The organism is Robertmurraya dakarensis (assembly GCF_900156875.1).
Taxonomy (GTDB): Bacteria; Bacillota; Bacilli; order Bacillales; family Cytobacillaceae; genus Robertmurraya; species Robertmurraya dakarensis.
On record NZ_LT707409.1, the window covers coordinates 1,208,961 to 1,266,631 of the forward strand.

60 protein-coding genes and 1 riboswitch (1 of these 61 only partly in view) are annotated in these 57,671 nt (G+C 38.5%); of the genes, 16 read left to right on the top strand and 44 right to left on the bottom strand.

Features of this window, described 5'->3' with window-relative positions; all coding sequences use genetic code 11:
* The coding region (locus CZ487_RS26730) for a hypothetical protein (protein WP_237562892.1) at positions 1-190 on the top strand (190 nt) is incomplete at its 5' end.
* A gap of 328 nt (positions 191-518) precedes the next feature.
* Here the strand turns inward: CZ487_RS26730 and CZ487_RS14765 are convergent.
* The 7 genes from CZ487_RS14765 to CZ487_RS14790 all read right to left on the bottom strand — a co-directional run bounded on the left by CZ487_RS14765 (position 519) and on the right by CZ487_RS14790 (position 6,145).
* The gene (locus CZ487_RS14765; protein WP_077213060.1) at positions 519-737 is read right to left on the bottom strand and encodes a helix-turn-helix domain-containing protein; all 219 of its coding nucleotides are present in this window, start codon (positions 735-737) and stop codon (positions 519-521) included.
* A 135-nt stretch (positions 738-872) separates the two neighbouring features.
* On the bottom strand, positions 873-1,769 hold the full coding sequence (gene cyoE, locus CZ487_RS14770) for a heme o synthase (protein ID WP_237562964.1): 897 nt from the start codon (positions 1,767-1,769) through the stop codon (positions 873-875).
* Between the two features lie 209 nt (positions 1,770-1,978).
* Positions 1,979-3,409 (bottom strand): aldehyde dehydrogenase family protein, encoded by a 1,431-nt coding sequence (locus CZ487_RS14775; RefSeq protein ID WP_077213061.1) that lies wholly within the window; start codon positions 3,407-3,409, stop codon positions 1,979-1,981.
* 177 nt (positions 3,410-3,586) lie between these two features.
* Entirely contained in the window at positions 3,587-4,639 is a 1,053-nt protein-coding gene (locus CZ487_RS14780; protein ID WP_077213062.1) for a zinc-dependent alcohol dehydrogenase family protein, read from the bottom strand.
* Between the two features lie 344 nt (positions 4,640-4,983).
* Positions 4,984-5,628, bottom strand: coding sequence for a YczE/YyaS/YitT family protein (locus CZ487_RS14785; protein ID WP_077213063.1), 645 nt, complete (start codon positions 5,626-5,628; stop codon positions 4,984-4,986).
* 151 nt (positions 5,629-5,779) lie between these two features.
* Positions 5,780-5,926, bottom strand: a complete 147-nt coding sequence (locus CZ487_RS26735; protein ID WP_154676044.1) for a hypothetical protein — start codon at positions 5,924-5,926, stop codon at positions 5,780-5,782.
* Positions 5,927-5,962: 36 nt separating this feature from the next.
* Positions 5,963-6,145, bottom strand: coding sequence for a hypothetical protein (locus CZ487_RS14790; protein WP_077213064.1), 183 nt, complete (start codon positions 6,143-6,145; stop codon positions 5,963-5,965).
* 453 nt (positions 6,146-6,598) lie between these two features.
* Between CZ487_RS14790 and CZ487_RS27545 the strand changes: the two genes are divergently transcribed.
* Positions 6,599-6,880, top strand: a complete 282-nt coding sequence (locus tag CZ487_RS27545) for a CBS domain-containing protein (RefSeq protein WP_237562893.1) — start codon at positions 6,599-6,601, stop codon at positions 6,878-6,880.
* Positions 6,881-6,915: 35 nt separating this feature from the next.
* A complete protein-coding gene (locus CZ487_RS27550; protein WP_337189741.1) occupies positions 6,916-7,419 on the top strand; it encodes a GGDEF domain-containing protein in 504 nt (167 codons plus the stop codon).
* A gap of 45 nt (positions 7,420-7,464) precedes the next feature.
* On the opposite strand, the gene CZ487_RS14800 is transcribed toward CZ487_RS27550, so the two are convergent.
* Positions 7,465-8,334, bottom strand: coding sequence for an EAL domain-containing protein (locus CZ487_RS14800; protein ID WP_077213065.1), 870 nt, complete (start codon positions 8,332-8,334; stop codon positions 7,465-7,467).
* A gap of 245 nt (positions 8,335-8,579) precedes the next feature.
* Here CZ487_RS14800 and CZ487_RS14805 point away from each other — a divergent pair, with 245 nt between their 5' ends.
* Positions 8,580-9,806 carry a sensor histidine kinase gene (locus CZ487_RS14805; RefSeq protein WP_077213066.1) on the top strand — a complete coding sequence of 409 codons (1,227 nt, stop codon included), beginning with the start codon at positions 8,580-8,582 and terminating at the stop codon, positions 9,804-9,806.
* Positions 9,807-9,857: 51 nt separating this feature from the next.
* Here CZ487_RS14805 and CZ487_RS14810 read toward each other — a convergent pair whose 3' ends face one another.
* Positions 9,858-11,708, bottom strand: a complete 1,851-nt coding sequence (locus CZ487_RS14810) for a UGSC family (seleno)protein (protein ID WP_273701408.1) — start codon at positions 11,706-11,708, stop codon at positions 9,858-9,860.
* A 209-nt stretch (positions 11,709-11,917) separates the two neighbouring features.
* On the opposite strand from CZ487_RS14810, the gene CZ487_RS14820 reads away from it, so the two are divergent.
* Positions 11,918-13,177 carry an erythromycin esterase family protein gene (locus tag CZ487_RS14820; protein ID WP_077213069.1) on the top strand — a complete coding sequence of 420 codons (1,260 nt, stop codon included), beginning with the start codon at positions 11,918-11,920 and terminating at the stop codon, positions 13,175-13,177.
* Between the two features lie 66 nt (positions 13,178-13,243).
* Here the strand turns inward: CZ487_RS14820 and CZ487_RS14825 are convergent, their stop codons facing one another.
* Entirely contained in the window at positions 13,244-13,666 is a 423-nt protein-coding gene (locus CZ487_RS14825) for a CHRD domain-containing protein (protein WP_077213070.1), read from the bottom strand.
* A gap of 187 nt (positions 13,667-13,853) precedes the next feature.
* Positions 13,854-13,994 (bottom strand): hypothetical protein, encoded by a 141-nt coding sequence (locus CZ487_RS27200; protein ID WP_202617839.1) that lies wholly within the window; start codon positions 13,992-13,994, stop codon positions 13,854-13,856.
* 135 nt (positions 13,995-14,129) lie between these two features.
* Between CZ487_RS27200 and CZ487_RS14830 the strand changes: the two genes are divergently transcribed.
* From CZ487_RS14830 to CZ487_RS14840, 3 genes are all read left to right on the top strand, one after another.
* Positions 14,130-14,555: a DUF2383 domain-containing protein gene (locus CZ487_RS14830; protein WP_077213071.1), complete on the top strand. Its 426-nt coding sequence runs from the start codon at positions 14,130-14,132 to the stop codon at positions 14,553-14,555.
* A gap of 163 nt (positions 14,556-14,718) precedes the next feature.
* The gene (locus CZ487_RS26960; RefSeq protein WP_161949649.1) at positions 14,719-14,886 is read left to right on the top strand and encodes an FbpB family small basic protein; all 168 of its coding nucleotides are present in this window, start codon (positions 14,719-14,721) and stop codon (positions 14,884-14,886) included.
* Positions 14,887-15,150: 264 nt separating this feature from the next.
* Positions 15,151-16,440, top strand: coding sequence for an MFS transporter (locus CZ487_RS14840; RefSeq protein WP_077213073.1), 1,290 nt, complete (start codon positions 15,151-15,153; stop codon positions 16,438-16,440).
* Between the two features lie 69 nt (positions 16,441-16,509).
* Here CZ487_RS14840 and CZ487_RS14845 read toward each other — a convergent pair whose 3' ends face one another.
* From CZ487_RS14845 to CZ487_RS14875, 8 genes are all read right to left on the bottom strand, one after another.
* A complete protein-coding gene (locus CZ487_RS14845; RefSeq protein WP_077213074.1) occupies positions 16,510-16,920 on the bottom strand; it encodes a hypothetical protein in 411 nt (136 codons plus the stop codon).
* Between the two features lie 31 nt (positions 16,921-16,951).
* Positions 16,952-17,737 carry a hypothetical protein gene (locus tag CZ487_RS14850; protein WP_084783284.1) on the bottom strand — a complete coding sequence of 262 codons (786 nt, stop codon included), beginning with the start codon at positions 17,735-17,737 and terminating at the stop codon, positions 16,952-16,954.
* 263 nt (positions 17,738-18,000) lie between these two features.
* Positions 18,001-18,150 carry a hypothetical protein gene (locus CZ487_RS27205; RefSeq protein ID WP_202617840.1) on the bottom strand — a complete coding sequence of 50 codons (150 nt, stop codon included), beginning with the start codon at positions 18,148-18,150 and terminating at the stop codon, positions 18,001-18,003.
* 78 nt (positions 18,151-18,228) lie between these two features.
* The gene (locus CZ487_RS14855) at positions 18,229-20,385 is read right to left on the bottom strand and encodes an acetate--CoA ligase family protein (RefSeq protein ID WP_077213075.1); all 2,157 of its coding nucleotides are present in this window, start codon (positions 20,383-20,385) and stop codon (positions 18,229-18,231) included.
* 130 nt (positions 20,386-20,515) lie between these two features.
* Complete coding sequence (locus tag CZ487_RS14860; protein ID WP_077213076.1) at positions 20,516-22,462, bottom strand: NADH:flavin oxidoreductase; 1,947 nt, start codon at positions 22,460-22,462, stop codon at positions 20,516-20,518.
* Positions 22,463-22,584: 122 nt separating this feature from the next.
* Positions 22,585-22,797 (bottom strand): acetyl-CoA carboxylase biotin carboxyl carrier protein subunit, encoded by a 213-nt coding sequence (locus CZ487_RS14865; RefSeq protein WP_077213077.1) that lies wholly within the window; start codon positions 22,795-22,797, stop codon positions 22,585-22,587.
* A 30-nt stretch (positions 22,798-22,827) separates the two neighbouring features.
* Positions 22,828-23,727, bottom strand: coding sequence for an NAD(P)H-dependent flavin oxidoreductase (locus CZ487_RS14870; RefSeq protein ID WP_077213078.1), 900 nt, complete (start codon positions 23,725-23,727; stop codon positions 22,828-22,830).
* Between the two features lie 438 nt (positions 23,728-24,165).
* Positions 24,166-26,559, bottom strand: a complete 2,394-nt coding sequence (locus CZ487_RS14875; RefSeq protein WP_077213079.1) for a PAS domain S-box protein — start codon at positions 26,557-26,559, stop codon at positions 24,166-24,168.
* Positions 26,560-26,785: 226 nt separating this feature from the next.
* Here CZ487_RS14875 and CZ487_RS14880 point away from each other — a divergent pair, with 226 nt between their 5' ends.
* Complete coding sequence (locus CZ487_RS14880) at positions 26,786-27,583, top strand: Cof-type HAD-IIB family hydrolase (RefSeq protein ID WP_077213080.1); 798 nt, start codon at positions 26,786-26,788, stop codon at positions 27,581-27,583.
* Positions 27,584-27,694: 111 nt separating this feature from the next.
* Here the strand turns inward: CZ487_RS14880 and CZ487_RS14885 are convergent, their stop codons facing one another.
* The 15 genes from CZ487_RS14885 to CZ487_RS14955 all read right to left on the bottom strand — a co-directional run bounded on the left by CZ487_RS14885 (position 27,695) and on the right by CZ487_RS14955 (position 39,986).
* Entirely contained in the window at positions 27,695-28,723 is a 1,029-nt protein-coding gene (locus CZ487_RS14885) for an ion channel (protein ID WP_077213081.1), read from the bottom strand.
* Positions 28,724-29,965, bottom strand: coding sequence for a glutathionylspermidine synthase family protein (locus CZ487_RS14890; RefSeq protein ID WP_077213082.1), 1,242 nt, complete (start codon positions 29,963-29,965; stop codon positions 28,724-28,726).
* Positions 29,966-29,973: 8 nt separating this feature from the next.
* Entirely contained in the window at positions 29,974-30,432 is a 459-nt protein-coding gene (locus CZ487_RS14895) for an RNA helicase (protein ID WP_237562895.1), read from the bottom strand.
* A gap of 12 nt (positions 30,433-30,444) precedes the next feature.
* Positions 30,445-30,843 carry a DUF350 domain-containing protein gene (locus CZ487_RS14900; RefSeq protein ID WP_077213084.1) on the bottom strand — a complete coding sequence of 133 codons (399 nt, stop codon included), beginning with the start codon at positions 30,841-30,843 and terminating at the stop codon, positions 30,445-30,447.
* 30 nt (positions 30,844-30,873) lie between these two features.
* Complete coding sequence (locus tag CZ487_RS14905; RefSeq protein ID WP_237562896.1) at positions 30,874-31,242, bottom strand: aminotransferase yhxA; 369 nt, start codon at positions 31,240-31,242, stop codon at positions 30,874-30,876.
* A 245-nt stretch (positions 31,243-31,487) separates the two neighbouring features.
* Positions 31,488-32,264 (bottom strand): sulfite exporter TauE/SafE family protein, encoded by a 777-nt coding sequence (locus CZ487_RS14910; protein WP_077213086.1) that lies wholly within the window; start codon positions 32,262-32,264, stop codon positions 31,488-31,490.
* Between the two features lie 95 nt (positions 32,265-32,359).
* On the bottom strand, positions 32,360-32,587 hold the full coding sequence (locus CZ487_RS14915; protein ID WP_077213087.1) for a sulfurtransferase TusA family protein: 228 nt from the start codon (positions 32,585-32,587) through the stop codon (positions 32,360-32,362).
* A gap of 39 nt (positions 32,588-32,626) precedes the next feature.
* Positions 32,627-33,754, bottom strand: a complete 1,128-nt coding sequence (locus CZ487_RS14920) for an MBL fold metallo-hydrolase (protein WP_077213088.1) — start codon at positions 33,752-33,754, stop codon at positions 32,627-32,629.
* Positions 33,755-33,793: 39 nt separating this feature from the next.
* A complete protein-coding gene (locus CZ487_RS14925; protein WP_077213089.1) occupies positions 33,794-34,189 on the bottom strand; it encodes a DsrE/DsrF/DrsH-like family protein in 396 nt (131 codons plus the stop codon).
* Between the two features lie 28 nt (positions 34,190-34,217).
* Positions 34,218-34,796, bottom strand: coding sequence for a sulfurtransferase TusA family protein (locus tag CZ487_RS14930; protein WP_077213090.1), 579 nt, complete (start codon positions 34,794-34,796; stop codon positions 34,218-34,220).
* Positions 34,797-35,050: 254 nt separating this feature from the next.
* A complete protein-coding gene (locus tag CZ487_RS14935; RefSeq protein WP_077213091.1) occupies positions 35,051-36,187 on the bottom strand; it encodes an MBL fold metallo-hydrolase in 1,137 nt (378 codons plus the stop codon).
* Between the two features lie 34 nt (positions 36,188-36,221).
* A complete protein-coding gene (locus CZ487_RS14940) occupies positions 36,222-36,611 on the bottom strand; it encodes a DsrE/DsrF/DrsH-like family protein (protein ID WP_077213092.1) in 390 nt (129 codons plus the stop codon).
* Positions 36,612-36,629: 18 nt separating this feature from the next.
* Positions 36,630-37,202, bottom strand: coding sequence for a sulfurtransferase TusA family protein (locus CZ487_RS14945; protein WP_077213093.1), 573 nt, complete (start codon positions 37,200-37,202; stop codon positions 36,630-36,632).
* Positions 37,203-37,679: 477 nt separating this feature from the next.
* On the bottom strand, positions 37,680-38,777 hold the full coding sequence (gene dctP, locus CZ487_RS14950) for a TRAP transporter substrate-binding protein DctP (protein WP_077213094.1): 1,098 nt from the start codon (positions 38,775-38,777) through the stop codon (positions 37,680-37,682).
* A gap of 126 nt (positions 38,778-38,903) precedes the next feature.
* Positions 38,904-39,986 carry a TRAP transporter substrate-binding protein gene (locus CZ487_RS14955; RefSeq protein WP_077213095.1) on the bottom strand — a complete coding sequence of 361 codons (1,083 nt, stop codon included), beginning with the start codon at positions 39,984-39,986 and terminating at the stop codon, positions 38,904-38,906.
* A gap of 164 nt (positions 39,987-40,150) precedes the next feature.
* Between CZ487_RS14955 and CZ487_RS14960 the strand changes: the two genes are divergently transcribed.
* Complete coding sequence (locus CZ487_RS14960) at positions 40,151-41,590, top strand: DDE-type integrase/transposase/recombinase (RefSeq protein WP_077211710.1); 1,440 nt, start codon at positions 40,151-40,153, stop codon at positions 41,588-41,590.
* A 406-nt stretch (positions 41,591-41,996) separates the two neighbouring features.
* Positions 41,997-43,436, top strand: coding sequence for a DDE-type integrase/transposase/recombinase (locus CZ487_RS14965; protein ID WP_077211710.1), 1,440 nt, complete (start codon positions 41,997-41,999; stop codon positions 43,434-43,436).
* An 828-nt stretch (positions 43,437-44,264) separates the two neighbouring features.
* On the opposite strand, the gene CZ487_RS14970 is transcribed toward CZ487_RS14965, so the two are convergent.
* Positions 44,265-44,885 (bottom strand): DUF3298 and DUF4163 domain-containing protein, encoded by a 621-nt coding sequence (locus CZ487_RS14970; RefSeq protein ID WP_084783287.1) that lies wholly within the window; start codon positions 44,883-44,885, stop codon positions 44,265-44,267.
* 212 nt (positions 44,886-45,097) lie between these two features.
* Between CZ487_RS14970 and CZ487_RS14975 the strand changes: the two genes are divergently transcribed.
* A complete protein-coding gene (locus CZ487_RS14975) occupies positions 45,098-45,280 on the top strand; it encodes a DUF3896 family protein (protein ID WP_077213096.1) in 183 nt (60 codons plus the stop codon).
* Between the two features lie 141 nt (positions 45,281-45,421).
* A complete protein-coding gene (locus CZ487_RS14980; protein WP_419865721.1) occupies positions 45,422-45,751 on the top strand; it encodes a DUF3892 domain-containing protein in 330 nt (109 codons plus the stop codon).
* A gap of 43 nt (positions 45,752-45,794) precedes the next feature.
* Here the strand turns inward: CZ487_RS14980 and CZ487_RS14985 are convergent, their stop codons facing one another.
* The gene (locus CZ487_RS14985) at positions 45,795-46,265 is read right to left on the bottom strand and encodes a DinB family protein (RefSeq protein WP_077213098.1); all 471 of its coding nucleotides are present in this window, start codon (positions 46,263-46,265) and stop codon (positions 45,795-45,797) included.
* Positions 46,266-46,546: 281 nt separating this feature from the next.
* On the opposite strand from CZ487_RS14985, the gene CZ487_RS14990 reads away from it, so the two are divergent.
* On the top strand, positions 46,547-46,741 hold the full coding sequence (locus CZ487_RS14990) for a YwbE family protein (RefSeq protein ID WP_077213099.1): 195 nt from the start codon (positions 46,547-46,549) through the stop codon (positions 46,739-46,741).
* Positions 46,742-46,794: 53 nt separating this feature from the next.
* On the opposite strand, the gene CZ487_RS14995 is transcribed toward CZ487_RS14990, so the two are convergent.
* The gene (locus CZ487_RS14995) at positions 46,795-46,935 is read right to left on the bottom strand and encodes a DUF3934 family protein (RefSeq protein WP_077213100.1); all 141 of its coding nucleotides are present in this window, start codon (positions 46,933-46,935) and stop codon (positions 46,795-46,797) included.
* A gap of 215 nt (positions 46,936-47,150) precedes the next feature.
* Here CZ487_RS14995 and CZ487_RS15000 point away from each other — a divergent pair, with 215 nt between their 5' ends.
* On the top strand, positions 47,151-47,804 hold the full coding sequence (locus tag CZ487_RS15000; RefSeq protein WP_337189776.1) for a DsbA family oxidoreductase: 654 nt from the start codon (positions 47,151-47,153) through the stop codon (positions 47,802-47,804).
* Positions 47,805-48,370: 566 nt separating this feature from the next.
* Here the strand turns inward: CZ487_RS15000 and CZ487_RS15005 are convergent.
* The 3 genes from CZ487_RS15005 to CZ487_RS15015 form a co-directional block, all read right to left on the bottom strand.
* Positions 48,371-49,828, bottom strand: coding sequence for a DUF4153 domain-containing protein (locus CZ487_RS15005; RefSeq protein ID WP_077213101.1), 1,458 nt, complete (start codon positions 49,826-49,828; stop codon positions 48,371-48,373).
* Between the two features lie 64 nt (positions 49,829-49,892).
* Entirely contained in the window at positions 49,893-50,531 is a 639-nt protein-coding gene (locus CZ487_RS15010; protein ID WP_077213102.1) for an HAAS signaling domain-containing protein, read from the bottom strand.
* Positions 50,512-50,859 (bottom strand): PadR family transcriptional regulator, encoded by a 348-nt coding sequence (locus CZ487_RS15015; RefSeq protein ID WP_077213103.1) that lies wholly within the window; start codon positions 50,857-50,859, stop codon positions 50,512-50,514. Before CZ487_RS15015 ends, CZ487_RS15010 begins: the two co-directional genes overlap by 20 nt.
* 180 nt (positions 50,860-51,039) lie before the next feature.
* Between CZ487_RS15015 and CZ487_RS15020 the strand changes: the two genes are divergently transcribed.
* Positions 51,040-52,254, top strand: coding sequence for a PLL family lectin (locus tag CZ487_RS15020; protein ID WP_237562897.1), 1,215 nt, complete (start codon positions 51,040-51,042; stop codon positions 52,252-52,254).
* 29 nt (positions 52,255-52,283) lie between these two features.
* Here CZ487_RS15020 and CZ487_RS15025 read toward each other — a convergent pair whose 3' ends face one another.
* The 4 genes from CZ487_RS15025 to CZ487_RS15040 form a co-directional block, all read right to left on the bottom strand.
* Positions 52,284-53,756 (bottom strand): alanine/glycine:cation symporter family protein, encoded by a 1,473-nt coding sequence (locus CZ487_RS15025; RefSeq protein ID WP_077213104.1) that lies wholly within the window; start codon positions 53,754-53,756, stop codon positions 52,284-52,286.
* 37 nt (positions 53,757-53,793) lie between these two features.
* Positions 53,794-55,395, bottom strand: coding sequence for an amidohydrolase (locus CZ487_RS15030; protein WP_202617884.1), 1,602 nt, complete (start codon positions 55,393-55,395; stop codon positions 53,794-53,796).
* A gap of 180 nt (positions 55,396-55,575) precedes the next feature.
* Positions 55,576-55,756: riboswitch (Lysine riboswitch) on the bottom strand.
* Between the two features lie 82 nt (positions 55,757-55,838).
* Positions 55,839-57,197, bottom strand: coding sequence for a hypothetical protein (locus CZ487_RS15035; protein ID WP_077213106.1), 1,359 nt, complete (start codon positions 57,195-57,197; stop codon positions 55,839-55,841).
* Between the two features lie 2 nt (positions 57,198-57,199).
* Positions 57,200-57,671 carry the 3' portion of a DUF58 domain-containing protein gene (locus CZ487_RS15040; protein WP_077213107.1) on the bottom strand. The gene runs 806 nt beyond the window's last position, so 472 of the gene's 1,278 nt are visible here — the last part of the coding sequence; the start codon falls outside the window, past its right edge; the stop codon is at positions 57,200-57,202.

The following is a 57,671-nucleotide window of genomic DNA, read 5'->3' on the forward strand; positions in this document are numbered from 1 at the left end:
GGAACAAGGAGAAACGGTCTTCATGACGGCGATGAAAGCCATTTTTTCTTCTGGAACAAGGAGAAACGGTCTTCATGACGGCGTTGAAAACCATTTTCTCTCCCTAAAAAAGAAAAACGGTCTTCATGACACCAATGAAAACCATTTTCTCTTCCGTAACAAGGAAAAACGGTCTTCACGCCGGGGATGAAAACCATTTTCTCTTCCGGAACAAGGAGAAACGGTCTTCATGACAGCAATGAAAACCATCTTCTCTTTCGGAACAAGGAGAAACGGTCTTCATGACGGCGATGAAAACCATCTTCTCTTCCGGAACAAGGAGAAACGGTCTTCATGACGGCGATGAAAACCATTTTCTCTCCCTAAAAAGAGAAAAACGGTCTTCATGACAGCAATGAAAGCCATTTTCTCTTCCGTAACAAGGAAAAACGGTCTTCATGGTGTAATGAAAGCAATCTGGATAGATATACCTCCGCATGTCCGAAAGCATTCCCAATCAAACAAAAAAGGAAGGGCGTTTACCCTTCCTTCACATCCCAAACATATAGGTCTTCGATTTTACAATCTAATTCTTTTGAAATCGTCATGGCGTTATTTAAGGTCATGACCTTCTTGCTTAAATACTCATTCAATTTGGATTCAGGGATCCCAGTGCTAGCTGCTAACACATCAAGCTTAGTGTTATTTTTTGATAATAGGGTTTTTAAATTACTTCTTTTCGCTTTATAATTAGCCAAAGTGACACCTCGCTTTTAACCTACCTTAACATAGTTACCATTAAAAAGAAAGGATTCGGCCAGTTTGCCCCTATTTCTAAATGATTATTTTCAATATTGTAACCATAAAAACCATACATTTTTCCTAACTAACATCTACAAATCAAAAATAATCCCCATTAGCGAATAAATAATCACAGTTGAGAATAACACGGTCATATGGAGCAGCGAAAAAATAAACAACGACTTTGCCCATTTCTCAGAGTCCATATTTTTATAGCCGTAAATCGATAGTACAAGCCAAGCGATACTTAAGATTAAAGCCACTAGCATCAATCCTACACTTAACGTTCCGAAAAGAAAACTGATCGCTATTAAGATGATTAAATAAACATTCGTTTGTATGTATGTTCGCTTGATACCTTTTACCACCGGAAGCATTGGTACTCCCGCTGCTTCGTATTCCTTATGCTTACGAATGGCGATGGCATAAAAGTGTGGCATTTGCCAAATGACGGACACGACAAAAAGTCCGATAATGGCGGGATGCGTGATATCGGGATACATGGCAGCCCAGCCAATCAGAGGCGGCATGGCTCCAGAAATACTGCCGATTTCGGTATTGTAGATCGTTTTTCTTTTACTCCACATCGTATAGGGAACTACATAAAAAAACAAACCTAAAAATCCTAATATTGCTGCAAGTGTCGTGGTCATTGCAAGTGCGCCAATACCAATAATCGTCATGAAAATCGCAATCCATAAGACCGTTTGCGGTTTGATTTCCCCTGTTACTGTCGGTCTAGTTTTTGTTCTCTCCATAATCGAGTCAATGTCTCGGTCATACAAATTATTGAAAGCACCGGCTGCCCCAATCACTAGGATAGTACCAATCAAAGCAAGAAAAATTTCTGGAATCTTATCAAGTATATCAAGCTGATAGGTGTAAAGTGAAAGTGTTAATCCAGCAAACATGGTAATTAAGTTAGATTTAATGATTCCCGTCTTAATGGTGGCGGCTAAAATCTTTGGAAATGACTGTTTTGGTGCCATTATGGAAATTTCTTTGGAGCTGCTATCATGTCTCATACGTTCAAATGTTCCTTTTCCCATTTTTAGTCTCATTGTACCATTAGTAGAGAAAGATTTCCTTAAACAAGAAACTGTGTCAATTTTCTGACACAATTACTGGAGACAAAGCAGCTCCCGACTAAAAATAATGAGCATGAAATCAACAGATTTCATGCTCTTATCATCAATCACTATTTCTTTTTCACCATAATGGTTTTTGTATTCGTGTATTCGGCAACCCCTTCAAGTGAGTTCTCTACACCGATACCTGATTGCTTGTGTCCGCCAAATGGCAGATTTGGTGCAAGTACTTGGAATTCGTTAATCCAAACAGTTCCTGTTTCTAACTGCTCTGCAATCGATTGGGCAAGATTCAAGTCTTTCCCCCAAACAGATCCGGCTAAACCGTATTCCGTGTTGTTTGCGCGTTGTATTACGTCATTATAATCACTGTATTTGATTACTGGCAGGACAGGACCGAAGGCTTCTTCCTTTACCACTCTTGAATCCTCCGGCGGATTATCGATGATGGTAATCGGAATGAAATAACCTGGCTTATCTTCGACATTTCCTCCACATGCAATCTTAACACCTGACTTTTTCGCATCCTCAATTAATTCCTTGACTCTTTCATACTGCATTTTATTTTGAACTGGCCCAATTAAAGTTGCTTTATCCATCCCATCGCCAACAGGAATATTTTTCGCATATTGGACAAGAGCTTCTAAAAATTGGTCATAGATTTTCTCATGCACATACAAACGTTTTGTAGCTATACATACCTGCGCCGTATTTGAAAAACAAGACCAGAATAATGGTTCAACAACTTCTTGTGGATTCGCATCCTCCAATACAATCGCAGCATCATTTCCACCTAATTCTAGCGTCACCCGCTTTAAATTAGCTGCAGCACTTTGCATCACTTTTTTACCAGTTGCAGTTGAGCCTGTGAAGCTGATTTTGTTGATTTCAGGGTGGGCAGTAATCCATGGACCCAGCTCATCTTCACCGGTTAAGACATTAAATACTCCCGGCGGGAAGATATCGCGGGCGATTTCACCCATGATTAACGTAGTTAAAGGTGTATAGGGAGAAGGTTTTACGATAATCGTATTCCCTGTTAATAAAGCAGGAGCAATTTTCCAAATGGCTAACAAAGCAGGGAAATTCCAGGGAACGATTAACCCAGCTACGCCGACTGGTGTACGATATTTGACAATTTTGTGAGCATCCGTATCCTCTAGCACTTCAGGCGCCAGACGAAATTTAGCCATTTCTTTACACCAGTTAGCGGCTGCATCAATTTCAGTGTAAGACCCAAAAGGCGCACTAATTGGTCTTCCCATTTCCAAGGTGAATAGCTTCGCTAATTCCTCTCTTCTGCTGGCAATTCCATCAGCAAACGCCTCAATTTTTGCAGCTCTTTCTTCAACTGAAAGCTTTGACCAGCTTTTAAAAGCTGATTTTGCAGCTGCCACCGCTTCATTTAAATGTTCTTGCGTGGCCACGGGAACTCTTGCAACCTCTGTTTCATTTGCGGGATTGAGAACGGACAGTAACTTATCCGTTTTAATGGCTTGACCATTAATGGTCATCGAGAATTCTCTTGTAATAGTTTGCATGTGTTCCTCCTAATATTTTACTAGAAAAAATCCAATCGGGTTAATGCAAGGGCAGGTTGTACATTCGACAATTGCAAGGGAGGTGTAATATGAAAGTTAGATGTATCAGTAACCCGATTGATTAAAAGTGAAGGTAATGTAAGTAAGTATTTTAAATACTATAACTGCGGAGTATGTTTATTTAAATTTTGTGATGATATTGAATCCGTTTGTTCTAAAATTAGACATGTCATTATAGACATCCGTAACTTGTTCTAAAGAGATTTCTCTCTCTACAAGTGATTTTGGATTTAATCTTCCTTGTCCAATTAATGTTAAAAGTCCATCGTATTCTGTAACAGGATTTCCTAGGCTTCCGACAATTTCCAATTCCATTACCGTAACCATATCAATTGGAATGTCAACCACACCTGCTTCAGCTGCAGATGTCAAACCAATTTGAACGTGGCGGCCGCCTTTTCTTAAGGATGTGATAGAGTTTAAAATTGTTTCTTTAATCCCTAGTGCATCAATGGAAGCATGTGCTCCACCTCTTGTAATTTCTTTAACCGCTTCTCCAACATTTTCATTACGTGCGTTAACAGTTGCTACAGCTCCTTCTCTACGAGCCATTTCCAATTTTGTATCATCAACGTCAACAGCAATAACTTGTGCACCTACAGCAGCTCCAACTTGAACAGCTGATAGACCAACACCGCCTGTACCGTTAACTACTAGCCAATTACCAGCCTTCAGGTTAGCACGAGCAACTCCGTGGAATCCAGTCATATAGCGGCATCCGATTGCTGCAGCTGTAACAAAATCTACTTCTTCTGGAAGGCGAACTAGGTTAAAATCACCATTTGGCACTTTCATATATTCAGCATATGCACCATCTTTTACGACTCCAAATGTCTGTGAATGATCACAACGGTTTGATTGACCACTTAAGCAGTATGAACAATGTGAACAAGACTCATGGAAAGGTGTCGTTACACGATCACCACGTTTGAAGTTTTTAACGGCCGAACCTACTTCCTCGACGACTCCACCCATCTCATGACCAGGAATTAACGGCAGTTGAGGTGTTAACCCTAACCACGCAAGATCTCCCTGCCACACATGCCAGTCACTACGGCATACTCCACTTGCTTCAACCTTTACAATAACATCATGTGGTCCCGGTGTTGGATCTGGTACATTTCCTACTCTTAAAGGCTTTTTAATTTCAATTACTTGAGCTGCTCTCATTTTACAATTCCCCCTAATAATAGATTTGTCTGTCTATTCTAGATGTGCCTCCTAAACCATATACATCTTTACTCTAAACTAGAACTCTTATTTTACGAGAACTACTAGAAATGTCCTCTAAACAACCGCTAGAGGGCATCACCTCCTTCAAAAAGAAAACCACCGAAGTAAGCGGTTTCAAACAATGCATGGAAATAATATACAACTATTATATTTCGTTCCCAATGGGCTTGTCAATTAAATTCACTTAATTTTCTAATAAATCAGAATAGAGTGTAAATATAACAAAAAGGACATCAGTACGATGTCCTTTCGAAGATTACTATTTATTATCATTATATACTTTAGCTGTTTTTACGAAGAGATTCTTCTACTGATATGTAAGTTGTTGATTGATGGTTAAGGATGCTTCTTATTTTTCCATTAGTAAATTGGACAATTTTCCCTAAAAATAACGCAACCATCATAGTTCCAAGTCCAACCGGTCCACCGAGTAGAAACCCCAATAAGGCCGCAGTGAATTCAATTAGCAGTCGAGATCCCCCTAACGTCCAGCCGAAACGATGATGCAAGGCTACCATCAATCCATCGATAGGAGTTTTCGGGAATTTTGCTTCCAAATAGAGACCGATCCCAGTCCCAATTAACAATATCCCAAGCATAAAACTACTCCATTGTGTCAACATGGAATAGGTTAAGTCGATATGTCGAATAACAAGGTAGATCCACGCATCTAGGAAAAAGCTTCGTATAATGATCGCGATTACTGCTCCATATTGGAGTCTTTCTTTCTCAATCAAGGCAATCAACAAAACGACCAGTCCCTGCGAAATGATAGACCACATTCCAATCGTTAGTCCGAGCTGCTTATGTAAGCCGGCTGCAACCGCGTCCCAAGGTCCCGCTCCGACTGAAGAAAACACGACCAACGCGATTCCTAAGGAGGTTACAGACATGCCAATTAAGTAGATTGCTATTCGTTTTGCCATCTGTACACCCGCTTCATCTGTTCTTAATAAGTATAATTTAGTTTATCAGATGCTTCCGTTTCTGAGAAGAAAATCCTTTCGTTTCCTATCCAAACAAAAAAGCCCTAGTACCATTTGATTCAATGAACTAGGACTCTACCGCTATAAAATCTCATTTCTTCTTACCCCTTCTCATCCTTTTGTCGTTGACGTAATCGCTGCCTTTAAGATTACTAGAAGAGAATAGATAAGCTAGATAAGAACTTAATTTAAATGAATGATCATCAGCAAATTGCGCAAACAGAATCTTAGTTTCCATTGTCTTCTCTCTCCTTTTTTTGTTTATGATAAAGTTTTACATATGACCATTTATTCTAACATCTTCATTTCTTCGAGAAACGGGATAATATTTACGTTTTGTCGAGTTTTCATGCTGTCCTGATTTTTTCAACCATAATGTAGTGAACAGCACAGAAGCTGCACTTAGGCCATAGATACTCATTCTTTTCATTTTCTTTGTTTTGCCTCTCCTTGACATTTTCATCATCTCCTCTTTGTATCCTTATTTTACAAGTATACGAAAATACTGACCTCTTACCTGTAAGATTTTATAACAATGTTTTTCAACATCTATAATGCTCCCAGTAATCCTTTCCCTATTTAAAGAATACCGGAAATTTTATAATAAAACGTTAGATTTACATAAATTTTACCAATAGTTAATATTATTGCGGTAAATTAATATCGATAGGATATTTCTACTAAGTTATGCAGTAATTCTTTATTCCTAGAAAAAATGTTCCGAAAGTGGTTTTGATTTAAACTGTAGAATCCGGGGTGACTGTTATGCATTTAGTGATAGGAGATATTGCAGAAAGAGGGATTACGGTAACTCCTTCCGTCAAATGTGAGGAGGTTTATTCCATTTTTATCAATGATTCATCTTTGGAAGGAATAGTTGTCCTTCAAAGAACAACCTTTGGGGCTAGTGATGAGAACGCTTTTTTTTCAAAAACTGTCCACTAAGTATGGCTTCGACCTTTTTATGAAAAGGACCATCGATCTTGTCATGGACCAGGAGTTCTTAGTAGTTGATTACCATATACCTCTTACCGACGTAAGCAGTCTTGCCATGAATCGAAAACAAGGAAATCTTTATGACTTAGTACTTGTTACTAAGTACGGTCAATTCTACGGAATCGTTAGTATTCGTGAATTGATTATCAAGCTATCAGAAATACAAATTAGCATTGCTCGATATGCCAATCCTTGAGCGGTCTGCCCGGCAACTTTCTTATCGAAAAAACATTGATGAAGATACTATCTTCTAAGAAGTATACCATTCTGTATTTAGATTTGGATTCCTTCAAGTCATTTAACGATACCTATGGATTTAGAGAGGGTGATGCGTTAATTAAAGAAACGGCGCAAATTATTAGTGATGTGATCATGACGAACGATAATGATCCATCCTTTGTAGGGCATATTGGCGGTGATGATTTTATCGCCGTTCTCCCGCATCATCGTTATGAAGAACTATGCAATTCAATCATTAACCGCTTTGAACAGGCGAAGCTGCGATTCTATTCAGAAGTTGACCTACAAAATGGATATGTAAAAAGTACTAATAGAGTTGGAGTGTTAGAAAACGTTCCTTTGGTTTCAATTTCCATTGCTGTCATCACAAATAAACGATTTTCTTACGAAACGGTAGAGGAGTTAAGCAAAGCTGCTGCTATGGTAAAGCAGAAATGCAAAGCTATCACGAAAAGTGTTTGCATCTGCATTGAGGACCCATCTGAAATAAGATAACAAAAAATGAGCTGGAAAAGTTTCCAAGCTCATTTTTACTGCATTTTATGCAAGCACATTAGATAATTGGTGATTTACCATGGGCACTTGCCCGTTGCATAACTCTTCCTTTGGTTTTCCTAGTGCATAACCCTGACCTAAATGTACGCCTAAAGTTCTTAAAAAGTTTAACTCCGAAGTCGTTTCAATTCCTTCCGCGATCACCTTTGTTTCTGACTGTGAGGCAAATCCCAAAAGAAGTTCAACTAGGTACTGTTTTTCCGGATGTTCACAAATGTTTCGTATGAGTGATTTATCAATCTTCATAAACTCAGGCTTTAAATATAAAAGAGTCTGCAAACTGTTATAACCCGTACCTGCGTCATCGACCGCAATTCTAAATCCTTGCTGCCGATAATGTTCAATAATTTTTTCAAACTGATGATAGTTCATTACCGCCTCTTTTTCCGTAAGCTCGAGAACAATTTGCTTTGGTGAAAGGTGATGCTTTGCCAGCAATTCTAACGTAATCCCTCGTTGGTAATGAGGGTCTGCGAGTACTTGAGGCTGTATATTTAGGAAGATTAATTGCTCACTTCGTTTTTGTGTATTCTTGATTTGTTTTGCGTATCTTTCCAGCGCTAAGTTGCGGATAAACCTATCCACCATAAAGACTTCATTGCTTCTCCCTACATACTCATAAAATTTATCGGTCGTAGGAAAAAGAAGTGTTTTTACCGGACGATTTAATATTTCGAAACCAAAGGTCTTCCCTTCTTCAAGTGACACAATTGGCTGAAAGAAAGTATTGATTTTTTCAGAAGCCATCAGCCTCTTTACTTCCTTGCATTTATTGAATTCTTGAAAAAGAGCCTTCCGATGATGATTTAAATATTTTAGAAAATGGATATATTTCATGATTCTGCTGCTTTCCATAAAGCCACCCTTTGTTGTATGTCTATTAGCTTAGTTATATTATAATTTTGAAATACTGTCCCTTTAATAATTCTTCGTAAATTTTATGTAAAGATTACATACTGTGGGAATATAAGGAAAAGATCTGCCTGAATGCAAAAAATCTATCAACGCTCCAACAGAAAAAGCCTATCTCACGCAAGATAAATATAGTACTATGAAGGATGTACTAGAGTAAAAACTGGCTTATGGAAGGAAGTACCAAATTGTTAGAAACACTTCTGTTAAATTTTCTTTTTCTCTTATTGCCAATACTGTTTTTTGTTATATTTGAAAACAGTGTAAAATTTGTAAATAAGCCTCTAATGGCAATCATCTTAGCTCTGTCAATGATATTATGCATGTCCTATCCTATCCATTTGGAAAGTGGATTTATCTTTGATTTACGCTATATCCCTTTTATTTTCGTATCACTTTACGGAGGATACAAATATGGTTTTCTCCTCCTCATTGTTCTCAATATCTATCGGTTTGTGATTGGTGGAGAGGGATTTGTAGAATCATTATTATTTTCCATTTGTATTTGGATTCTTTTATCAATGAGCAAAGTTGAGTTTTTTCAGTCAAAAGCGCGTAATCGAATCGCTTATGCTGTATTTATGGCTTTTATCACAATGCTTCTTTATCTTTCTATCTTAAGCATGATGATCGATATAAATCGTGAGTTTTGGACACTTGCTGTAAATGCCCTTTTGACTCACGTTATCATGACGATGATTATTACATCATTAATAGAAAAAATATATGCCAATACCAAGGCGCGCGAGGCTGTTGTTCAATCGGAGAGATTACAATTAATCAGTGAATTAGCTGCGAGTGTTGCCCATGAGATCAGAAACCCATTAACGGTCACAAACGGCTTTTTACAGTTGTTAAGTCAATCGGATATAGCTCCAACGCAAAAAAGTTACGTCGATTACTCGTTGTTGGAGTTGAATCGAGCAGAAAGTATTATTAATGACTTTCTTGCCTTCTCTAAACCTCAATGTGAACATACAGAGAATACCGATTTAAAAGTTGAAACTGAGTATGCAAAAAATATTCTCCTTCCTTATGCCAATATGCATAAAGTCGATATCAAGCTTAGCTTCCATAATTCATTAAGGAAAGAACTTGATACAAACCAACTGCAGCAATGTTTAATTAATCTTTATAAAAACGGAATTGAAGCAATGAAGGACAATGGCGGAGTATTATCCATTGATGTTTCTAGTCAGAGGAACAGTATTATTCTTAAAATTAAAGATACTGGAACTGGAATGAACCAAGATGAAATGTCCCTTTTAGGTAAACCGTATTATTCTACTAAAAAAGAAGGAACGGGTCTCGGGATGTTAATGGTGTACAGTACCATCAACAAGCTGAATGGAAAAATAGAGGTAGAAAGTAAAAAAGGAATAGGGACCACTTTTACGATCACCATTCCCGTATAAGGGGGCACTTGAGGAAGACCTTATTGCCAACTCAAGGCGCCCTTTTTTTATTCATTGCCTTGGATCATTTAAAGTAACTTTCGTTGACTTCTTTGTTTTCTTTTCAATACCATCTGAAAATACGTTTTCTAGATAATCTTTCGGCATAATACAATCAAGACACGCTTCTGGTGTGAGAACTAATTCCAAGGTCACCTTGTCTTCTTCAGCAGAGGTGACTATAATATCATATCCATCGGTTTGAAACCCTGGCCGGAAGGTTCTTAAAACTTCTTCCGCTGCTTGTTTCAAGTTGAGATGAGTGCTATTCTCAATGGCCCTTGTTGTCACTTTTGACCTGGTGAAAGTCCCCATAACAGCACTATGTTCTCCATAGCCCCCCGCGTGCACTATGACAATATCTTCTGGATTCTTCGCAATATAAACTACCTTTTTCCCATTTTTATCAACGATGCAGTTTGATTTCCATGCTTGAATGGCTTCAATCGTTTTAGCATCAAAGGTGTCAAGATCTACTCTTGCTTTCTTCCATAATACTTCTCTGATCTTTTGTTTGTTGTAGCCTTTTTCACTGAGCATTTTTGCATGTACAGGACTAATGACGATGACTGGCTGCATTTCAAAAATTAAAAAGTTTGAGGCAGTTAACAACAATACATCGGTGAGCTCGTCAAGGTAGATCTCAGCATTGCTACCTAAGTGGATGACGTTGTAAGGTGCAGTGGTCGCAGCAACGGTAACGGTGCTTTGATCTTTAGCAAACCCTCTTTCGACATGAAGTGATTCCCATGGACTTTCTTCCTCGAATTCAGCAATACAAGCAGTGTACTTTGCCGGATTTCCTAGAGTGGACATATCACCTATTCCAGGTCTGGCTCCGCCGATATTAAATAACATTAACCGAACAGCCCGCCCAATTGTTGCATTCGCGTGCCAGCCGGGACCAAACAATCCGATTCCGCTATGAATTCCCAGTTCTTTACGAGCTGGACCATTGACAATGACCATCGGACCTGCAGGGTTAGTAGTCGTCTGAACTCCGTATAGGTTAAAGTCTTTATCAAGCATGGCTTCAACGGTTGTCAGCATCAACTCAAAATAGTCTGGTGAGCAGCCAGCCATAACACAGTTGACTGCGACGTTTTCAACCGTAGTTTCACGCCAGAAAGGCGGCATAAGACCGATCACTTCATTGGGATCTCGCTTCGTTTTCGCTAGCATTCTTTCAACTCGTTCAACAGTTGGAGGAATAACCGGAAGCCCGTCTGTCCAGTCGTTTTCAACAAAATACGAATTAATTTCATCAATGTTATCGCTTTCAAACTCAATGAACTTTCCAATTGAACCTGTCACGTACTCATCCAGTGTGGAAGGTGATAACAACCCATCTACAACCTGTTGGAAAGCTGCCGTTAAATGCTGATGGGCCTGCTCTTTTTTTATCCCTCCCATTGGGAAAGGTACTTCAACCTTGGCAAGACCTTTACATCCCTTTGCTTCAGCTTCAAACTCTGCCAACTTAATAAACACATCGGAAATGATAGTGGCGGTTGGCAGTCCCCTCTTTTCAAGCTCTATGCTATCGTGGACACTCCACGATGTACACGACCCTCAATCACCTAATGACACGACAGCAGCATCATATCGTTCGCTGACAATTTGTTCAATTAACTCCTTGGGAGCGGGAAAGCTTGCATTCTCTTTTTCGAAAAGTATATATTCTTGAATACCATGATTTTCTTTTAAAAGTTCGCCTGCCTTTAAAAGGACTTCTGCTGCATTGGCCTTTTTATTACTAAAAAGAGCGATTCGCTTTCCAGTTAGTTCAGAAAGCTTTGGTGATAATCCTGTGTTCTCTTGATCCTGAACTCCGTTTGCGACAGGTACATATACTTTTATCAATTCTATCACCTCTATTTATTTACTGAATTTTCAGTTAACTAATAAAAGTTTAAACCACTCGGCGTTTTATGTCAACACATACCCCATTGCAGGAACATATTGCGAGTAATATGATTACGAATTCACAGCGGAACTTTGAATAACATAATCCAGCCTAAATATTTTTCATGAAGAAGCTTTTTCCGTCCATACTAGTGATGAGGTGAAAGATGTTGCTGAAGACAGACAGACTAATTGATCAAATTCGTAATCATGCTGTACCTTTTAAAAGTAAGTCCGATCTCGAACCATTAATAAAGAGTGCGGCAAAAGCAAAATACATATTGCTTGGTGAAGCAAGTCATGGCACTAGTCAGTTTTATACCACTCGTGCTGAGATGACAAAAGAATTAATCGAGCAGCACCAATTTTCTTTTATTGCTGTTGAAGGTGATTGGCCATCTTGTTATGAAGTCAACCGCTTCATTAAAGGATTAGCACCTGAGTACAGCAATGCACAAGAAGTGCTGACAAAAGCGTTCAACCGCTGGCCTTCTTGGATGTGGGCAAATAAAGAGATTCTTGAACTAGTTGAATGGTTATATCAATATAATCAAACACATCAAGAGAAAAAGGTTGGTTTTTACGGGCTTGACGTGTATAGTCTTTGGGAATCAATGGACGCGATCATCGAGTACTTAAAACAAATCGATTCCCCTGTTCTTGAAAAAGCGCTTGAGGCGGTTAAATGCTTCGAACCATTTAATCGGAAACCTGAAATGTACGGGGTTTCGGCTGCTTTTTATGGAGAGGATTGCATGGAAGAAATTCTAGAACTTCTATACACAATCCAAAAAAATAAGGAAATACGCCATGATGATCCCGAAACAGCGCTTAATGTAAGAATCAATGCGATTGTGGCTGCTAATGCGGAACATTATTATCATACAATGGTTACAAACGATAATGAATCCTGGAATATTCGGGACCGGCATATGGTCGAAGCACTTGAATATATTTCTGATTATTATAAGTCTGATGCTAAAGGAATTATATGGGAACACAACACCCATATCGGAGATGCTCGTGCAACGGATATGGCTAATGAAGGAATGGTAAATGTCGGTCAATTGATGCGCGAGAAATTTGGGCCTGAAAATGTTTTTAGTATAGGATTAGGTACTTATCAAGGCAGTGTCATTGCTGCGAAAAACTGGGGTGACCCTGTTGAGATCATGACTGTTCCTAAAGGAATTGAGGGCAGCTGGGAGGAAGCTCTTCATCTTGCAAATCCAAGCAACCAGTATTTGATATTCACCGATGAGAACAAAGAGCTCTTTAACTTTGAGATTGGTCATCGTGCGATTGGTGTTGTCTATCAACCAGAATACGAACATTTCGGAAATTATGTACCTTCCCGCCTTTCCGAACGATATGATGCTTTTATTCATATTGATCAAACAAACGCATTGTCACCATTGTCATATTAAAGATTGCCCTTACCCAGAACGAGTGGGAGCCTGATACCCGAATAAAATTGAGCATCAGGCTTTATCTCACTCAGTAATCTTTTTAAACCTCTCAACTTGACCACGGATCTCTCCTTCAGGATTTTGCACTGTGTGAACATTTACATACGCTTTCTCCTCTCTCATCAAATCTACTAAAGTTTCAAACGATTTCCCCTCCAATGGGCCAACAAGATCTTCAGCCGTAATAATTCCATCTACCATACCTCTTGTTACACTAATTCCAGGATGTATGGGACCAAAAAGAAAAGCGACGACTGGTCCATTCTCCCCTCTTTCACCTAAATGGATATGTGCCTCGGTAAAATTGTTGAGTTGATTAAGAACTAGCCGAAAACCCATCCTTTTATCATTGCTGCTAACTTTAAACTTGGCTAACCCAAAAGCATTCGTGGATACTGCCGGAACTTCCTGAGACCCACTTAGTCTTGCGAAAAATAGCTTACTCATATTAGTCCTCCTAAAGAATTCCTATTATAAGCATTCTATTTTTCATCGGGCAAAGTGCTTGTACGAATATCATTAGTTTAGGGAGCATGTACCTTGTAACTGTACCTAATTGTTTCGATGAAGTCTTTGCGAAGGCTATTTATCCAAATTTAAAGACAGGGTGGTTTTCTCCCTGTCTGTTTTTAAATTAAAAAAACGTTTTTATAATTTCTTCTTTGTTATGACAGTCCTTGCAAATATATTCGATGTCTAGTGCCCCCTCTCGAACAATATGTTTGGTTTCTTTATGACAGTTTTCACATAGCCTTTGTTCTGTAATTTCTAACATCGCAATGTCCACCTTCCTTTATATTGGTAGCGTTTGAATCAAAAGAATAGTTTATTCGCACTGTTGATTCATTTCATTTTGAATAATTTTTCACAAACAGCAGAATATATGGTTAAAAATGTAGGAGATACCAATATGAATAAAAAAGTAATTAATGAATTAAATAACTTCCTTGAAGGAAATTTCATGGCGATACATGCCTATGATCAATATATCCATGAAATTGAGGACACTGAAATTAAGCAATTACTGCAAAAAATACAGGATAGTCATAAGCAGCATGCCAACATCATTGCTAGAAGAATTCAAGACCTTGGCGGCGTACCAGCGAATGATGTAGGCTTGAAAGGAAAAATGGTTGAATGGATGAAAAATTTGACAGAATCCACTAAAGGAAATGATGATATTCTGAAGGATGCCCTTGTCGGAGAGAAACGAGGAATTGAAATCTCAAAGGAACTTGTAAAAGGTGATTTAGATCAGGAAAGCTTAGAACTGGTGCAGAAGATACTAAGTCATGATGAGGAACATGTGGAACAGTTAAATAGATTGCTTCATTAGTTCATACAAACGGATATATATTATGCAATATTTTTCTAAATATATTTACAATTCTAAAAATATGTATTATTATTGTATTATAAGAATAATCAAACAAATTAAAGAAATTGCATTTTCTTTTAATAGTATTTTCAAAAAAATTTATAAGAAAAGGGATATGATCATGAGAAAACAACTACTTAACATGAGAGCATTAATCAGCGCAAATAAGAAAGAAATACTAGGAAACAAAAAGGAAATTGCACGGATTGAAAAACAAATCGATGACAAACATGTGCGAAAATTACAAGCCTTAAGGAAAAGAGACAATAATTCTTTAGCCATTGATTAATAGTATTGCTTTTTGATTTTACCGAAATAGAGTATAACATTCCGCAAAAGCCATTATTGAATTATAAATTCAATAATGGCTTTTGCTATGTTTTTTTAAGCTTTTTCCTGTTTTAATATTCTCCAATTACCGTCGAAGCTGGACATACTTTAAAGACATCTTAGAGTTTCCCCAACTTAATTTCACGCATGTATAGCATTACGGGTTATGGTATATTAGAATGTTAATAGGTACATAGAAACCACCTTGAAAGGATAATTTGTAATGTCAGATACTAAAGCATTAGAAAGCCAGCCAGTTTGGCTGCAAACCTATATAGATTCACCTGAAAAGCTGCAACAATTATATAAGCGGACCTTAATTATTGTGGTCATTTCACAAATTTTTGGAGGAGCAGGGCTCGCTGCAGGGATAACGGTCGGTGCATTGCTTGCGCAAGAGATGCTCGGAACGGATAGTTTTGCGGGACTGCCAATAGCGCTATTTACATTAGGCTCAGCCGGTGCTGCATTAATCGTTGGACGCATGTCCCAAAAATTCGGCCGCCGTTTAGGGCTTGCAGGAGGTTTTCTAACAGGGGGTGTTGGAGCCGTTGGAGTTGTCCTCTCAGCGGTATCGAACAATATTTTCTTTCTGTTTGTCTCATTATTAATCTATGGTGCTGGTACAGCTACCAATTTACAAGCACGCTACGCGGGTACAGACCTGGCTAGTTCGAAACAGCGGGCAACGGCTGTCAGCATTGCCATGATATCAACGACCTTTGGTGCGGTTGCAGGACCTAATCTTGTTGAGCCGATGGGACAATTTGCCACTGCAATGGGACTCCCTGCTCTCTCAGGTCCGTTCATTCTAGCTGCTGCCGCATATATTGTCGCTGGGCTGGTACTTCTAGCACTGCTTCGCCCGGATCCGCTCATTGTCGCACAGGCCATGCTGCATGTCAGCCAAAACAACAAGGATAGTTTGGCTGCGGATAATCCTAATTTGCAAGTATCCAATCAACGAGGCATTGTGTTCGGCGCTGCGGTGATGGTGTTAACACAGTTTGTAATGGTTGCAATTATGACCATGACGCCTGTTCATATGGGCCACCATGGACATGGCCTAAAAGAGGTCGGCATGGTCATTGGCTTCCATATCGGTGCGATGTACCTTCCTTCTCTATTAACCGGCATTCTTGTTGATAAAATCGGCCGGAATGCGATGGCAATTGCGGCAAGCGTTACACTGCTTGGTGCTGGAGCATTATCTGCATTTGGTCCCGCTGATTCGATCCCTGTCTTGGTCATCGCACTTTCGCTGCTCGGAATTGGCTGGAATTTCGGCTTAATTAGCGGTACCGCCATTCTTGTTGATGCAACAACCATTAAGGACCGTGCCAAAACGCAGGGCTCTGTCGATGTACTCATCGCTTTGTCCGGAGCAACAGGCGGGGTGCTTTCTGGAGTAATTGCAGCCCAATCGAGCTACGCTGTACTATCGCTGGCAGGCGGGGTACTTTCGCTGATTTTGATCCCAGTACTATTTTGGTCTCGGCGTGAAAGAACTTGATTTGAGTAAAAAATACTAGACGGATATCCGTAAAATTCGGCTGATATCCGTCATTTTTTCCCATCATATCTACTGTGGCATGGAAAAGTAAATATTGTAGTTTTTCATTAAAGGGACTATTTCTCTATATTTATGTGATACTTTCATAAACAAATCTCTGTTTCTTGTATCTAATGCATTATCTACGAGAAAACCTAAATAATATTTTTCTAACTCTAAATCTAGTAATGATTGTAACTGATTTGATTCCATAGCATTTTCCAGATTCTTAATATAAACAAACATTTTTTCTTTGTTATTGATGACAATGAGGATGTACCAGCCGATTCCACAAATGAATTTCCCTTGATTTCTAACCTTCACAATGTCGCCTTTCTTCAATTTCTGTATAGAGCGAATTGCGTTCTCTTTTTTATAACCGTAATGGATACACTCTACCCTTATTCCATCAGAATCTGTCACCATGAAATACGATCCCATACGCTCCTCCTCGAAGGTGTACTTTTTTATATTAATGAAACAAATCCTCATATTTATTAAATTCATTGGCACTCACTTGAATCTCTTGGCATTTATGAACGAAGGGACATCTGCCGCAATCCGTTATAGACTTATCTTTATAATAGTTGTTAGGCTCTTCCAGCAGAATCTTCATATACTTAAGGTACATTATTCCTATCTCTAAATTCTCTGAAGTGGGTGTAATAGCGTGTCTTTTTCCGTCTAAAAGCGAAATGATTTCAATTTTATCAGGAAGCTTTCCAAACGCTTTATCTGAAAAAACAGATATAAGGTGATAATATAGTTGGATTAATTGCTCGTCGGCTTCCATCAGGTATTTTTTTATCGAGAATGACGTTACCGACCATTCCGCTACTTCAAAAGTGACTGAAACTTGTGTTTCTAACTCCGCAATAAAAGTATTCAACTTTTGGTACAAAAATAACGGTGGCATCTGTTTTTTCTTCGACGGTAAAAACTTCAGCAGATGATCGGTCGTCTTGGCTAATATCATATAGTAATTTTCCTTTGATTCGAATAATTGCACATCTACATCTTTCCAATAGTGCTGTATTAATTTCATCAGATTCAAGGGTTTTTGTTCTTTGAGTGGAAGTTGATAAAAATGATGAACGATTCTATTGATAACAGATTGGACAACATTTCTCCAATCGCTGTGGCTGGAATTCAGCATTAATATGTATTCATAGTAAAATGCATGTGGACATCTTATAAATGACTCTAAATGGTAGTCAGTCATGGTTTTTATGGAGACATTCAGGTATTTGTTTGTCATGTTCTACTCTCCTCTTTATACATAATCAACATTTAAAGAACATCCTCCTTGTTCGTTCAAGAGGGTAATGTCTTAATCAAATTTTAAATGATAATGATTTTCAATGTCAATAATATGTGCAAAGGTTTAAAAAAATGAGGAAAAGTTTGATTAAAATAATGGGAAAATATCATTAGCTGTCTTTTTTACAAAACAAAAAGAGTGCCTTAACGTTAGGCACCCCTTTTTGTAAATATTATTATAAATTGTCTCCCACTTAGGGATTATTCATCATCTATTTCGCCATCACCAATTTCATCTTCCTCTTCAATTTCCTCAATTTGTTCTCCTTCCTCTGGCATTTCTTCATCACCGCAGCCTGTTAATGAGAAAAGAAAGAAACTTAGGCACAATAATAAAAAGTACTTTTTCATCTCTTGAAAACCTCCTTTTTATTATTTTTAACCTGCTTGTTGGAAATATGTAGGAAAATATGAAATAGGATTAAATTCTTATTTTTTATTAACAGTGCCTAACTTCGTAACACCCTCTTCTTCGGATAAAGTAATCAACCCATCCAAAGCCATAACACCCTCGCCTTTTGGCAGTACGACCAGTGGATTAATTTCTAATTCTTCCCACGGACCTTCTAAAGACTGTGCGATTTTTGAAATACTGGACAAGGTCTTCGCTAGCTCACTTATATCGAAAATTTGACCATTACGAACACCTGCTAAAAGCGGATAACACTTCAATTCTTGCAGCATCTCTAATGCTTCTTTTTCAGAAATCGGTGCTAATCGCTGGGATACATCCTTCATGATTTCCACATAAATACCCCCTAGCCCGCACAGAATAATCGGGCCAAACACTGGATCTTTCCGGATACTTACAATCATTTCCTGTTTTGGACTTTCAACCATTTCTTCTATAAGAACCCCATCTACTTTATCTGAAACATCATGACTTTCAGCATTGCTCATAATTGTCTTGAAAGCTTCCCTCAAGGCAGCTTCATTTTTTATATTTAAAACCACCCCGCCTATATCACTTTTATGAGTAATCTCTTCCGATACAATCTTTGCTGCAACAGGGAATTTCAAATTCGAGAGGCCCTTGTCAATCTCATCTTCACGTTTTGCTACAAACCCTAAGGGAACTGGTATGTTGTGCTGAGCAAGCAGTTTTTTCACTTGTGGTTCTGTAACAGACTTCGTCCCTTTCAGAAGAGAATGTCTCTCCAAAGAGGAATTAGTATCATTCTCTACAGTTTGCAGTAGTTTTTGATAGCTTCTTTCATAGTCCAATAAGTACTTAGCTGCTTCAGCACCGCTTCTGATCGAACTGTAGGCAGGGATATGGTGTGCTGTTAAAAACTTTCTAACTTCAGCAATACTTCGTTCTGGCCCAGTGGTAATGACAATAATCGGTTTGTCTGTCGTTTTCGAAACATCTACAATCTCTTGGGCGAACGTTAATCCTCCAGCATTTGTCCCAATAGGCAAATGCAGGACTATCATATCGACTTCTTCTGTCTCAACAAGAGTTTCGATGCAATGCTTATAAAGCCGAGGATTATAAAGCAAAGTTTGGCCAATATCTACCGGATTTGCGGCTGAACAGTAAAGTGGCACCTCTTCAAATAGTTTTTCCTGAGTAGCTGAAGATAATGGAATGAGATCAAAATCTAACTCCGCTAACTTATCAGCCAGCATAATGCCCGTTGCCCCTGAGATAACCACCGTTGCGACTCGATTTCCTTTTGGGCGTTTTCTGCCGCGGAAAGCTTTTATCGCATCTACCATTTCCTCAATCTCCTGTACATGAGTCAATCCTAAACTTTTTGCTGCCATACGAAACACTTCATTACTTCCTGTTAATGATGCTGTATGGGATAGAGCGGCCCGCTGGCCCGCTTCAGATCTTCCCGCTTTTAAAATAATAATCGGCTTATGCTTTCGCAATGCCTTTTTTGAAATTTCCTCTAGTACTTTCCCATCTGGAACACCCTCGATATAGGTGGCTATAATATTCGTTTCCTCTTCTTCCACCAAGAAATCAATGAAGTCTAGTGAGGTGAGATCCATTTGGTTCCCGGATGTGAGGCCATAGTTAAATCCAATATTTTCTTCCATCGCTGTCGACAAAAGAGTGATACAAGTAGCACCGCTTTGACAAACAACTCCAACATCACCATCCACAATTTCCATCCTGCCAAGCGGTGTAAAACTTAAGAGAATTCTATTTTTTAAATTATAGGTTCCAATTGTATTGGGTCCCACTGCACGGATACCATTTTCTTGGCAAAGTGCAAGAATTTCATTTTGCTTCTGAAGGCCTTCCGCGCCTTTTTCTGCGAATCCACTAGAAAAAATAACAACATATTTCACTTTTTTCGCAATACAATCATGAATCGCATTTTCGACAAGATGCGAAGCAACAGCAATAATGACGGCATCAACAGAATCAGGGATGTCCGCTAAAGAGGGATAACAGGGGTATCCTTCGACAGATTGATATCTCGGATTCACTCCGTATACCTTCCCTTTAAAACCTCCATCCACAAAATTTTTAATGGCCGTATTACCTATTGACCCTTCCGTTCTTGACACGCCAATGACAGCAACAGAATCAGGATTTAACAGCTGGTACAAATTCGGATTGCTCATGAACAAATGACCTCCTCTATTTTTCCCATTTCACTAGGACAGTTACGACAGATTGGTAGTTTTCTAGCTTAAAGTGTTATCAAGAGAACACCTTCTTCCTTCCCGTTTCCTAATATCTGTTCATTTTTATTTAGCTGTACGTTAACTGCTCAACAACATCGTAGGCTTCACTGAAGCAATCACTAATTTTTCTCGGGCCGGCTCCGCTTCCTATTCTGAATAGATTCCTATTTTTGAAAGGATCGTTTGCATGAAAGCCTCGTGCCTGGATTATGAAATCAATGTTCTCTAACATTCCGGCTTTATTTGTTTGATCCTGTTGATAATGAACATTGTGACCTTCGATAGAGGCAATATCACTATTTGATATGAATTCAATCGTAGTTTCTCGGATTTCCTGCATCATCACTTTTCGATTAATAAAATCGATATTTGCACCAATGTCTTTTTTACCAGAACGACTGAGGACATATACCTTATTATTCTGTTCTGCCAGATAATGCGCAGCCTCTAACCCAGCTCCTCTTGAACCAAGAACTAACACTCTTTTATTCTCAATTAAGGGCTTTTCTCGTAAAAGTTCTACTACATTAAAAACAGGGATATTCCCTTGTTCGTTTACCACATCATCTTTAGGTGTCATGCCTGTTGAAATAATAATCTTTGCATCAGAGTATTTCTTTATTTCTTCCTCATTGATGTGTTGATTTAGAAATACTTTTACTCTTAATGAATCGATTTCATGAAGGAGATACTCTCTTGTGTAAAGCCATCTATGCTTATGGGGGGCTGCACTTGCAACATCGATCAATCCCCCTAATTCGCTGGAAGCTTCATAGATGCTGACCTCATGTCCTTTTTTTGCGGCAAAAACGGCAGCTGCAAGACCGGCAACACCACCGCCGACGATGACAACCTTCTGCTTTTTCTCTATCCCCTTTATAAATGGTCCTAAAATGTTTTCCTTTCCTGCCCTAGGATTGACAGAGCAGCGAACAGGCAGGTGTGTGGACACGCGTTCAACGCAGTAGCAACAAGAGGTACATTGATTAATGGAAGATACTTGATTACTTTCTACTTTTTTAACCCATTCTGGATCAGCCAATAACCCCCGGCCGATTGCAACGAAATCTGCTTTTCCTTCAGATAATGTTTCCTCAGCCATGTTTGGATTCCGTATCGCCCCGACTGCAATCACTGAAATCGAGACATTTTCCTTAATTTTCGCTGCAAGTGGAATTCTCCAACCATCTGGCAGCGGCATTGGTTCGACATTTCTTTCCATGGTTTCAAAAATAGAGGTAGATACATGAATTGCAGCCGCTCCTGCTTTTTCGAAACATTGAGCCAGCTTGATCGACTCATCAATTTGCAAACCGCCCGGCACAAACTCATCGACACTAAATCGGACAATAATAGGAAAGTTCCTGTCAACCTTCTCTCTTATACCCTTGATGATTTCTGTCACGATTCGAGCCCGATTTTCCGTACTCCCTCCGAATTCATCCTGCCTTCTATTCGAATAAGGAGAAAGAAAATTATTAAGAAGGTAACCATGTGCTGCGTGAAGTTCAACCCCATCATATCCCGCCAGCTTGGCACGATGCGCTGCCTTTACGAACTTTTCAATCATTTCATAGACCTCTTCAGTTTCCATTTCCCTCGGCACCGTTTTCATAACCTTACACGGGATACTCGATGCAGACACTGGCGTTGTCCCAATGATGCTTTTTGTTGTTTGTCTTCCCGCATGGTGAAGCTGTAGAAATGCTTTACAGCGGTATTTATGTATAACCTCCACTAACTGATTATGGCCGCTAATAAAACCGTGAGAATCAAGAAGCAATTGAGTTTGTGTACCTTTTCCTGTGTTCGAATCAACTCCCGTAAACTCAACGATGATTGCGCCCGGCCCGCCTTTTGCACGTTCTTCATAATAGCGAAGAAGAGGCTCTGTGACTTCACCGGCAATCGATGGCAAATTGGTTTCCATCGGCGGCATGATGATGCGATTTCTCAATTTCACATTCCCTATATAGCCTTCTGATAATAGGTTAGGAAAAATAATTTCCTCCATGCGATAAACACCTCTTTTTATAAACTTTTATGCACTTCTAATTTTCAGAATATACTGTAAATTTAAAACAAACTTCCCCCTTTAAGAAAAAGGGAGAGAAGTTTTGTTAATTCCATATTGCATTATTCAATCACAAGCAAAACATCGCCTTCGTTAACAAAGTCCCCTTCATTCACTTTGAGTTCCTTCACAGTTCCACTTGCTTCTGCTTCAATCGGAATTTCCATTTTCATTGATTCAAGAATCACTACTTCTTGCCCTTCCTGAACTTGGTCTCCTTCATTAACGACAATCTTCCATACAGTTCCTGCCATACTTGATATCACTTTACTCATATTTCTTCCTCCTCATAGATCTAAATTTTACTAGCTGCCTTTATATTCTTTTTCCAGCTGTTCTACAATTTGTGAAACGGACATAACGTCCTTGACTGCACCTACACCTTGACCCGCTGACCAAATATTCTTCCAGCGCTTTTTCCGATTGACTCCAATATTGAATTCAGAGTGTGCAGGTAAATTGTCAGGATCTAAGCCCGCAGATACAATCGTTGGACGCAGGAAATTTGCAGGGATGCCCGTGATTGCTTTGGTTGTCATAACATCATCTGCGTCAACATCAATCAATGTGTTTTTATATTCTATTTCAGCCATGCTTTCCTCAGAAGCTATGAATCTAGTACCCATATATACGAGATTGGCTCCAAGCACCTCAGCTGCTCGAATACTTGTGCCATCCATTACACTTCCAGCTAAAACAACGATGCCATCATAAAATTCTCTTACTGCGCGGACAAATGCAAAAGGATTAACCCAGCCTGTATTTCCGCCGGCTCCAGCACAAAGAAGAATTAACCCATCTACCCCCAGATCAACTGCTTTTCGAGCATGTTGGAGAGTCGCCACATCCGCTAAAACTAAACCGCCGTATGAATGAACAGCAGGTACAACCGCTTTAGGCGATCCGACACTGGAAATGACAATAGGAACCTGATACCGCTTTACTAATTCAAGTTCCTCTGAAAATCTTTCGCTGCGAATGACCATATTCACCGCATATGGTGCTGCATCTGGTACATCAGCAAGACTGCTGGATATTTGTGATAACCATTGATCCAGTTCGTCTATGGTTCTAGGATTAATAGCCGGAAAAGAGCCAATCACTCCACTGCGGCACGCATTAACCACTAGTTCCGGCCCAGAAACCCGAAACATTGGCGCAACAATCACAGGAACTGAAAGGTTATTGATTGTTTTTATATTCATTTGAAATGAAACCTCCTCTTTAATATCGTTGACAACTTCAGATATGCCGCGGATATTAGCTGTTTTAGGGTAAATATGTATAAATCTGGTAATTTCTAAATTATAAAATTAGGGTATAATTCGAATTAAGGGAATATACGGTAAATATCGTGTTAAAACATAGTTTTATAGACGTGAGTATGGTAGAAACTGTAGATTAATTTTTTAAACACTAGCTGTTCTCACTAAAAGCAGAGGACATTCCTGTTGATCGTATTAACTAAGAATACCTACCAATTGAAGTGTATACGTTACTAAAAAGATTACTTAATATTCACTATATTGTCAATAAACGGAATTATTAACAAGGATTTTATATCATTTTTTTAGAATAGTGCTTTCATTACGAATCTATCGTCTTAATTGCACAAAAAAAGAACCAGCAGGGAAGGTTCTTTTTTATCTTGCATACACACTTATCCGATTGCGGCCAGTAGCTTTAGAATTATATAAGGCTCTGTCTGCTTGTACTATCAGCTCCTGAGCTTGGAGCTGCGGTGTAGGAATCAGTGTAGAAACACCTAAACTGATGGTCACATATGGGCAGACTTTTGAACCAATATGAGGAATCTTTAGGTCTTCTATCATTGAATGCAAACGTTTTGCAACAATAAGAGCATTTTCCTGGTCGGTTTCAGGAAGAATGATTGCGAATTCCTCCCCTCCGTACCGTGCTGCAAAATCTTTATGGTATTCTATAGATTTCTTTAAAGTCTGTGCAATCATTTTTAAACACTCATCACCGCCATGGTGGCCGTACGTATCGTTATAAGCTTTAAAATGGTCTATATCAAGCATAATTAACGAAAGCGGGATGGAGGTTTGACTTGCCGCTTTCCATTCTGCTTGCAGTACCTCATCAAAGTTACGACGGTTGGGAATCGCTGTAAGGCCGTCCATTTTCGATATTTCCTCAAGCCTTGCGTTCATTTCCTTTAATTTTTGTTCAGCTTCTTTTTGCTTGGTAACATCCCTTATAATACCTAGAATCGCACACTCTTGATCATATTTCATTTTTGTAATACTTAATTCTCCAATAAATGAACTGCCATCTAGGCGAATGCATCGCACCTCAGTACAAATTGGATCAGGGTTTTTCTGTTCTGAAAGTAAGTTTATCGTTTCACTCACTTTGCAGCGATCATCCTGATGAATGTAATGGATGAGCGGTTTCTGCAGAACACCCTCCATAGAAGAAGCCCCGACTAAATTCATAAACTTCTCGTTAATAAACTTAAGTTTCTCTTCCCCATGAACAAATAATCCCTCAGGGTATAACTCAACTACACTGCGATAGCGCTGTTCACTCTCTTTAATGAGTTGTTCGCTGCGTTTTCGATCTGTAATATCGTGGACCATCCCAAGAGCAAATGCCTCTTCATGGTTTTTTAGAATCGTCATGGTTATATCAGAATAAAAAATATCGCTATTCTCTCTCACATATTTTTTTTCGACTTGATAGGAATCTCGTTCTCCATTTAAAAGTTGTGAGAATAACTGTTCTTCATCTTGACCAGTATTTAACCCCTCGCTTGCCTTACCGAACCAATCTAAATACGTTGTGTTTACCTCTAGCGCATTGCCTTGCCGGTTTAACACAACAATTCCAATTCCTGATTTTTCAAAAATTGCTTTAAATCGCTCATTGCTCTTTTGCAGTTCTTTCTCAATTTGGAGTTGTTCCGTAATATCCTTTGCCACAGCATAAAGACCGATTATCTTTTCTTCGAAGATAATTGGTACCGAAGTCACATTAATAATGACCCTGTTCCCATTTTTCTTTTGTATGGTTAGGTGCAGCGTCTGAGGTTTTCCTTCAAGTGTATTTTTAAAAGCATCCTCTGCTTTCTTTAAATCTTCTAAGATAATTAAGGAACGAAACGACATTCTCAAAAATTCTTCCTCGTTATACCCTGTGATTCTCGTGCAAGTTTCATTTACTAGTATGAAGTTTCCATCCAGATTGATACCGTATACCGCATCTGGATTATATTGTATTAAACTTTTATACTGTGCTTCATTTTTTCTAATTGCTTCTTCAATTTGTTTTCTTTGCGTAATATTCGAAAAGAAAACTTGTATCACTTTTCTTCCTTGATACTCTAGCGGAACGGAAGAAAGTCTAACATCTATTACATTACTTTGTAAATCTACTAGTTTTACATCATAAGGTTCTGGCTGCTGATTTGTGTTAACCATGTATTGAATTCGTTCTGAGACAATTTTTTTATAATCATCATGAATATAGTCGAGAACTTGATCACCTAGCAAATCATGATAAGAATTTGCGCCTATTAATTTAACTCCTTCTTTATTGATAAAAAGAAGTGTCCCGTCCTCATGTATAGCCATTGGTTCAGGAGAGTTCCGAATCCATTTACGGTAGCGTTCTTCGCTATCTGCCAATTTAACACTTAATTTTTTTTGTTCTGTTATATCTTGAATCTGAGATATAAAATAAGAAGGTTGGTCTTTATCATTTTTTACTAATGAAACACTCAGATGTCCCCATACTATATCCCCTGTTTTATGAAGGTAACGCTTTTCTGTTTCATAGAAAAGCTCATCCCCTTGTAGCAATTTATTAACACTTTGCAGGTCAGATTCTAAATCATCAGGATGAGTAACATCCTGAAAGGTCATTTGTTCAAATTCCTGCATTGAATAGCCAAGAATTCTACAAAGGGATGGGTTCACCTTTAACCACTGTCCTTCTGTAGAAACAATCGCCATCCCAATAGCGGCATATTTAAAAGCATTTAAAAATAAATGATCTTCATGAATTGGTTTCATTGGTTTATCCCCTAAGTCAATGTATATAACCCTATCATAGTTGAATTTAACTCTTCTGAACATACAAATTTCCATCTACTTATTAAAACTTTTCTACACTTTTTAGTATTGATATGAACTTGGGTGTTTGTAGAGGAAGTTGATGGCTAAAATGGAAAATAGTTTTTGCTGAAAGGGAAAATTTGATATAGTAAGCATAACCATATGCAGAAAGGAATCATACACAATGAAATGTTTTTCAATTGATTTAGATGGGACGTTATTAAACTCCGAGCATAAAATTTCACCAGAGAACTTTAAGACATTACAGGATTTACGAAGTGAAGGGCACAGTGTCATTATTAATACCGGCCGTGCTTTTGAAGATGTAATTAAATTTGAGGAAATTAAAAGTTTACAACTTCCAATTTTCAGTATAAATGGCACGGTCTTGTACTCGAACACTTCAGAGATTCTTTATGAAGCTTCTTTATCGCATACGATTTTAAGTGAGTTACTTCCGATTCTCAAGGAACTGGGTCTATGGATTATGGTGTATACCAATCAGGGCGGCTTCCCTTGCAGAAATCCAATGATTCAAGATAAAACCGATGATGAGATAGAACCAATATTTGAAAACTACGATTACGATCAAATCTTTGAAAGAGAAAATCTTAAGATTTATAAAGTGATGGCTGTTTCTCGTAAAGACCAGCTTGAAAAAATCGATAGAGCAAAAGAAGCAATTGAAGGTAAATTAGAAGTATCGATGGCTTCCTCACATCCTAACAATGTCGAATTCACTTCTGTAGAAGCCAATAAGGGAGCAGCTTTAACAAGATACCAGAAAATCACAGGCGAGCATTTCGATGAAATCTTTGCTTTTGGGGATGGCGGGAATGATCTTTCTCAATTTGAAGCGGCTACGACATCCGTTGCGATGGGAAATGCCCCTTTTCATATTCAGCAGGAAGCAGATGTCGTTACAATAACAAATGATGAAGATGGATTTTCTCATGCTGTTCGGGAATTATTGAATATATAACAAACTAAGCGATTCTTTTTTAAAGGATCGCTTTTGTGTGTATCTTGAAAAAGCACTTGAGCTATTTCAAGTGCTTCGTGGATTTGTTTTATCGTAAAGCAGTTGCATAGACTAGTTAATAATTTTTTTATATGTAGGTTCATCACAAATGACAAATAATTTCGCGTTGGCTGGGATTTTTTCATGATGCCGTCTGGCGATGTCTAGTGAGCTGCCGTCAGATATCAACGTCGCCCCCATTTCAAATAATTCCATTGCAGCATCCTTGTATGAATTCCAGTGGGGTTTTGCATTAATTTCATAGAGATTTTCTCCTTCAGTACTGCTGAGCATTTGCCTAAATAGCTTACTTGAACCATGGTGAATCGCGGCCTGTGCCATTAAGCGGGATATAGAATCATTTGAAAGGATGAATTCATCGACATTAGCATGCTCGAATAAGGCAATATGCTTATCCTTTTTTATTTCAACAATCGAGTAAATACTTTTCCCATACTTCTTTGAAATATGTTCAACTCTTGAGGCTGTGAGAAGAGTTTTCCCATCGGAGTATTCGGAATGATCATTGCGGTCATCTGAAAAAATGGCGACCGATTTTGCTTCGAGGATATTTGCTCTCATTAGTACCTCTTCTTCTGCAGGATTCCCGCTGACAAAAAAGAGTCTCTCATGCTCTAACGGTGTTCTTTCCATATTGTCAACAAACACAACTTCGGTTTTTTCCTCTTTACAAAGGATCTCATCTAGCACTTGTTGAAGTTTTTCTTTTGAGGCGCCGATTAAAATGTAATGACCCTTTTCTGAATAAGTCAATTTCCCTTCCTCCCTCATCTTTCTGTACAAGCTAAAGCTTTCGAAGACCTTCCCAATAATAATCCCCATGGCACCAATCCCAAATATATATAATAGCAGCATCGTGAAAATACGCCCGAAATCACTTTCCGGAAAATAATCACCATAACCAACCGTTACAAGCGTCGTCATGGTCCACCAAAGTGCATCTATGTATCTCGGAAATGTTTCAGGTTCTGCCATTTTCATAACAAAGCTGCTAAGAAAAATCAAAAGCAGCGCAAGAACAGTTGCATGCAGCAAACTTACTTTCGATATTTTTGAAAAAAATCGCTGTAAGATCCACATCTAGCTTCCCTCCTTTCTCATCCCAACCGGCAAATAATAGGATAAATTATTCGTGATGGTTCCACCCACTCTATAGCCGATCGCTGCTGGTTTGCCATTTAGAAGAAAACTGCCAACTAAAAGCTTGCCATCTTGTTCGCCCTTTTCACTTTGAAATGTTACAATTGGATGCTCCACGTACTGCTGATATATCGAGAGATACTCCTGGTAGGATTGCTGACTGTCTGCTTGAATAAGCTTTCCTCTTTTATTGTAAATGCCAACTGTGTCTCCCTCCCTGCCAAACACAGGCTTTTTCACATACTGCATACCTTCTTCAATGAAAAAATCAGGCTCTAAATAAGTTGGGAGGAAGTACTCTTGTATCCATTCATGTTCTTGAAATGTGAAGAATGGATGGCGTTCAATATGCAGTCCCCAAATCACCGCTTGTACTGCTTTATTTTGCAGCAAAAAGGCTGAGGGCGGATTAATGATAGTAAGCTTGCCGTTCTCAATCAGTTCAAGGAGCCATAATCCAATTTTGTTTCCTTCCGTATCTGTATCGGTTATCAAACTTTCGATTGGGAAGGTTTGTCTGTAGAGAATATCAATTTTAACTCCATGCTCATCGAAAAGTCCGACATCCTTTTGGATTTGCAGCTTATGAAGCGGTACAAACCTTGACTTAATGCCAGATTTTTCTCGCAAGTAAAGTACTGTTTCTCTATCTTCAATATGATCGTCATGGGCAGTAAAAATAATATTAGGATCAGCTAGACCTAATTTACGTTTACTGGAACAGATACTCACACGAATCGCATCAGATAACCATTCATCCATTTTCTCATTCGGATTAGAGAAGCCAAATTCCTGACAAACCTCACCATTGACAGCGAAAAGTTCTTTTATAAAAGTAGGTGTATCTGCATTGATTTCAATGCATTTGTAAGTTCTCCCACAAGGAATTAGGTCAAGCCGAGATATCACAGTCTCGGCCTCTAAGGTTTTTAATCTGATAAATGATAACGTTTCTTTTGGGAAGCCCATTTCAAGAAGAGTCCTATCGGGAACTTCCCGAAGCAATGTGCATATCTTGAAAAAGATATGTCCAACTCGCTGGCTAGCTAACCGAATCTGTTGAAGTTCTTCCCTGTTTATCGATTTAATATCATAGAGAGCATATTCTTCATTATACAAGTCAGCCCAGAAATTTTTGAATTGACCGTAAAATTTTCTTCTTTGATCATGGTAAGTATCCATTGGAACCGTTACACCTCCCCAATGTCTTTAATATAAAGAACATATACCCCTCTATCCTCATCAATTTCAGTAGATGTTACTTCCTTTTGCCCAAGGCCTGGGATAGTCATGATATCCTTTAAAAGATAGCGAATGACATCAAAATGGCTCTGACATGGAATAACGGTAAGCAGTTTGAAATTCTCTGTTTCACGATGTCTGCGTATTTCAATATGCAGTCCCTTTCCATGATATCCTCTTTCATCCGCAACATGGGGGTTCCTTCCTAGATCTTTGATCACGAGTGTGTCTTCTTCCTCATGCATCTCGTTTGCTATTAACTCGTACTGTCTTCCTCTCATGATAAAATATGTGCACAATTGGCGCGCATACAATTCATCTACTCCTACAGTTGCGACTGTATATTCATAGAAGGGTTCGTAATTGCCGTTCCCCTTGTCGATATAATAGGTCAGTTTTTCCATCATTCCACCCAATCCTTAGTAAGATAAACACTTAGCAACAATCCATCCAATTGACAGAGATAAGGAAAAAACACAAATTCCTACTGCACGGTTGTCTTCCTCAATCGCCTTGTGGATACTATATCGAATCGTGATTAATTCAGCTAGAAAAAATACGATGATTTGTGAGAGAATCCCAACGCCCCCCCAAATCGCCATATCAAGCAAAGAAACAGAGTATTCCGCTGCAGCCCCAAGAACAATGGCAAGCCCGACAATTTTTCCTCCTAGGGATAACGCGGCAGTAACGTTTTTTTCAGCAATTAAGCTAAATTCCTTTAATTTGGGTGTACTGACAATAAAGATTATAGTTCCAATCAAGACAAGCAGCAGTGCCACTCCTAAATATGAAGCAAAATTTACATATAAGTTCACGATAATACTCCCTTTCCTTCTACAAAATGTTTAGCCTCCGTAAACCTTAGAGCCGCTGCCGAATCCAGAGCTCTTTTTAACGCCTGATCCACTCGAAGTACTAGATTTTCCTTTGAATGATGAACTATTTTTGTAGGAGATGTAATCCTTCGCTTTATAGAGGGATGACTTATTCCGATAAAAATGACCACCATAGAAAAAATGTCCATAATAAACAGAATTATGATCATCACATTCCCATACACCATCATCTTCATCCCATTCCCAATCGGTACAGTTAGAGTCTTCAGGTACAGGAGGCAGCTCCTGTGCATTCGATCCACAGCCAGTAAGTCCGATCAACATGGCAGTTGACGTAATTCCTACCATTACTTTCTGAGTTTTGCCCAATCCAATCACCTCACTTCATTTGCGCATATAAATTTACGACTTTAAATTGACAAAGATTCAAATTTTCTTTCTGTTTTTTTAAAATAGGTTTATTTTACTATGTATCTAGCTTCTTTTTTAGAAAAATAAAAAAAGGCCGTTAAGCCTTTTTCAAAAAGAAGCGAAACAGATCTAGAGTAGCCCCTCTTTCAGTAGCATTATGGTTATTATACCTGTTCTACTGGGAAATCAATCTCTGTTTGATCATTTGCTTATTATAAAATATCCATCCAAATGTTAATAGCTGTACCGAGAATAAGAACAGCTAAAATAACTTGCAGCACTTTTGTATTTACCTTTTTACCTGCCATAGCCCCAAGTGGAGAGGCAATAAGACTCGCAACTACCATGACCGCAGCAGGACCCCATTCAACTTGACCTGTAGAAATTTTTCCGGCAGTTGCCCCAATCGATGAAATTAAAGTAATAGCTAGTGATGATGCAATCGTCATTCTTGTTGGTATTTTTAAAACTACTAACATTATTGGTACTAGCAAGAATGCACCGGCCGCACCAACGATCCCTGCTCCAATACCAACGATAAGTGAAAGTGATGCTGCAATCCATTTATTGAATTTTACTTGATCCAAAGGAATATCGTCTATGCCCTTTTTAGGAATGAACATCATTACCGCTGCGATTAACGCTAAAATTCCATAAATCAGGTTGATACCACCCTCAGACATTAGCTTAGAGCCATATCCTCCGATAAAGCTACCAATTAGGATGCTCACCCCCATATAAGCGATTAACGATTTGTTTAAATATCCGCCTTTACGATAAGCCCAAACACCACCAATGGTTGCAAAGAACACCTGTACGGCACTAATCCCTGACACCTCGTGGGCAGTAAAGGCTGCAAACCCTACCATTGGAGGAATATAAAGCAGCATGGGATATTTAATAATTGAACCGCCGATTCCTAGCATTCCAGAGATAAAAGAACCTATAAATCCTATTAAAAAAATTGCAAGTATAAAACCGAATTCCATAACTGTGCTTCCCCCCCTTAAAAAAGGGAACCAAACCGGTTCCCCTATAAAATTTGCTTATCTAATATTACATCCTACAGACTATAGTATTTAATTTAGCCTTTCTTAATCCAAAATTTTAATACGTCTCCATCTTCTTCGTGTTTGACTAGCTCATGGCCGCCTGATTTTGCCCATGCTGTCAGGTCATTTTTTGCTCCTTTATCTGTTGCATGAATTTCTAACACTTGACCTGATTCAAGCTCACCAATTGCCTTCTTTGTTCTAACGATCGGCATTGGACATGCTAAGCCCTTTGCGTCTAATACTTTAGTTGCTTCCATTATAATAGCCTCCATTTATTAAGATTTAATTAAGATTACTTATCTAACTGCACAACGGTTTGGTCCAATTTCCATTTCACGTTGCTGTTCTTGGTCAGGGTTGATTTTCCCCATATTTGTCTCACGGATTTCTTGGTATGCATTTGGCTGCGGCGGAAGATTTTCCGTCACCATTTTTCTAAATTCACTCTCGTCCTCAATGTTTAAGCCATGGTTCTTCGCAAATAAAATACCTAGCTTTTCTGATACACTGCCATCTTCATTTAGCTCATCAATGATCATGAAGTGAGCTGGAAGCACAACTAGTTCATCTGATAATTCGCGATAACGGTTATAAAGTGTCTCTCTTAAATCACCAACCCAATCCTCTGCAAGTCCTGCAAGGTCTGGTCTCCCGATCGAATCAATGAAAAGAATATCACCTGAAAGAAGAAACTTTTCATCTACCACAAAAGATGTAGAACCAATGGTGTGGCCTGGAGAGTATAATGAATGAATATTAATGCTCGTATCCCCAATCTTCACATCATTACCACCCTCTAATGCCTGATATTCAAATGTTACTTCTGTAGCATCTTTTGGCGGTAACCAGTAAGTTGCACCTGTTTTTTCTGCGATCGTACGGCCGCCCGAAATATGGTCAGCATGTAGATGTGTATCAAATACATGAGTAATTTTCACATTTTTCTCTGCTGCAAAATCAAGATAAACATCCGTCATACGAGTTGAATCAATAAGAGCAGCTTCACCGTTTGATAGTACCATGTATGATAGGCAGCCTTTACCGATTCGAACAAATTGATAAAGCTCTCCGCCATCTTTTAAATCTCCAACCTTAACTGGTTCAAGATGCTCGCTCCATGCTTTCATGCCACCTTCAAGATAAGCTACATCAAGGCCTGCGTAAGAAAGCATTTCTGCCACCATAATTGAAGAACCTTCTTTTGCGCATACAACTAAAACTTCCATTTTAGTTGGTATTTTATCCAAAATTTCTTCAACACCATCAAGTAATTCAAAATAAGGGATATTCATATATTGGAAGTTATCTCCTTCAATTTTCCAATCCTGAAAATCACTTTCATTACGAACATCGAAGACAAATAATTTTTCTTTGTTAAATACCTTTTGAGTGACTTCTTTAGAAGTCATTTTATTAACCGCCATTCTTTTTACCTCCCAGGGTATATAATAATGTAAAATTTTTTAGAATGTTAATGTTACGTCAGCATCATTAGCAAATTCCAGGAATGTAACCGCTCCACCAACTTCAATTCCATCAACAAATACCTCTTTTTCTAGCCCCATTACATCCATCGTCATTTGGCAGCCAATCATCTTAACTCCAAGTTCCCCAGCCATTGCGACCATTTCTGGAATAGCTGGTACATTTGCCTTCGCAAATCCTTCTGCGAAATGCTCTTTTCCTTCTGGCATTGGCAGCTGCTTATTAGCTTCTTTGTGAATTAAATTCAACCCTTCAAATGTAAAGAAAATTGCCACTTCTTGATCCGTTGCTGCTGCGGCTGTTGCAATATTGAACACCTTATATGCATCAAATAAACCACCATTACTTGCGATAATTGCTACTTTTTTACTCATAATATTTCCTCCTATTTTTTCGTAATTTTTAGTTGTTTATTGTAGTTGTACTGCCAGTCCAGCCACTCATACCTGGTATGACATTTGTCACTTTTTTAAAGCCATTTTGAGCCAGCTTTTGTGCTGCAAAGTCACTGCGGCTCCCTGTCCGGCAGACAACAAAGATTTCTGCTTCTTGATCTAATTCAGTAAATCGATCTTCCAATTGTCCTAAAGGGATACAAATCGCGTTTGGGATGTGGTTAAAAGCGTATTCAGCTTCTTCTCGAACATCCAATACAACGATGGATTCATTACCTTGCAGTTTTTTCTCAAGTTCTTCATTAGTTGCTACAACTGGGTGCTTTGTCTCTGTTTTGGCTTCATCATTAGATGACTTTCTTAAGTAATGTTTAAGAACTTCTCCTTCTTCGATCGTCCCTAAATATTGATGACCAGTGCTTTCAGCCCAAGCTTTAATGTCAGCTTTGGATCCTTTATCTGTTGCTTGAACCTCTACCACTTGTCCTGCTTCAAGGTCGTTCATTGCTTTTTTAGTTTTCACGATTGGCATTGGGCAAGCAAGACCCTTTGCATCTAAAACAAAATCTGTTTTTAATGTTTCCATAAAGTAACTCCTCCTATTTTACCCTTATGGGTATATAAAACTTTAAAAAATTTTCAAAGCCTTACATTACCACCGTGGGTATAATGTTAAACGAAACAAAAGAATGTGTCAACGCATAAACACTTGCGATTTTTTTTGATTAGTTGTGATATGAATCACTTACAAAACTTATAATATACCCTTATAGGTATAATGTCAACAGTAAAAATAAAAAAACAGAAAACATATATAAATATGCTTCCTGTTCAAGGAGATTATCTCACAGCACAGCGGTTTGGACCTGTTTCCATCTCTCTCTGCTTTTCTTCTTCTGGTATGATTTTACCCATGTTTGTTTCCCGAATTTCCTGATAGGAATTAGGCTGCGGAGGTAGATTCTCTGTTACCGTCCTTCTAAACTCCTCTTCATTTTCAATATTTAATCCATGATTTTGCTTATATAAAGTACCTAATTTTTCTGAAACGCTGCCATCATTATTCATTTCAATTGAGGTCATAAAATGGGCGGGCAAAACTAAAAGATCATCTGCAAGCTGTTTGTATCTTTTGTAAAGTGTTTCTCTAAGGTCATTTACCCAATCTCCTGCCTTCCCGGCTAAGTCTGGGCGACCGATGGAATCAATAAATAGTATGTCACCTGTTAACAAATATTGATCATCAATGACAAAAGAGGTACTCCCGATCGTATGCCCTGGTGAGTATACAGCCCTAATCGTTGTATCCCCAACATCGTATACATCGCCATCTGTTATTTGATTATACTCATACTTTACTTCATCAGCATCTTTTGGCGGTAAAAAATACTTCGCCCCATGTTTTTCAGCTAATTGCCTGCCCCCTGAAATATGGTCTGCATGTAAATGCGTATCAAGAACATGGGTAAGTTTAAGGTTATGTTCTTTAATAAAACTTTCGTAAGGCTCGAGCATTCTGTTCGTATCAATCATGGCTCCTTGTCCATTTGATTCAACCAAATACGACAAACATCCTTTCCCAATTCGTACGAACTGATAAATCGAACCGCCGTTTTTTAGTGTGCCGATTTTAATTGGTTCTAAATGCTCACTCCATGCCTTCATGCCGCCTTCTATGGAATAGACGTTTGTAAAACCAGCCTCGAGGATTTGTTCTCCGACAAATTCTGAAGAACCACCTTTTGCACAAACGACTAGTATATCTTGATCCTTTGGAAGTTTATCTTTTATAGAATCGACGCCTTCCAATAATTCAAAATAAGGTTCATTTATTATTTCAACATTTTTTCCTTCTATCTTCCAGTCATCAAATTGATCCGTATTGCGAACATCTAGGATAAAAAGTTTCTCATGATTTAAGATTTTACTGGTCAGATCTTTAACGCTTATTGTCTTTACACCAGCTGCAACCGTCATTCATCCTTCACTCCTTTTTTCCTAGAATTGGCTTTTAGAATGTTAGGGTGACATCTGCATCCTTTGCAAAGGTTAAAAATGTCACTGCCCCGCCAACATCAATACCTTCAATGAAATGTTCCTTTTCAAGGTTCATCACATCCATCGTCATTTGGCAGGCAATCATTTTTACACCCATTTCATTCGCCATTGAAACCAATTCATGAACAGGTGGTACATTTGCCTTTTGAAACCCCTCTTGAAAATGCTCTGCTCCTGCAGGCATCGGAAGATTTTTATGAGCTTCTTTATGAATGAGATTTAAACCTTCAAAAGTAAAAAAGATCCCTACTTCTGCATCAGTAGCTGCTGCGGCTGTTGCAATGTTAAAAACCTTATAAGCATCAAACATTCCGCCATTTGCTGCAATAATTGCCACTTTCATATAAACTCCTCCTCCAAGTTAATGACTTTTATCGACAGATCCTGTCCATTCCTTCATCCCCGGAACAACATTTTTGATATTTTGAAAGCCTTTTTCAGTTAGATTCTGTGCTGCTAGGTCGCTTCTTGAGCCAGTACGGCAAATAATATGAAGATGATCGTCTTTATTTAATTCCTCAAACCGCTTTTCAAGTTCACCTAGTGGGATATTAACCGCACCGGGAATATGACCGAAGGCATACTCCGCAGGTTCACGGACATCTAATATCGTAATTTTTTCATTTCCTTCTATTTCTTTTTGCAAATCCTCAAGGTTGACTACATGAGGGTGACTTTTTTCCGGTTTCTCTTCTTCAGCAGTTGCTTTGCGAAGGTAATGCTTTAATGTATCCCCATCCTCAACTGTACCTAAATATTGGTTACCCGTACTGTCTGCCCATGCTTTTATATCAGCTGTTGAACCTTTATCAGTAGCCTGTATTTCCATTACTTTACCAGGATCAAGGTTGGTCATTTCTTTTTTTGTTTTAACAATTGGCATCGGGCATGCAAGCCCTTTTGCATCCAAGACTCTATTGACCGTTACATCCATACCCATCCCCCTGTTAATTTTGACATATATTTGCAAACAAATGCGCGGAGTCTTAAATAGTGTGATCGCTTTAAAAATGTGACCAACGCTATTATTTTTCACCTGTTCAAATAAAAGCATGCCCACAAGCTGCTACCAAATTTTTTGAATATAAACTTAGAAGAGATACTTTTTACTGAATTTAAATAGCTAGACCAAAAATCTTTTCAGATGACACAAGTTGTATGATCAATATTCACTTTTTGTCCATAAAAAACGGATTATTTTTAACAATTAACTTGAATAGATTGACGATGTCATGTCAAAAAATATTTTTCAGCTCAAGCTAGTGAGATTTTAGGAAAAAATGGCTTTACTTCTATTTATAACATGGCTGGTGGTATGAATAGTTGGTCATATGAAGTGGTAAAATAACAAAAAAAAGCTTTCGAAAGCGTTCTAATCAATGCTTTCGAAAGGCTCAACACTTATATGATATTATTCAAATTCTTTTAGAAGTTCCTTATACTCCGCTAAAATTTCTTGATATGGATACCCTTCATCCGCATGGTCTGTTAACCATTTTTCTACGAATTCTTCGGATACTTTGTTCCACTGGGCCATCTCTTCTTGTGTTAACTCAGCAATAGTACCACCGTTTGCAACAAAATCCTCATCAAATTTTATTGTTTCTTCGGCATAGACTGCTCCAGCAGTTTCAATAATTTCATCGGATGCTTGAATCATAGCTTTTTGAACATCTTCAGGGAGACCATCCCAAACTTTTTGGTTAATCATAATCCCTTGAATTGCAGTTGCAATATGCGGCATTACTACATAATTGGTGATTTCGTCGATACCGCCATTTTTAAGGCCTAATCCGTATAGTGCAATAGCTTCAATAACCCCTTTATCTAGGCCTTCGTATATCTCAGGGAATGGGATAGCAACAGGTATCGCACCCATATATTCGTATAGCTCATTCGCCACCCCGCCCGGAGTTCTAATTTTCTTCCCCTCTAAATCAGCAGGAACACGCAATTCTAAATCTTTTGTCCATATTTCATAGTTTGGAGATACGTGCATTAGTAATGGCTTAATCCCATTTTTCTTATATTCCAATTCTATAATTTGCGTATTTTGCTTAATTAATTGATTGTAAGCTTTTGTACCCTGGTCTGCATTTGTACTTAGACCCGGTAAACCTGAAAGCATATTAGTGATTGGCATTAGGTCTGGTGTATAATTTGTCGGAAAAATTGCCAAATCTGCCACACCATCACTTGTCAATTGAAGCAAATCTCCAGCTTTCCCAAGCTGCTCAGATGGATAGTATTCAAACTCAACTTTTCCATCCGTTAATTCAGTTACCCTTTTCATAAAAGGCTCTGTTACTGCTGTGTATATTGGTGATGTACCTGCGAAATAAGAAGCAAATTTGAGCTTGATTTTTTCAACTTCTTCCTCACTGTTATCATTTTGATCTCCAGTGCTGCCAGAAGAGCCTGAACTTTGATTTGAGCTGGAGCTGCAGCCCGCGATAAATAAAGTAAGTATGCTGATAATAGAAAGCAGATATAAAAAACGTTGTTTCATAAATAGACCTCCGATAAATATAGTCATGAAAACTTTGCAGATATTAAACTAATCTCAAAATTCGGAAACTTTTAATTATTACCTTCCTAATAACTAAGAACATAGGGGTGTCTTCATCAAGTTTTCCTATTCCTTATATTGCTCGAGCTTTTCCTTATACGTATTTAACACTTGTTCATATGGGATATCACCTGATCCGTTTTTCTCTAACCACTCTTCATTAAATTTGTCTAGTAAACTTCTCCATTGACCAAGCTCTTCCTCCGTTAACTCTGCAATCGTTCCGCCGCTTTCTTCGAATTCAGTATTAATCCTGATTGTATCTTCATCATACAAGACTCCAACAGAGTCCATTAATTCGTTACTTGCTTGAATCATTGCCTTTTGTACGTCTTCAGAAAGACTGGACCAAACCTTCTCATTAATGGATAAAGCATGGATAGCGGTTCCGATATGTGGGAAGATCGCGTATCGAAGAATTTCATCTGTACCTGAACTGTCAACTGCAATACTATAGTAGCTGACTGCATCAATAACACCTTTATCAAGAGCTTCATATGTCTCTGTATGTGATACTGCAACAGGGGTGACCCCCATATATTCATAGACATCATTTGCAACTCCACCTGGAGTTCTAACCTTTTGCCCTTTTAAATCCTCTGGCAGGCGAATTTCTTTCCCTGTTGTCCATACTTCGTACGTAGGGGAAACATGAGTGAAAAGTGGCCTTACACCATTTTTTAAGTAATCAATCTCTAATATTTCTTCACTTTCAGCAAGCAAATCGCGATATGCTAAAGTTCCTTGCTGTGAAGTTTCACTTAAATTCGGAAGTCCTGATAATGCGCTTGAAATTGGCATATTATCTGGAAAGTAACTTGTTGGAAACACTCCAATATCCATTACTCCATCTCTTGTCAAATTGAGCATGTCGTGGGCTTTTCCTAACTGCTCACCTGGGTAAGCCTCAAACTGAACCTTTCCTTCCGTAAGCTCAGTCACCCTTTTCATCCATGGGTCTGTTACAAGTGTGTACATTTGCGATGTGTTGGCAAAGTATGTACCAACTTTTAGAGTAACGGTTTCAACATTTTCTTCCTCTTCTTTTGGAGAGTCTTCCTGGGTGTTGCTTGATGAACTAGAACTGCAGCCAACTAATGTAAGCATAGCAGTTAGGAATGTGTACACCATCATTTTTTTAAGTTTCATAAATTTACCCCCTGTATCTATATCGTATTGTCAAAACTTTTATAAGAAATAGGCTATTAAATACCTTGATAGAGGGCTTTATAAGCAAAAAAATTGCCACCCCCTGAATTCTAAGGATAATTGAGGTTACCACACACCCAACAACCTAGAATGGAAGTGACAATTTGTACCCTCAAATTATAACCTATTTATTAACTTTTATAAACTATCAAGAACAAATGATTCGAACATTACTTACCTTATTAATTGGTAAAAGTATGTTTGATAAGCCAACAGAACAGCCGGTGAATAAACCCTATCGTAAACTTCAGGTAGATGATCTACCGATCATAGAACTACTAGAAAATCTCGATTATCAACTTCTCCTTACTGAATACTTAGAGAAAAACGGGAAACCCCTTAAACCTGTTCAAAGGCGTAAGAATGCAAAAATTTCAGTCCCTAAATCTATGAACTGTCCAAAGTGTGGTGCTCCATCAGATTACCTTTATGCCAATAATGGAGATAAAGGACAGTATCTATGCAAAGTCTGTTCCTGTCTTTTCAATGATAAAAGCCGTTATTCCAAAGAGGCCATTTTGAAGTGCCCTCATTGTTCGAAGACTCTAGAAAAAATCAAGGAACGTAAAGACTTTGATGTGTACAAATGTAAAAACAATGATTGTTCTTACTATCAAAAGAAAATAAACGCAATGTCTTCAAAAGAGAAGAAAAGGTTTAGAAAGGACCCTCAGGCATTTAAACTGAGATACATTTTTCGTCAGTTTCATATTGAATTTCAACCTTTATCCAAAGATTCACCAGAGTTGCCGAGAGTGGATTTATCTAGGATTTATGCATCCCCACATACCTTAGGACTTATATTGACCTATCATGTAAACTATGGCCTTTCGGCCCGTAAAACAGCCGCGATTATGCAGGATGTTCACGGAGTTATGATTTCTCATCAGACGATATTGAACTACGAAAATAGTGTTGCGCTCTTGCTTAAGCCTTACGTCGATCACTATCCGTATGATCTTTCAGATCAATTTTGTGGTGATGAAACTTATATTCGAGTGAATGGACGCTGGCATTATTTGTTTTTCTTTTTTGACGCAGTGAAAAAGATCATCCTATCTTACCCGGTGTCTGCCAATCGAGATACAGCGTCAGCCATTCGTGCGATAGATGAAGTGTTAGTAAAGATGAAAGAGATTCCAAAAGACCTTACTTTTGTAGTGGATGGAAACCCAATCTATCTTTTAGCACAACACTTTTTCGCTCAGCATGATATTTCTTTTGATGTGAAGCAAGTGATTGGGCTTACAAATGAAGACCCAGTCTCAACGGAATACAGACCTTTAAAACAGATTATAGAGAGGCTCAATCGAACATTTAAAGGCAACTATCGCTCGACTCATGGATTTGGTTCGGAAAAAGGATCTGTATCCTTTGTCACTTTGTTTGTGGCCTATTTTAATTTTCTACGGCCTCATGCATCCTTAGAAGGAAAAGTGCCTGTGGTAAACCCTCAATTACAAGGGCTTCCCACCATGCCAGCACGTTGGACAAAGCTTATAGAGTTAGCCCAACAATGGATTATCGAGCAACAGGTAGCCTAACTTTTTGTTTAGCAGAGCCCTTAAGCTATTCAGCAATCGGCGGAGCGAACTCTTGACAAACCGAACTTGCCAATGGTTTAAAATGGAAACAACCAAGGGCTTATTTGGTATGCCTTCTTTTTGTCCTCTTCGCCCTTGATAGCCTTTTGTTAAACCATTGGCGTGTTTGTCAAGAGCGATTGCGTGGCCTTACCACATAAAAACTGGAAGGAATCAAAGGGTTAGTGTTAAGTTTTCATAGAACTTTTTACACTACCTTCCCATTCGTATTGTCAAAACTTTTATAAGAAATAGGCTATTAAATACCTTGATAGAGGGCTTTATAAGCAAAAAAATTGCCACCCCCTGAATTCTAAGGATAATTGAGGTTACCACACACCCAACAACCTAGAATGGAAGTGACAATTTGTACCCTCAAATTATAACCTATTTATTAACTTTTATAAACTATCAAGAACAAATGATTCGAACATTACTTACCTTATTAATTGGTAAAAGTATGTTTGATAAGCCAACAGAACAGCCGGTGAATAAACCCTATCGTAAACTTCAGGTAGATGATCTACCGATCATAGAACTACTAGAAAATCTCGATTATCAACTTCTCCTTACTGAATACTTAGAGAAAAACGGGAAACCCCTTAAACCTGTTCAAAGGCGTAAGAATGCAAAAATTTCAGTCCCTAAATCTATGAACTGTCCAAAGTGTGGTGCTCCATCAGATTACCTTTATGCCAATAATGGAGATAAAGGACAGTATCTATGCAAAGTCTGTTCCTGTCTTTTCAATGATAAAAGCCGTTATTCCAAAGAGGCCATTTTGAAGTGCCCTCATTGTTCGAAGACTCTAGAAAAAATCAAGGAACGTAAAGACTTTGATGTGTACAAATGTAAAAACAATGATTGTTCTTACTATCAAAAGAAAATAAACGCAATGTCTTCAAAAGAGAAGAAAAGGTTTAGAAAGGACCCTCAGGCATTTAAACTGAGATACATTTTTCGTCAGTTTCATATTGAATTTCAACCTTTATCCAAAGATTCACCAGAGTTGCCGAGAGTGGATTTATCTAGGATTTATGCATCCCCACATACCTTAGGACTTATATTGACCTATCATGTAAACTATGGCCTTTCGGCCCGTAAAACAGCCGCGATTATGCAGGATGTTCACGGAGTTATGATTTCTCATCAGACGATATTGAACTACGAAAATAGTGTTGCGCTCTTGCTTAAGCCTTACGTCGATCACTATCCGTATGATCTTTCAGATCAATTTTGTGGTGATGAAACTTATATTCGAGTGAATGGACGCTGGCATTATTTGTTTTTCTTTTTTGACGCAGTGAAAAAGATCATCCTATCTTACCCGGTGTCTGCCAATCGAGATACAGCGTCAGCCATTCGTGCGATAGATGAAGTGTTAGTAAAGATGAAAGAGATTCCAAAAGACCTTACTTTTGTAGTGGATGGAAACCCAATCTATCTTTTAGCACAACACTTTTTCGCTCAGCATGATATTTCTTTTGATGTGAAGCAAGTGATTGGGCTTACAAATGAAGACCCAGTCTCAACGGAATACAGACCTTTAAAACAGATTATAGAGAGGCTCAATCGAACATTTAAAGGCAACTATCGCTCGACTCATGGATTTGGTTCGGAAAAAGGATCTGTATCCTTTGTCACTTTGTTTGTGGCCTATTTTAATTTTCTACGGCCTCATGCATCCTTAGAAGGAAAAGTGCCTGTGGTAAACCCTCAATTACAAGGGCTTCCCACCATGCCAGCACGTTGGACAAAGCTTATAGAGTTAGCCCAACAATGGATTATCGAGCAACAGGTAGCCTAACTTTTTGTTTAGCAGAGCCCTTAAGCTATTCAGCAATCGGCGGAGCGAACTCTTGACAAACCGAACTTGCCAATGGTTTAAAATGGAAACAACCAAGGGCTTATTTGGTATGCCTTCTTTTTGTCCTCTTCGCCCTTGATAGCCTTTTGTTAAACCATTGGCGTGTTTGTCAAGAGCGATTGCGTGGCCTTACCACATAAAAACTGGAAGGAATCAAAGGGTTAGTGTTAAGTTTTCATAGAACTTTTTACACTACCATCTATATTTTCCTTATAGATTTGATTTCTTACCCTTTCCTAAAGCTATCACCCCCTTTAAATACGAGAATAAAAGTTACCACCACCATTTATGCTTTTTATTAAATAATAATGATAACATGTTAACTATTTGAATATTCAAATAACTTAACTACTATTTCTATAACATTAATTTTGGTTTTAGAGAATCCTAGATAACTTGGCTTGCTAAGACTGTTACTGATATTAGTATAAGTTTGTTAATCTCTGTACTAGATTCAAGTGAGGATTGGACAAATACTACGTGTTGTCAGCTAAAAAACAACTTTATAAAGCGCTTACAAGTTCTTGTTAGAGATTTAATCTGATTCTTTCTATCCATGTCTTCCTGTGCTATTAAAATCTATATTAGTACTTTACATTCTTTTTTTTGACTTGTCAAACAATTCTTAAAATTATATCAATAATTTATATCTATTATTCTACACTCCCTTTGGAGTCTTTTTCACCGATTACATTTTCACAAGAAAAAAGCCTGGCATACAAAATTTTTTGTAACCAGACCTTTAAAGATCGCCGTTCATCTTCTCTTTTAATTATTCATTGACAATCTTCCGAGTGGCCCATTTTCATCAACAATATTTTGTATTTCATACAGAGAGATCGGGAACATTGGAAAACCAAAAACATATGGAGTTAGCTCATACAGTTGAAAATAGATGACAAGCGCTTTATCAGCTACATAAAAATCTTGATTGGGTTGGATTTTGGTAAAATCGTTAATCAGCGGAATGTCACGCTGTTTGATTTGCTGACTAATGATAGCAGAAAGTCTTTGAATATAGTCACTATCTGCTTTAAATAAATCTTTGAGTTCACAGAGCCTCTCCTGCTGAAGGTCAAACGTTAATGACTTGATATAAGTCATGCCATGTGCAGCATGTTCATGATAAGTATAATTCGAGAGTGACAAACTCAGAACCTGCCGCTGATTATTTTTAATTTCATATAGCCCCAGCATTTCCATAACGGTTGTCGGCATATTGCCAATTTGTTTATTAATAAGCTGTTGTGTCTGATTTACGATCGCGGTATTCAGAGTCCTTTCCAAGTGCTGATTTTGATGCATGACAACTCTTGGATAAAAAACATTTTTGTCTTTCCCACCGCTGATCTTTACCGTATTTATTTGAACTGGTAATTGATTGTACATACCTTTCATCCTCTAAACTTTTTAACAGTCTATTCAAAGTGATTACAATGGTGAGCAGAGCAGTTTTCACAGAAAATTCATTTAGGACAATCTAAATTCATTTATTTGTTGTGTATAATAAAAATATAAAGAAAACGTTTTCATTCTCCTTTTTGAATTTTATTGTAAAACCTGTTGTTAAAATTCTCGATTATTAAAGGGGTGCTAAAATCATGGAATACCAAGAAGTGATTGAAAGATTAGAGGGATTAAAACTCCAGTTAGTAGGTAAATTACAAAATCCGAACTTATCTTTAGAGGAAAAAGAAGATATTCAAAAATCCATTACAAATTATGATTATATAATCGAATTAACGAATATGAATCATTATGAACGTGGTACAAGTGTACATTAATAAACAACCTTTTCCCCCTCAAGCCGAGGGGGTTCATTCATTTTAGAGAGACTTCTCCTTCAGAATACTAATTCTGTTTTAGCTATAACGACTTCTACTCCCTAATTACATAGAAAGCTCATGAAAGTATAAACTAAGTCTATGCCGGAGGTGACGAAATTGAATGACAAGAATTTTAATTCAATTTATAACGACTATGTACAACAATCAGAAGAACAAGCCATTATGGAAACAGAAGAAGCTCAGTCAAATAAAGAAATGATTGTTGCTGTTCGTAAAAATGATGATGGTGATCTCATCGCCTTTAAAACAGAAACAGGCAGAGAATTGGATTACGTAACCGCATTAAATGAAGCAAAAGCTGGAAAATTAGCTCATGTAAACGTGTTCCATAAATACGGGCGTGACATTATCCGCAGTGAGCCGGATGGCGTAAAAGAGAATAATTTGGATCAGCTGCCTCTTTTTTAGAACAAGGAAAGCCCTACCTCTTTCCGTAGAGATAGGGCAAGCTTTATTTCTTAATAAAGCGGTAGATCTTTTTAATGTTCTCCATATGCAATGCTTCATGGTAAAAACTAAATAAAAACGATTCGCCAACAGTATAGAAAGAAATACCTGCTTTATTTGTAAAAGGTTCAGGCAGTTCCTGATCCAGGCGCCCTTGAAGGTACTCCTTGATTCTAACTTTTTGCTGTGAAAGCTGTGAGGAGATATCATCAAGAGAAGGCGGTGTACCCTTCCAATCAGCCGGCTTCGTTCCAGCAGCAAAAAACTGCTCATATTCTTCCGGCAGACTCATCTTTTCCCCTAAAGCTGCAAACACGAGTCTTTCTTGGATAAAAGCGATATGACCAAAATTCCAGCGTATGCTATTATTAAATCCTTCCGGCACAAGATCCACAATATCCTCACGAATCCTGCTGATGGATTGCTCCGTTATTGCCCGAACAGTATCATAATGCTTAAAAATAGTTGTTTCCAAATAGATCTCTCCTATCACTTAATGTACACTTCTCCTTGTGTTTCCTGGAATTTCATCCTTCTATTATTTAAATTTAATATTCTATCTAATTCATGTCAATAAAATTTCTGAATATTCACGACAATGTTTTCGTTATATTTTCACTTTATCTTTTGGAAACTATTAGATAAGGTGCTAAGTTTTAAATTAGGTTTTTTACATAAGACATATCACTTGTATAATCGCGGGAACTGCTGGATTATTTAAATAAGAAAGTACTAATCATGGAGGTGATTTTTTATATGTCTGGTACTAGAAGAGAGAATATCAAGCCAGGAGTTAAAGTAAGGGTTGTACAAAAACAAGACCAGCGTTCTGGTAAGTTAACAGAAGGAGTTGTAGCCAAGTTACTAACGAATTCGGCTACCCATCCACATGGGATTAAGGTGATGCTCGATAATGGAATTGTCGGGAGAGTAAAGGAAATTGTGGAGTGATCGGTTCATTGTAAAATACCTCCCCATTGCTTGGGGAGGTATACATTTCTGTATTATTCTTGATTTTCCGTTTTTTTCGTACCCTTGCTTTTATAAGGTTTTGCACTTTTTGCTTTGTTTGCAGCTGCCTGCCAGCGGTTCCAGCCTTTCTTGCCAGTCCCTCTGCCTGTTCCTCCGCCTTTACTTTTAGCCATTAAAGATCTTCACTCCATTACCTAAGATAGATATAGTATTCACATTTCAACTTAGTATAACGCATACCTTGCACTTTTCACCATAACAATATGTAGTAAGTTCAATTATTGGTTAAACAATCCTCCTTCAGATATACTATGGTTGAATAACTTTTATGGGGGTATGAAGAATGCATATTGAAATGTGGACTGACTTTGCTTGACCATTTTGCTATATCGGCAAGAGGCGTCTGGAGGACGCACTTCAGAAAATAGATCATCCTGTTGAAGTAACGTATCGCTGCTTTGAGCTTGATCCGTCGATGGAAAAAGATATCAAGGAAAACATGTACGAAATGTTAGCGCGAAAATATGGAATGAGCCTTGAACAGGCGAAAGCCAATTCACAAAATGTTGTTCAAATGGCGCGTGAAGTTGGATTAGATTACAACTTAGATACGGTTATTTTGACCAACACCTTTGACGCACATCGTTTGACGATGTTCGCCAAAACAAAAGGCTTAATGACGGAGATGACGGAACGCCTTCTTCGTGCTTATTTTACCGATTCGAAGCATATTGGAGACCACGAAACATTAGTTGAGTTAGCTGCTGATGTTGGACTTGATCGTGAAGAAGTAGCAGCGATGCTCGCAAGCAATGAGATGTCAGAAGAAGTTCGTGCTGATGAACAAGCTGCTGTCCAATACGGCATTCGCAGTGTACCGTTCTTTTTGATTAATAAAAAGTATGCCATCACCGGTGCGCAGCCGACAGAAGTATTTGTTCAAGCATTGAAAAAGATCATCGCAGAAGATGAAATCCAAGTAATGAACGAACAAACTGGCGCAGCATGTGACGATGACGGATGTGAAATTCCTAAGAAATAGAGTTGGTTAATTGACCAGGCATCTTAATGAGATTACTTGTTAGAGTGCCTGGTCTACTGTTAAGGGATATAGACTTATTGAATTCTTTATTGGGACTCAATTATTTTATTTTCTTCTAACAAGGCTGAATCCGTTCTTATTCGGACTAATTAACAACAGACCTTATCGATTAAGTCTGAATTCGCTTGGTATTCGGACTCTATCCTGTTAATACCTTTTAACCTTGTCGGAATCGGCTTATTATTCGGACTAAGTAATTGGCGCTTCCTTCAGACCAGTCTGAATCAGTTTGAAATTCGGACTCTACCCTATTGATTCCTTTTAACCCTGTCGCAATTCGCTCATTATTCAGACTAAGTAACTGCAGATCTTTTCGTTCCTGTCTATATCCGCTTGATATTCGGACTCCATCGTATTAATCCCTTCCAGTCCTGTCGCAATCCGTTCATTAATCAGACTAAGTAACTGCAGATCTTTTCGTTCCTGTCTATATCCGCTTGATATTCGGACTCCATCTCGGTATATTCCTTCATACGAGTCTTAATGATTGCTAACCACCCATAGTTTCAATCTTCAAAATTCAATTTCCCCAGCCTCTCATATGCTCGATCTCTTTCAAGATTATGCGACTGTACAACATCGCTTTTTAAGTACTCCCTCTCTGCTTTTCGCTCCATTAGCTCTTCTTTCAATCCTGGAACTTCTGGGTTTTGTTCATAAAGGTCTATTAATCCAAGGATTCCAGTTGCTGACATCCAATTTAAATAGGAGATATCGATTTTACCCGTTTCCTCATACCGTTCAATATTTCGATCCACAACAATCTGATCAAGGTTCACAACATTGATACCAGTGTAATAAATCAGCGCAGCAACGAAATAGAAATGAAACAAGCTCAAATTATCAAGCCAAATTTTAACAAGCGTATACGTAAAGATGACCATCAAGAAGATCATAAAGGAATGAGCAAGAACTCGTGTAAAAGTAAAACCATATGCTTCTTCATACATCGTTAACCGCATGAATGCTGATATAAGCAAAACTCCGCTCGATAACACCAGCAATGAAAGAGCCAAACTTATTATTTTCTTTAGCAGCCCCTGCACACTTTTGGTAAACTGTATAACAAACGTTGTGACAGTAAGATTAATTAATGTCACGAACAACAATTCGAAAAAACCGCGTCTTGCATATTCCGCATATGTGTAGCCAACATCAAGCGTACCGCTGAAAAAGTATTTAAATTGAACCGCAATAAATAACAAGTACACCAAATTTAAAAGCACGAGAACTGTTAACGCGATGACTCCATTTACTCCGATCGGTTTAATTAAGACTTCCTTTTGTACAATTTGAATTTTCAAAAAAGCCGACAGGTATCCGAAAAATGCCAAGGTAAACATAATAACAATTACACCGCGAATGATGTATTCGCCCTTAAAGCTGAACATTTCTGGGAGATTGCCCATGAGTCTTTCAAATTGAGCATCTGCTGAAATCAACAGATTGAGAACAATAAACAAGAATGGTACTGAAATAATAATGCCAATAAGAATATTTTTCCACACATCAAAATGATTTTCTTCCTTACCTCGTTTTAGCATGCTCCCGATGTACTTCCCAAAAACCCCATTGTAAACAAATCCTTTAATAATGCGGTGTAAGGCATAAAAAATGAAATTAGTGTGATTCCACATCATCGTTCTTGGTGAAGTGATTAGAGTAAGATGTAAAATGACTAGTGCCGGGATGACGATGATATTCAATACATAAAAAAGCTTGCTGTCATTTAAATAATAGCCAGCTGCCAATAGCCAAATACTTATTAAAATTAAATAACCTACCCGTTGATGCGTGAACGAGAAGGAGCGAAACCTCCAGAAAAACAAGCTATAAAAAACCATTAAAAATACTAAATAAGAGATTCCAATTTGCCCCCTGAAAAATGCTTCTTCTGCAATAACGCCCAAGAGCAAACATAATATCAAAAAAATCCAGTCTGTTTTATTAATCTTCAACTCCATAAACTAATCCCCCTATCGTAATTCTTTGTATATAGATATTCTAGGTAATACTCCAAAAAAAAGCTTACACAGAAGCTTTTTTCCCCCAATTATAGCTAAAAAGACAAATTGGATATAAAAGAATGGTGAGAAAAATGCACAGTACAATAAATGTTTCTTTGAGCAGCGGGTTAAACCACTCATGTGGAACAATATGAAAAACAGTCAGCACCATCAACGTCAAATTGGGAATAAGCGCCATTATGAACGTTCTTTTCATCAGTTTCTTTCCTTTATGTCCAAAACCTCTTCCTATTTCATAGCCAAGCAAGGCCCAAAAAAACATGTAGATGAATGCAATTGTAATCGGAAAAGAAGTCAACTGAGTCCATACAGTTGTGACCCATTGCCAATCAAACAGATTATGGGCCACAGTAAGTGCTATTCCACCTGCAAAAAATAGAATATTAACAGCAATAAACAGCCATTTCATTCTGCTAGGAGTTACGGAAAGCTCATCTTTCCACATAGCAGCAATTTCTTCGGGTGTTCCAAATCTTTGATAAATTTGCTCGCGTATTTTATTTTCATTGTCAAGACTGCTAAAACTCATAAGCAATTCATTCAAATGCGCCTCATATTCAGCTAGTATCGACTCTTTCTCCTCATGGCTGCACAGCAATAGATCTAACTGTGTTAAAAATTCATTCTTCACTCGTTCCATGTTTTTTTCTCCCCATCAACCTGTTCATAACCGAAACAAAATGGTCCCACTCATGGGTTTTTTCGAGCAGTATTTCTTTCCCAGCATCTGTGATGCGATAGTATTTCCTTGATGGTCCCTTTTCCTGTTCCTTCCAGTAGCATTCAATATATTCTTGTTTTTCAAGCTTATGGAGTGCAGGATATAAAGTACCTTCCTTGACAGAAAATTCGTTCCCGCTGCGTTTCTCGAGTTCTTTCACAAGCTCGTACCCATACATATCCCGTTCTTCAAGGAGCTGAAGCAACAGTAACGACGTACTTCCTTTAACCAACTCACGATTAAACATTTCTTCACCTACCTAGAAATATTATGTATATAGAAATTCTATAACTAATGGATTGAAATGTAAAGGTCTGTTTCCCTTTTCTATTAAATAATCTTTTCTAGTATGAGCTAACATGAAAGCCCATCTTTTTCCCATTTAAATAACCCATGCATATGCTAAATTAAAAATGGAGGTACACCTATGTCTATGTATGGAAATCCCTATCCTTATTATTTTCAACCACAAGTTCCAATGAACTATTATGGTTATCCCGCTACGTTTTACCGTCAACAACCAAGTGTGCAGGAAATCCTGCAGACAATCAGAACTCAACATCAAAACCTGTACTCGCAGCTAGAAAATGCGGGAATGAATAGACAGGTTGTAGAATATGTTTTTTTCTTTATCGTTAACTATACTGTCAATCAAGCAAATACTAATCTGCCTGCCAATCAAATTTATGATCAGTTCCAGCGTCAAGTTCCATGGTTTAATCTTCTCTTTAGACAGTTTAACGTCCCTCAAAATGTGGCAGATCGAGTCTTAACAAGAGTAATTCAAATTACCTTAAATCTACTAAAAAATGACCAGCCGCAGCCAGATCAAGGCTGGTCAAATATGGAGAACTTAGGCGGAACCCTTACATCAGCTCCAACGGTTTCTTCCTGGCAGCCAAATCGGCTTGATGTTTTTGCAAGAGGAACAAATGACGCCCTGTACCATATATGGTGGGATGGGCGAAACTGGAGCGGCTGGGAAAACCTTGGCGGGACATTAACCTCCGCACCTGCTGCTGTCTCTTGGGGACCAAATCGAATAGATGTCTTCGTTAGAGGAACAGACAACACCCTTTACCATATTTGGTGGGATGGTCAACGCTGGAGTAATTGGGAAAGCCTTGGCGGGACATTGACATCAGCCCCTGCTGTTTCTTCTAGACGTTCCAATCATCTTGATGTTTTTGTAAGAGGAAATAATAATCGATTGTATCAAAAAACATGGAATGGGTCACGCTGGGGAGATTGGATTGATCTTGGCGGTAACTTAAACTCAAAGCCTGCTGCTGTCTCTTGGGGACCAAACCGCATTGATGTCTTTGCTAGAGGGCAAAATAATGATCTCATTCATAAATGGTGGAATGGTCAGCGTTGGAGTGATTGGGAAAGCCTTGGCGGAACATTGACCTCCGCACCGACAGTCTCATCTAGACGGCCAAATCAACTCGATGTCTTTGTAAGGGGTACCAATAACCGCCTTTACAAAAGAACATGGAATGGCTCTCGCTGGGAAAACTGGGAAGACCTTGGCAATTCATTAACATCTGCACCAGCTTCGGTTTCTTGGGGACCGAACCGGATTGATGTCTTTGGAAGAGGTCCCAATCGGAATCTAATTCATTACTATTTTGGAAGATAAGAAAGGAGCCATGACGGCTCCTTTTCTCTTTATATTACATTCTTTTTATCCTTATTCTTCTCTACCTTATCTTCATAAAATAGATCAAAATCCGGATCTACTTCACCAATTCCAAGATAGCGAGCTTTATAGTCTTTTAGAAGTGCAAAAAATTGCTTTCCTAAAATTAGAATCACGACTACGTTAATAAAGGTCGGGATCGCGGATGAAATATCAGCAAAGTACCATACTGTTTGCCCTGGAAGGCCATACACTGTCCCGTACACGACCATTAAACACCCAGGGATGGGATAAAAATAAATAAATGTCTTTAGAATTCTATTTTTCAGTTTAGTTTTTCCTTTTAAAAGATGACGCAGAACGATTTCATAATAAGAATACCATCCTGTAACGGTCGTTAAGCCGAATAATAGAATAGATAGCGCAATGATGATTCTTCCGATTTCACCAATTCCACTTTCGAAGGCTGTTAGTGTTAAATCGGCACCTGTTAAGCCGGTCGACCAAGCATCTGTAATAATAATCGTAAAAGCCGTAATCGTTGCCACAATAAGGGTATCAATAAATACTTCAAAAGCTCCCCAAATCCCTTGTTTAACTGGATGATCAACCTTCGCTGTTGAATGAACCATGGCAGAAGTTCCCCATCCAGCTTCATTACTATAAACAGATCTTGCCATCCCCATCCGGATCACTTGCGCAATCGCCGCACCCGCGAAACCACCAACGGCAGCGGTTCCTGAGAAAGCACCTTCGAATATTAATGTAAAGACATGACCAAGCTGAGAGATATTTGAAATAATAATAAAGAGCCCAGTCACAATATAAAATAAAACCATCCCAGGGACAATTTTGGCTGCTAGCTTACCCACATGCTTTATACCGCCCCATACAACAAAATAAACGAGAATTGAAAATAGAATCGACGCAGGAATCATACCAATATTAAATGTAGAACTGATCGCTTCTGAAATTGTGTAGTTCTGCATCGTAATAAAAAAGGTTGAGAAAATTCCTAAGCCAAATAATACGGCAGGAAAGATCCAAAATTTAAAATTTCTTTCCTCTCCAAGTCCTCTTTCCATATAGTAGGTTGGCCCACCATATGGATCACCATTTTCATCGGTGCTGCGGTAGTAGACAGATAGCGTAACTTCGACCGTTTTAATGATCATGCCTAGCAAAGCTGTCATCCACATCCAAAATACGGCACCCGGTCCGCCTACTGCGATCGCGGTTGCCACACCCCCGATATTGGCTACCCCAACGGTGCCGCCAATTGCTGTTGCAACGGCTTCAAATGAGGACATTACCCCTTTTTCTTTATCCTCACTTTTTTCCTTTTTAAACATATTACTGAATGTTTGCTTTAAAATATGCGGCAAGTGTCGAAATTGGAAAAATTTACTCCCCACTGTAAAATACAATCCGACAAACACCATTGTGATGATTAACGGCAATCCCCAAAGGAACGCTGATAAACTTGATAGTATGTTTTCCATGAAGTCTCTCCCCTAAGTTGTTTTCGTTTTTGCTTTTTTAGTACTTTCTATATTTGATTTCTCCTCCGATAATCGTCATTTCAATGTTCGTATTCAACAATTCATCAGCATCCTTCATTTCAAATGGATTTGCAGAGTAAACCGTCATATCCGCTAATTTGCCTCGGCTGATGGTACCTTTGATATGTTCCTCATTCGTTGGGTATGCACCAAGTTCAGTAAACAATCGAAAAGCTTCCGTCATCGATAATTTTTGTTCAGGACAATATCCATCAAGGTCTTGACCCGGTTTTTTACGAGTAACAGCCGCATGTATTCCAAGCAATGGATCAACTGGTTCTACCGGTGAATCTGAACCGCCCGCACAAATCACACCTGCATCCATTAATGACTTCCAAGCATAGGAAAGCTTGATGCGATCTTCTCCAAGACGTTCTTGAACCCAAGGAAAGTCGCTTGCTAAAAAGCGCGGCTGGATATCAGCAATTCTGCTTGGCTTTTTCAGACGATGAATTAAATCCTCACGAAGCACTTGTGTGTGAATCAATCGATCTCGGTATGCTGCAGCAGGAAACTGATCTAACACATCAAGAACATTTTCTAAAGCTTGATCGCCGATCGTATGAACAGCAATAGGCATATCCAATTCCCGCGAGCGTCTAACAATATCAAATAGTGTTTCCTGATCATACATCGCTTCTCCATAATTTCCCGGATCATCACTATATGGTTGTGATAATAGCGCTGTTCTTCTTCCAAATGCTCCATCTGCAAAAATTTTCACAGCACCGATTTGCAGCGTATCATTTCCATACCCCGCGTACATACCAGCTTCACGCAGATCATTGATGAATTCATGGTTAATTAGTAAATTACTGCGAAGTCCTAATTTTTCACCATTCAAAAGTTCATCATAAATGCTCCATGTCTGTGCTAATCCGCCTAAATACAGGGGATCATTGCTATGTGCACTTGTTAATCCTTTTTCCATTGCAAAATGGATCGTTTTGCGCATGGCATTCTTCCAAGTTTCATAAGAATGAGCTGGGATATGCTTTTTTACTATTGTCATAGCAGATTCAAGCAAAAGGCCAGTTGGCTGTTTTGTCGCTTCATCTAAGACGACGACTCCTCCTTCTGGAACAGTTATATCAGCATGATAGCCGCTTACCTCAAGCGCTTTGCTGTTGACAACCGCTGCATGCAGGCAGATTCTTGATAGTAGTAATGGGTTGCCGGGAGATACAAAATTTAATTCAGAAATAGTTGGAATTGTACCGTCAGTAAAAAGGTTTTCATCCCAGCCGCTACCCAGCAGCCATTGTCCAGGCTCTAGTTCCTTTGTTCGGGCTTGGATTCTTTCAAGCATATCTTGTTTAGATGTTACCCCTGTTAAATCTAAATTGATGAAACTATCAGCGATAATGGATAAATGAAGGTGGCTATCTACCAAGCCGGGTGTGACCGTTTTTCCTTCAAGGTCGATCACTTCAACTGAAGACCTTCCCCATGTTAGGAGCATATCCTCCGTCTGTCCCATATCGATAAAGCGTCCATTTTCAACTACGACAGCTTGAACATTAGATAGTCGTGTATTAAACGTATAGAAGTTTCCATTTTTGTAGATTTTTCTCAAGATGATTCTCTCCTTAGGTATTAAGATCGCTAGCATTGGAAAAGAGAGATGTCATGGCTTGATGGAAGTGGATTCCTTTAAAAGAGGAGAGTGTTGAAGAAAATAGCGGCTTTTTGAACACAAAAAGCAATGATAGAAAATAACCTATCATTGCTGACTGTACAATATACGTTATCCTCCATTTCGATCAATAGTTCTCCATGCACGTACTTCCAAGCATGACAGTGCGTTCCTTATTCAGGAAACACACCAACAGCGATAAGTTTGACCCTTATCTCTGCTTCGGCAAATAATCCTTTCATCAATCCTCATCGATGTCATACTCCGATTGATTACTGATATTATTCGCACCTCTACCTCACCGATCTGTTAGGCATTTATGCAATTGAGTTCATATTATCAGATGATTTACTATATTTCAATAGTAAATTTAGAGATAACTAGGATTATTTAGGACTGTATGAACCGGATTTTTTCACAGATTGCAGCAGTTTTATTAAAATCATATATTTCTCCTGCGATGAACTTGCCATCCCGCCGTAATAGGCTGCAAGGTAATCTTTATTGAGCAGTTTCAGCAGTTCTTCTATGCTGTATTTTTCTCCATTGTAGAGCTGTTCTGCTTTTTCTAATGGTACCGCCCTTATTATTCTGTGAATATATTCCTGTGATGTTTCTGATTTTCCAAGCGTGAGCCCGTTTTTCTTTCCCCATTTTTTCAGTTGATAAAAGTACCAGTAAACAGAATCATGATAAAAATGGGGAAATCGTTGGCGCCAGCTCATCCTTAGATTGAGCAGGAGAGCCGTTATTTTTCTCATTAAATAATCCCACCACGGCTCTTTCGAAATGATGACTTTCTTTGGCCTAGCTTCTCCAACCAGTGAGGGTCTGTTCTTTAATACCTTTATAATCACCATGAGCGCAACAATGGCAAAGATAGCAGCTATTCCTAAAAGCAGCCACATGATTGGGAAAGTGAAGACCATTTCTTCCCCTTCATTAGAAGCCCCTGCACCTCCTCCAGATTGTATTCCTTCTATTTCACCATTCGGCCTGTCAGGAAATAGATGTGCGAACCATAATAGAAATTGAGTGAAAATCGATCCAAGCCATTTTACACCATTCCAAACGCCGAAGAAGATAGCTGTAACCGTTCTGTTTACACCAGGAAATAACAAACTCAAAGACAACAGCGGAATGGATGCGAAAATTGCTAGCAGCACAACTGTGAATGAACTTGATTTCCCAACTTTGCGAATTTCTGTTACCTCTTCCCCTCTAGAATCAGCATGACTTTGCAGTGAGAGAATCATTCCAATTAAACTGAAACAAAGCGCGGTTAAAAAGACAAGATGAAGTGTGTCAGCTCCCCATTCTTTTTTCATATAGACAAAAGCAAACAAAAGATATAAGACGATATTCCCTTCAAAGCATCTCATTAAGTCTTGGCGACTTGGTTTTGCGGAAGAAAAATGTGCACTGCGCATCCAAATCGCAATAACTGCTACCGTAACAGTTATTCCAAAAGTCAGCGCTCCCTCAGGAACTGAGATGTTCCAGTTTTTGTAGAGGACAAATAGGACCAATACAAGGTTCCCAACAATAATGAATACTAGTTTTCTCTTGGAAAGGACGGCATTGATTATGTACCCTCCAATCCCAGCAACTCCCCACCATAATGTATTCATAGTGACGAAGTCGTCCCGCTCCACACTTGTAAATAGGATGATAAAATAATAGATCCAAATGGCCTCACTAAACACGACAGTGAATGATTTCAATGCATTTTTTATTTGCTCCATAATCAAAAACCCTTTACCGCTGAATCAGCTGACGCAAAAAAAGAATTCGCCGCTGTGGCACGCACCTTTTCACCGTATTTCGATTTCCTTTGATAAAAGAAACGAACGTCAGGCAGCTTCTGTTTATGCTGTTCATACCAAATAACATGTTCCTTAGACACAGATTCACAGAAAATAAATAACGGACCCGATAATTTTCCGGTATGCAACAGTTCATTTAGTAGATAATCTTTGTGTTGCGCCGCTCTTTGACTGCTTTTCGCTAAAATATCGAGCATGTGCTGGAGCTCCAATCTTGGCGGAATGGGATTTAATACTTTTCCATTATAGGATAGAGCATTGCTGGCATAGCCAAGATGGATTCCCTGTTCACGGTATTTAACGGCAATCGAAGCAATTACAGATAGGAAAGCTTCAAAATTCTCTTCTTGTTTCATCCTATATTTCATTTGTTCATTTTGCTCTTCATACAAT

Bases quoted from the DNA above. Each gene is read 5' to 3' on its own strand.
- CZ487_RS14975 (WP_077213096.1), top strand. From the start codon at position 45,098: ATGGAATACCAAGAAGTGATTGAAAGATTAGAGGGATTAAAACTCCAG.
- CZ487_RS14925 (WP_077213089.1), bottom strand. From the start codon at position 34,189: ATGAGTAAAAAAGTAGCAATTATCGCAAGTAATGGTGGTTTATTTGAT.
- CZ487_RS26735 (WP_154676044.1), bottom strand. From the start codon at position 5,926: ATGGAAACTAAGATTCTGTTTGCGCAATTTGCTGATGATCATTCATTT.
- CZ487_RS14880 (WP_077213080.1), top strand. From the start codon at position 26,786: ATGAAATGTTTTTCAATTGATTTAGATGGGACGTTATTAAACTCCGAG.
- CZ487_RS14895 (WP_237562895.1), bottom strand. From the start codon at position 30,432: ATGATGGAAAAACTGACCTATTATATCGACAAGGGGAACGGCAATTAC.
- dctP (WP_077213094.1), bottom strand. From the start codon at position 38,777: ATGAAACAACGTTTTTTATATCTGCTTTCTATTATCAGCATACTTACT.
- CZ487_RS14845 (WP_077213074.1), bottom strand. From the start codon at position 16,920: ATGGGATCGTATTTCATGGTGACAGATTCTGATGGAATAAGGGTAGAG.
- CZ487_RS27545 (WP_237562893.1), top strand. From the start codon at position 6,599: ATGAGAACGCTTTTTTTTCAAAAACTGTCCACTAAGTATGGCTTCGAC.
- CZ487_RS14930 (WP_077213090.1), bottom strand. From the start codon at position 34,796: ATGGAAACATTAAAAACAGATTTTGTTTTAGATGCAAAGGGTCTTGCT.
- CZ487_RS14870 (WP_077213078.1), bottom strand. From the start codon at position 23,727: ATGAATATAAAAACAATCAATAACCTTTCAGTTCCTGTGATTGTTGCG.
- CZ487_RS14775 (WP_077213061.1), bottom strand. From the start codon at position 3,409: ATGCAAACTATTACAAGAGAATTCTCGATGACCATTAATGGTCAAGCC.
- CZ487_RS14940 (WP_077213092.1), bottom strand. From the start codon at position 36,611: ATGAAAGTGGCAATTATTGCAGCAAATGGCGGAATGTTTGATGCTTAT.
- CZ487_RS14860 (WP_077213076.1), bottom strand. From the start codon at position 22,462: ATGGAGGAAATTATTTTTCCTAACCTATTATCAGAAGGCTATATAGGG.
- CZ487_RS14785 (WP_077213063.1), bottom strand. From the start codon at position 5,628: ATGGCAAAACGAATAGCAATCTACTTAATTGGCATGTCTGTAACCTCC.
- CZ487_RS14945 (WP_077213093.1), bottom strand. From the start codon at position 37,202: ATGGATGTAACGGTCAATAGAGTCTTGGATGCAAAAGGGCTTGCATGC.
- CZ487_RS14890 (WP_077213082.1), bottom strand. From the start codon at position 29,965: ATGGATACTTACCATGATCAAAGAAGAAAATTTTACGGTCAATTCAAA.
- CZ487_RS14840 (WP_077213073.1), top strand. From the start codon at position 15,151: ATGTCAGATACTAAAGCATTAGAAAGCCAGCCAGTTTGGCTGCAAACC.
- CZ487_RS14820 (WP_077213069.1), top strand. From the start codon at position 11,918: ATGTTGCTGAAGACAGACAGACTAATTGATCAAATTCGTAATCATGCT.
- CZ487_RS14915 (WP_077213087.1), bottom strand. From the start codon at position 32,587: ATGGAAGCAACTAAAGTATTAGACGCAAAGGGCTTAGCATGTCCAATG.
- cyoE (WP_237562964.1), bottom strand. From the start codon at position 1,769: ATGGCACCAAAACAGTCATTTCCAAAGATTTTAGCCGCCACCATTAAG.
- CZ487_RS14790 (WP_077213064.1), bottom strand. From the start codon at position 6,145: ATGTCAAGGAGAGGCAAAACAAAGAAAATGAAAAGAATGAGTATCTAT.
- CZ487_RS14970 (WP_084783287.1), bottom strand. From the start codon at position 44,885: ATGTACAATCAATTACCAGTTCAAATAAATACGGTAAAGATCAGCGGT.
- CZ487_RS14780 (WP_077213062.1), bottom strand. From the start codon at position 4,639: ATGAGAGCAGCTCAAGTAATTGAAATTAAAAAGCCTTTAAGAGTAGGA.
- CZ487_RS14800 (WP_077213065.1), bottom strand. From the start codon at position 8,334: ATGGAAAGCAGCAGAATCATGAAATATATCCATTTTCTAAAATATTTA.
- CZ487_RS15005 (WP_077213101.1), bottom strand. From the start codon at position 49,828: ATGGAGTTGAAGATTAATAAAACAGACTGGATTTTTTTGATATTATGT.
- CZ487_RS14825 (WP_077213070.1), bottom strand. From the start codon at position 13,666: ATGAGTAAGCTATTTTTCGCAAGACTAAGTGGGTCTCAGGAAGTTCCG.
- CZ487_RS14990 (WP_077213099.1), top strand. From the start codon at position 46,547: ATGTCTGGTACTAGAAGAGAGAATATCAAGCCAGGAGTTAAAGTAAGG.
- CZ487_RS14855 (WP_077213075.1), bottom strand. From the start codon at position 20,385: ATGAGCAATCCGAATTTGTACCAGCTGTTAAATCCTGATTCTGTTGCT.
- CZ487_RS15020 (WP_237562897.1), top strand. From the start codon at position 51,040: ATGTCTATGTATGGAAATCCCTATCCTTATTATTTTCAACCACAAGTT.
- CZ487_RS27205 (WP_202617840.1), bottom strand. From the start codon at position 18,150: ATGAAAAAGTACTTTTTATTATTGTGCCTAAGTTTCTTTCTTTTCTCA.
- CZ487_RS14865 (WP_077213077.1), bottom strand. From the start codon at position 22,797: ATGAGTAAAGTGATATCAAGTATGGCAGGAACTGTATGGAAGATTGTC.
- CZ487_RS15010 (WP_077213102.1), bottom strand. From the start codon at position 50,531: ATGGAACGAGTGAAGAATGAATTTTTAACACAGTTAGATCTATTGCTG.
- CZ487_RS14920 (WP_077213088.1), bottom strand. From the start codon at position 33,754: ATGGCGGTTAATAAAATGACTTCTAAAGAAGTCACTCAAAAGGTATTT.
- CZ487_RS14910 (WP_077213086.1), bottom strand. From the start codon at position 32,264: ATGGAATTCGGTTTTATACTTGCAATTTTTTTAATAGGATTTATAGGT.
- CZ487_RS14875 (WP_077213079.1), bottom strand. From the start codon at position 26,559: ATGAAACCAATTCATGAAGATCATTTATTTTTAAATGCTTTTAAATAT.
- CZ487_RS26960 (WP_161949649.1), top strand. From the start codon at position 14,719: ATGAGAAAACAACTACTTAACATGAGAGCATTAATCAGCGCAAATAAG.
- CZ487_RS14885 (WP_077213081.1), bottom strand. From the start codon at position 28,723: ATGTGGATCTTACAGCGATTTTTTTCAAAAATATCGAAAGTAAGTTTG.
- CZ487_RS14955 (WP_077213095.1), bottom strand. From the start codon at position 39,986: ATGAAACTTAAAAAAATGATGGTGTACACATTCCTAACTGCTATGCTT.
- CZ487_RS15035 (WP_077213106.1), bottom strand. From the start codon at position 57,197: ATGGAGCAAATAAAAAATGCATTGAAATCATTCACTGTCGTGTTTAGT.
- CZ487_RS14830 (WP_077213071.1), top strand. From the start codon at position 14,130: ATGAATAAAAAAGTAATTAATGAATTAAATAACTTCCTTGAAGGAAAT.
- CZ487_RS27200 (WP_202617839.1), bottom strand. From the start codon at position 13,994: ATGTTAGAAATTACAGAACAAAGGCTATGTGAAAACTGTCATAAAGAA.
- CZ487_RS15025 (WP_077213104.1), bottom strand. From the start codon at position 53,756: ATGGAAAACATACTATCAAGTTTATCAGCGTTCCTTTGGGGATTGCCG.
- CZ487_RS15015 (WP_077213103.1), bottom strand. From the start codon at position 50,859: ATGTTTAATCGTGAGTTGGTTAAAGGAAGTACGTCGTTACTGTTGCTT.
- CZ487_RS14995 (WP_077213100.1), bottom strand. From the start codon at position 46,935: ATGGCTAAAAGTAAAGGCGGAGGAACAGGCAGAGGGACTGGCAAGAAA.
- CZ487_RS14980 (WP_419865721.1), top strand. From the start codon at position 45,422: ATGCCGGAGGTGACGAAATTGAATGACAAGAATTTTAATTCAATTTAT.
- CZ487_RS14850 (WP_084783284.1), bottom strand. From the start codon at position 17,737: ATGACAAACAAATACCTGAATGTCTCCATAAAAACCATGACTGACTAC.
- CZ487_RS14935 (WP_077213091.1), bottom strand. From the start codon at position 36,187: ATGACGGTTGCAGCTGGTGTAAAGACAATAAGCGTTAAAGATCTGACC.